The following is a 57047-nucleotide window of genomic DNA, read 5'->3' as shown; positions in this document are numbered from 1 at the left end:
AGGTGCGGCACTTTTCGGCCGGACTTTCAGGGAACTTGATCCGATGGTACCGGCAGCCGGCTCACTGATTTGCGGCGCTTGCGTTCTCGTTCCTTTGAGCATCGGTCTGGAACGACCGTGGCAACTCGCGCCGTCAGATTCTTCGCTGCTAGCATTATTGGGGCTATCTTTTTTTGTGACAGCGTTGTCGTTCACAATCTATTTCCGGCTCGTTGGTACCGTCGGGCCGGTCGCCACCACTACCCAGTCTTACCTACGTGTGCCGATCGGTATTTTCATAGCCGTGGTCTTTCTCGGTGAGCGTCTGTCTTCGACGGTGTGGGGCGGATTGCTTTTGATCCTGGTCGGTGTGACCGCCATGACGCTTCCCCACCGACGACAATTGCTCGCCAAATAGTGATGGCCGCTTCTGGTGGTTTTCCACAGGTTTAGCTAGGTTATCTGCAACCAGGGGGCTACCATCTTAGTTCAATTGACCGCCGGCGTGCAATAGCCATCAAACTCGGTCAAAAGCGGGCATTTGTCATCTCCTCGTCACGCGCACCTCGTAAATCGAACCAGATTTCCGAGCGCACGACGAGGTATGTTTGCATGCTGGATCTATTGACGCGGGCCATCCCATCCCGACATACGACTTCACCGCCAACCGCTGATAATATCGCCCGGGATCGCTCCCGGACTCCTCTCCTTTCAATTCGAGATCTGAAGGTTCAATTTGGAACCGCAAGAGCACTGCGCGGGGTCGACATGGATATCGCGGCCGGCGAAGCGGTCGGCGTCATAGGTGAGAGCGGTTGCGGTAAGTCCGTGACATGGCTTGCATCACTTGGACTTCTGAGCGCAACGGCGAAAGTGTCCGGCAGCGTGACGCTTGCCGGCGAACAGTTGCTGGGCATGCGACCAAAACAGCTCGATACAGTTCGTGGCGGCAGGATCGCGTTGATTTTTCAGGATCCCGGCAGCGCGCTCAATCCTGTGCAGCGTATCGGCACGCAGATCACCGAAGTCCTAAATTTACATGGGCAGCCGGGGCGCCAGGCCGCGCGAGTGCAAGCCAGACGACTCCTTGATCAGGTCGGCATTCCAGATGCTCAGCGCAAACTTGATGCATATCCGTTTGAATTGTCCGGTGGACAGGCGCAGCGAGTGATGATCGCAATGGCGATCGCAGGTAATCCCGATCTTCTCGTCGCTGACGAACCTACGACCGCGCTCGATGTGACCATCCAAGCGCAAATTTTGAGACTGCTAAAGGAAATCCAACGCGAGACGGGCATGGCGCTTGTTTTTGTCTCGCACGACCTCGGCGTTATAGCGGACATTTGTCAGCGCGCCTATGTCATGTATGCCGGCAAAGTCGTCGAGGAAGCTCCTGTCGCCGATCTCTTCTCACAACCGCGGCATCCATATTCACAGGCATTGGTAACATCCTTCCCGACAATGGACGGCGTGAGGAGGAATTCTTCGCATGCCATCGGCAGTGCTCCGCGCGGCAGTACCGAACCGTCGGGTTGCGCCTTTGCGCCACGTTGTGACACGAGCCTTCATGTCTGCACTAGCCATGAGCCTGCAATGTGTGCTGCCTCGAATGCGAGTCACTGGCGCGTCGCCTGCCACCGACAGGCGCTTCTCTCTAAACAAGTCGAGGACGCAGCGTGAGCGCTTCCCCACTTCTACTGGCAACGGAGCTCACCAAGAGTTACCGGGCATCGGCCGCAGCATTTTCTCGCGCACGAACCATTCGGGTTGTCGATCACCTCTCGATACATCTCCGGCGTGGCGAGGTTCTTGGACTGGTCGGCGAGTCGGGATGCGGAAAATCCACCACTGGCAGATTACTACTGGGTCTCGAACGTCCTGACAGCGGTTCCGTCCATTTCAACGATCAGCCAATGCCGAAAAGTGGAAGCGCGGCCTGGCGCAAGCTGCGTATGCGCATGCAAATGGTCTTCCAGGATCCTCTGGGCACACTAGATCGCCGGCTGTCAATTGCCGATCAAATCCGCGAACCTCTCGACATCCATGGTATGGGCAGCAATCACGATCGCTCTCGCCGTGTCGCAGAACTGCTCGATCTTGTCAGCCTCTCTCGTAGCTATGCTGACCGGCGGCCACAAGAATTGTCAGGCGGTCAGCGTCAGAGGGTTGTCATCGCGCGGGCGCTTGCGACCAATCCAGATCTGCTCGTCTGTGATGAGCCCATCTCCGCACTTGATCTCTCCACACAGACACAAATCATCAACCTGTTTTCCGATTTGCAGCGACGGCTCGGGACGGCAATTATTTTCATCAGCCATGACCTTCGCGCCGTTCGGCAAATCGCCCACCGTGTCGCGGTAATGTATCTTGGCGAGATCGTTGAGCAAGGACCGGCCGAAGAGGTTTTGACGTCGCCGCGGCATCCCTACACTCAGGCTCTGGTGTCGGCAATCCCTGGACTAAGCGGTGTCAGCCACGACCTGATTGCTTTGAAGGGAGATCTGCCCAATCCAGCCGCGCGGCCAACCGGCTGCCCATTTCATCCACGCTGTCCAATTGCAGGCGACGCCTGCCGCCGGACCAAACCCACGATGACGGTCGTTACCGGCAGTAAGAGCAGCGTTGCCTGTCTCGCGACAACTCAGCCAATCTTCTCCCGGAGGGATGGGAGATGATCTACTTCCTTGCCACTCGCCTGCTTCGAGCCTTGCTGACGATCTTGCTTGTCATCGGATTCGCCTTCGTCGTGCTTCGGCTTTCCGGAGACCCGGCAATGGCTTTCCTGTCAAACGACGCCCCGCCGGAAGCCTTGGAGGCATTTCGGTCTGCGTGGGGTCTCGATCAGCCTGTGCCGGTTCAATTCTTCAATTACATCATGACACTTCTTCACGGTGACCTCGGTCAGTCGATGCGCGACGGCCGCGACGCCTTTACTGTTGTATTCGAGCGGATTCCAATCACACTCGCCATCACAATTCCGGCGCTCTTGATCCATCTGGCTATCGGTATACCGGCCGGGGTCCTTGCCGCGCTTCATCGTGATACTGTGGTTGACCGGGGTGTGATGATGCTTGCGATCGGTGGCTTCACTGTACCTTCCTTCATTCTTGGGCTTGTGCTTGTGCTCGTTTTTTCAGTGTGGCTCGGCTGGCTCCCCTCGGGTGGAGCGGCAAGCTGGCGTCATGCACTCCTGCCGATCGCGACCCTTGGTGTCGGCGGCGCCGCGACGCTTGCCAGATATACCCGCGGAGCTCTGCTGGAGGTTCTCGACCAACCGTTCATGCGCACCGCCAGTGCCAAAGGCGTTCCCTGGCGGGCGGCGGTACTCAAGCACGCATTGCCGAACGCCGCCATTCCGACGGTGACGATCGTCGGCTTCATGGTAGGACAATTGATCGCGGGCGCTGTCCTCGTTGAGAACGTCTTCTCCTGGCCAGGAATTGGGCGGCTGTTGGTCTCCTCTGTCAGCAGCCGCGACCTTGCTGTGGTGCAGTGTCTGCTGTTTCTGGTCACTGTTACGATGATTGCGTCCAGTTTCGCGGTCGACATCCTCTACGGCATTCTCGATCCAAGAATGCGCCGACCCCACCGGAAAGGCGCTATGTCATGAGCGATCACATCGAGGCCGCGCCTTCCCGAATTGTCAGCACTCGTCATCTACCGCGAGTTATCTGGGTAAGCCTGTCGTGGGTAATCGCCCTCCTTCTGATCGCGTTCGCAGCTGAGGCAATTAAACCTTACGACATCAGCGCGATCGATCTCACGAACCGGTTGTCGCCACCTCTCGGCTTCGGCGGAAGGGCGGCGCATTTGCTGGGAACAGACGAACTCGGTCGGGATGTGCTATCGCGTCTCCTGTTGTCCATTCAGCTCAGCATCTTCATCGCATTTGGCGCGACGCTGCTTGGGGCGGTCTTGGGCACGACGCTCGGATTTCTCGCCGCCTATTCGCGAGGCTATATCGAGCATGCGATCCTAGCACTTGTCGACTTCCAGGCGACAATGCCCTTCTTGATCCTGGCATTGTCCGTCCTTGCCTTTGTTGGCAATTCGCTTCCAATTTTCGTTGGCCTGCTCGCCTTGCACGGGTGGGAGCGTTATGCGCGAATTGCACGCGGGCTTGCCATTGCTGCCAGCGCGCAAGGCTACGCCGGAGCCGTGCGGCAACTTGGCGCCCGCCCGGTACGCATCTACTTGAGGCACATTCTGCCGAATGTTGCCTCTACACTCATTGTCTCCATGACGATCTCGTTTCCTGAGATTATTCTGGTGGAGAGCGGATTGAGCTTTCTAGGTCTCGGCGTTCAACCTCCGGCGACTTCTCTTGGATCCATGGTTGGCTATGGTCGGGACTATCTGACGACTGCCCCATGGATTCTGCTCATCCCGGCGACAGTCATCGTGCTCACGACGCTTGCCGTTTCTCTGTTGGGGGACTGGCTACGCGACAGGCTCGACGGGCCGGCAAGGTGACCCTGACACCCACATTCCCGCAAACATTGCCACAAGGAACATCCCATGTCGTTTACGAGAAGAACCTTAATGCAGGGGGCCGCGGCAGCTTCGGTTTTCGCAACATTAACGGGTCGCGGATTTGCCGTGGCGATCCGGCCAAGCATCGTGGTGGCCCTCCCCACGCAACCTGACTATCCCGACCCTGTCATGGCAAACAGCACCCCGACTTTGCGGACGCTTTACAATGTCTATGACGGATTGCTTCGGTTCGACTACAGTAAGGACATGGCACTGGAGCCCGCTCTGGCAAAGTCTTGGAAACGGATCGACGATAGGACACTGGAATTCCAGCTTAGAGAAAACGTTAAGTTTCATGACGGTTCCATCATGTCCGCCGACGACGTGGTTTTCTCATTGAGCGAAATTCGTCGAATGGGCCCCGACGGCAAGGGGGCCACGGTCGCAGCCCAATATCAGCGCACTATCGAAAGCGTCGAGGCGATCGACCCGCTCACAGTACGGATCAAGACCAACGCACCGGATCCCTTTATCGAAAAAAAGCTCGCCGCATGGAGCTGCCAAGTCGTCAGCCGCGCCGCTTTTGAAAAAGCCGGTAGCTGGCAGACTTGGTTTGCCGCTCCGATCGGCACCGGCCCGTACCGCATCGTGCAGAACAAGAAGGATGTCGGCATGGTGCTGGAAGCACACGACGATTATTGGGGCGGTCAGCCGCCATTTGCACGTATCGACTTCCGCGTCGTTCCCGAAGCGGCCTCTCGCCTCAATGGGTTGATGGCCGGAGACTACGACATCATTTCCGACGTGCTCAGTGATCAATTCAAGGCGGTCGAAGGCTCTGGTATGAACCTCGTCGGCGGCTCAATCCTCAATCTGCGCATCCTAGCTATAGATACGACCGGGCCTTGGCTCTCCGACGTCAATATTCGCCGTGCCATGAGCTTGGCGATCGATCGCGACCTGATTATTAAGCAATTGTGGGCGGGCAAGATTTCGCTTCCGAATGGAGCCCAGTACCCGATGTTTGGCGACGCTTACGTGCCGGATTTTCCGGCGCCCGCCTACGATCCGCAGAGGGCCGCCAAGCTCGTCAAGGCGTCGGGTTATTCTGGCGAGCCGATCCCCTATCGGCTACTCAATAACTGGTACCCAAACCAAGTTGTAACCGCACAGGTGCTCGTCGAAATGTGGAAGGCCGTCGGCCTCAACGTCGTTCTGCAGCCTGTCGAGAACTTCACTCAGGTCTATCAAAAGCCGAGCAACGCGGTCTGGGACGAATCGATAGTGGCTGCCTGGCCTGACGCAACTGGGATGGTCTGGCGGCAATACGGCTCAGGCGGCGGACTGAACAAGCTTAGAATCTGGGAATCAGACGAATACCAAGCGATCGGCGCTAAATACCAGCACACGACTGTCCCGCAGGAGCGCCGCGAACTGCAGCGCAAGTCGCTGGAACTTCTTGCTGATCAGGTGCCTTTCATCATCCTCCACAGCAACGGCGGCTTCTTTGCGCTCGCCAAGAAGGTCGCTTGGACCCCTTATCCTGCGCTTCCCATGGATTTCGGCCCGTTCAATCCAGCGACGAGGAGCCTTTGAGCCCGTGCTAGGTAGAAGTGGTCATCTTAGTTGGAGGTGACCATATATCACCGCAGCAAAAGCGATGTTAGCGGCTGATTATAGGAGACATTATGACTAATGGAATAGGCCGCGGAAGAGGACGTGCAAGAGAAGGAGCAACGCTAGGGGCCGCGCGACGGCAAAGCATCCTGTCCTTATTGACCAAGGGCGAGGTAATTGCTGTTGGCGATCTCGCTGAGCGCTTTCGGGCCTCACCCGAAACAATTCGAAGGGATATTCGTAGCCTGGAACAGGATGGCCTTTTGCGCCGCGTCCATGGCGGCGTTCAACCTGCCGGCGCGATCGACCTCACGGCCAGACGTCCCATCGGCGAACGCTTAGATATCGATACCGCAGCGAAACGAAAGGCAGCTGAAGCAGCGTTGGGGTTATTTTCAGAAAACATGACAGTCTTTCTGGATGGTGGCTCGACCCTGCAATTCCTGGCTGAGGCAATCGCCCGATCGGGATTGACCCTATCGGTGACCACTAACATGCTGACGATTGCAAGCGTGCTGGCTCCAGCACCGAACTGCACCGTAACGTTGCTGGGGGGCGTCATCAACGGCCGGAATCTTTCGACGGGTGGACCTGAAGTTCTTCGATCACTGCAGGACCGGTTGTTTGATCTCAGTGTGCTCGGCGGAAGCGCTCTGAATTTCCGACATGGCTTCTTAGGCCCATCACGGGCACACGTCGAATTCGCGCATGTTCTGGAGGAGCGTTCCAGCGCAGTGGCTTTCGTCATGGATCGCGGTAAGATTGGTCGCACAGATGCGCATGTGATTCTTCCGTTCAGCAAAGTGAAGGCATTTGCGACCGACGGCGAGCTTGATACGGATCATAAAGACTTCCTAGACGACAAGGGTATCGAGGTGGTCAAACCAATATCAATCGATCAGGAATCTCACGATTATCATCATCGAACGCGACATCTCTCGTGACGTGCCGCAAAGGGCTGGTGGCTCGACATGCACACCAAGTCTGGCAGGAAGTACTTGGGGATGCCGGCTTTTAGACTGCCCAAATCCGCAGCTGCCTGAACGCGAATATGTTGCTCTTGATAGGGTTTGAACCCACGATCCTGTTATTCGAAATTCAATATCTAACAAATTCGTTAGGGGAGCCAAGACCCTGAGCTGGAATGACTGAATAGGAGCACAGCGCGATATCCCTGTTGGTCTGACTGGGATTATCTCCTGACGTCAATTGATCCCATAATGTCTTTAGTCGCTTCCTAGGTTTCCGCAGACATTCATGCGTGGGGCATGCCGGCGTATTGCACAAAGGCGACACTAAACGTGCTTGCTCATCCATAGCTGAAAAGCTGCCGTCTCAGGACGAGCGAGTTTGTCAGAAATCCTCCCATCCCTGGGGCTGAAGGGCAGCATTACCGACATTCGCGCGCCGGCGAATTCGCGCTTGGCGCTCAGGCGCGGGATCTTCACGCCATGATGTGGTCGGAGCGGCCGCAGCCAGCACGGGTGATCGGGAGCTGTCTCGCAAGTGAAACTGCGCCACCATTTCCCGCAGCTTCGCCGTCTCCTTGGCGAGCGTCGCGCTGGCGGCGGTCGATTCCTCGACCATGGCAGCGTTTTGTTGCGTGGTCTGGTCCATTTGGTTGACCGCGGTATTTACTTCCGCAAGACCCGTCGCCTGCTCCTTGGCCGAACTGGCGATTGCCTGCATATGGTCGTTGATCGACACGATCTGCTGCTGGATAATCTTGAGCGCGGAGCCGGTTTCGCTGACGAGTTTCACACCCCTTGCAACTTCTTCCGACGAGTTGCGGATGAGTTCCTTGATTTCCTTTGCCGCCTGCGCCGAACGCTGGGCCAGCTCGCGGACCTCCTGCGCCACGACTGCGAAGCCTTTGCCCGCTTCACCTGCGCGCGCCGCCTCAACGCCAGCGTTCAACGCCAGCAGATTGGTCTGAAACGCGATCTCGTCGATCACCGCGATAATATTCGAGACCTGGCTCGAAGAGCGCTCGATTCCGGCCATGGCCTCGACCGCTTCGGCAACGATCCTGCCGGACCGGGCTGCGCTCTCGTCGGCAGTCTGAGTTGCCGACCGCGCCTCCTCGGCACGGCGCGACGCATTGGTGACGTTGACAGTGATTTCATCGAGCGCGGCGGCGGTTTCCTCGAGCGAAGCAGCCTGCTGTTCCGTGCGCCGCGATAGATCATTGGCGCTGTGACTGATTTCGCGAGAATTGCTTTCAAGCAGATCGCTCGATTGCGAAACGCCACTCAAGGTGCCGTTCAGCTGTGCAAGCGCGGCATTGAGGTTACTCCGCAACAGCTCGAAATCGGGCGCAAACGGATTCGTCAGCTCAAATGAAAGATCCCCCGCCGCCATTCTGGTCAAGGCATCGCCGATGGTGTCGACCGCATGGACACGTTCCGTCACCAGGGTTGCGAATTTGACGACTTTGACTATCCGACCTTTCTCATCTGGAATTGGATTATAGGAGGCATTGATCACCACTCGCTTTCCGCGCTTGCCTAAACGCACGAATTCAGCCGCTTGCACCTTGCCGGCGCGCAATTGGGTCCAGAAATCTTGGTACTCCTGCGACGCCGCATAGTTGGGATCGACGAACATGCGATGATGCTGACCCTTGATCTCGTCAAGACGGTAATCAAGAGCTTCGAGGAAGTTCTGGTTGGCGGACAAGACTTCGCCATCAGGCGTGAACGCAATGATCGCCTGCACGCGACTGATTGCCTCCATCTGGGCCTGATAATCGAGATTTTGCAGTCGCGCCCTTGCGTCAGCCCATTCGACCACAAATCCGGTAACAGCCTGTCCATGTTTTAGCGGCGTCACGATAAGATCAAAGCTGTGGCGTCCCACGGAGATAGTGGCGCGATGCTGAGTGGTGAGTTTTGACAGCATGCCGCGCTGATGGGATGGGTTCTTATGGAAGATATCGATGTTGGATCCGACAAGCTTGTCGACTTCGAATCTCGGCAGCTCTTTCTTGAGATCGCCCTCGGCCTGCTTCAGCAGCTCGCGCGTGGCATTATTCAGATACGTGATGTTGAGCTTGGCGTCGGCGATCATGATATTGGCGCTAATGGTATCGAGCGCCCGCAATTTCGCCTTCTCATTATTGTCGAAGAATCCCAGCACGAAAACAGCTCCCCTTCATGAAGTCTAGCGGCGGAAATTGGTAAAGGCGACAAGATCGAGCGGATTCTCGATTGAGATAATTCAATTATTTCCAATAAAATGGTGGTATATTTTGGATAAAAAATAGTTAAATCTCAAAATTTTTTGATGGTAACCACCTGGAATATCTATTATTTCGCGCTGACGCTCTATTATATGCAACGCAGGGACGCCGCAATGCCTCACGGGAAGCGTTATTTCCGATCGAATGACTTCCGCAGTTCGACGATAGTTACATTAAACTCGAACGCAACGCGCGCCGACCACCAAGCCAGGAAATCGCCTGCTATGCGTCATTTCGATCAAAATCCCCCGGAATGGCGATCAACGGGAGCTCCTCCTCCGCCACCATGGATCTCCCCTAATGCCACAAGCAGCCTCTCGGCATCCTGTGAGGCAAGCCGATAAAAGATCATCTGATGCACCCTGCGCGTCTTCACGACGCCCTGCTCTCGGAGCCGCGCCAAGTGTTGCGATATAGCCGACTGACTGAGGCCGCAAATCTCGCAAAGCTCCCCGACGTTAACTTCTCGCATGCGAATGGCGTTCAAAATAAGAAGGCGTGTCGGATGCGAAAACGCACTCAGGAGGCCAGCATGCATTTCGGCACGTGCCTTCCCCCCATTTCTCGTAGAATACATGGCTGAGCCTCCACGGCAAAACAGGAGAAATACATACAAGATTTCGCCTTGCCCCGCTACGGCAAAGGCGCAGCGGCGAATTGGTCGTTAACGGAGCGTGACGGGCGTTCGTAATCATCAAGCAATTCACGTCCGACATGATCAGTATGATACGCCGGCAATTCTTAGATAGCGGGGCTTATAGGCTGCCGACCGCATATACGACATCGCGGCCGGCCTTACGCCCAAGTCTAGGCGACATCCTCCCATGCCTCGGCCGCGTTTGAGGCGAAGATCCCATCGAGATTGAGGAAGCAGATCATGTCTTTGCCTCGAGCGAAAATACCCTCTGCGCAGCCGGATGTCGAAAGTCCGGCTGCTATTGGCACAGGCTGGAGGTCGGATGTCGATACCGTCAAAATATCGGAGACTCGGTCAACCATAAGGCCAATGGTCCTACCCCGGACATGGGTGACGACAATGGCACTGCGTTCGGTCGTTTGTGCCGGCGGCATTCCCAGCTTGACAGCAAGGTCCACGATCGGGATGACCGAACCGCGCAGATTCATCACGCCCATGACTTCTGGCGGAGTGTGGGGCAACGGTGTCACGGGGCCCCAACCGCGAATTTCTCGTATGGAGATGGTGCGTACGCAGAACTGCTGATCATGCAGCATGAACGCGATGATCTCCAGAAGGTGATCACTAGATTTGAGGGAGATGTCCATCAAAATTCCTCCCATTGGCCGCTTTTAGTATCGATGGCCGCATTGCCGGAAAAAGCCGAAGCGATCTTGCGTCCGAGTGCCTTGGCCGGAGAGCTGATCGGCTTGTCGTGGATATTGGCAGTACGGACAGATGTTGCCTGTCGAGGAATTGCCTCCTCGAGTCTGAATTGGCCCAGCAGCTGGTTGAGCGAGATAACCTCCTTTGCCAAGCTGTGGCTTGCAGCTGTTGTCTCTTCGACCATAGCCGCGTTCTTTTGTGTATCCTGGTCCATTTGGTTGACGGCCGTGTTGATCTGCTGAAGCCCGGAAGACTGCTCTTGCGCCGATTCCACGATCGCCAGCACGTGGCGATTGATTTCCTGTACCTCAGCCACGATCGTCTGAAGAGCCTTTCCGGTATCGCCGACCAGCTGGACGCCCTGCTGAACCTGACCATTGGAGGTGTTAATCAGTGCCTTGATTTCCTTTGCCGCATGGGCGGATCGTTGAGCAAGTTCGCGGACCTCTTGCGCGACGACGGCAAATCCCTTTCCGGCGTCACCTGCCCGTGCCGCCTCGACACCGGCGTTTAGCGCCAAAAGATTCGTCTGGAACGCGATTTCGTCAATGACACCGATGATGTTGGAAATCTCTCCGGAGGATGTCTCGATCTGCTCCATGGCCGCAACGGCGCGGCGTACGACCTCCCCTGATTGCTCCGCTCCGGCCTTGGCGCGCGCCACCAGCTGTCCCGCATCCTGGGCGCGCTGCGTGGAGTTCTTGACGGTGGTGGTAATCTGCTCCAGTGCGGCTGCAGTCTGTTCTACGGCCGCGGCCTGCTGCTCGGTTCGTTTGGCGAGATCGTCGGCGGCTGATTTGATTTCGTTGGCGCCGGCATCGATGCCGCGAGCGTTCTGGGCAACATTGCTCAACGCCACCTGCAGCTTGTCGGCGGAGTTGTTGAAGTCGCTGCGAACGCCATCGAGCGACGCCGCGAAGGGCTGGTGGATACGGTAGGAAACATCCCCCTCCGAAAGTTTCGATAGACCGGAGGCGAGGTTATCGACGGCAAACTGCACGTCTGCGGCTTCCTTGGCCTTTTGCTTTTCTCGTTCGATGCGCTCGCGCTCGCTCATCGAGCGGTTGGCTTCGGTTTCCCCTTCCAGGCGAACCCGCTCGATGGCATTCTCGCGGAACACTTCCACAGCTGCCGCCATTTCGCCGACTTCGTCCCGGCGCTCGTTGTGGGGTATTTGGCTATCGCGATCCCCGTCAGCGAGCCTACGCATTGCCACATTGATGCTCTTGATCGGTTTGACCACGACGAGATAGATGAGCCACAAAGCTGTAAGCGAGAGCCCGATCGTCAAGGCACAGCTGACATAATTGCTGAAGGCGGTGGTTTGTGCAGCTTGCCTGGCGTCGGCATTCCGCTTTTCAAGCAACCCCCGCTCGTCTGCGGCCATTTCAGTAACCTTGGCACGGATCGCGTCCATGTACTGCTTGCCAGCTCCTGATGCCTCCAATGCGCGCGCCTGATCCTGCGAACCCGCGCTCTGCATGAGTGCGATTTCCTTTTGCAAAACCTTTCCGGTCCAATCGGACACGAAGCCGTCCAGAGCGACCAATCGGGACTGCTGAAGCGGATTGTCCGCGGTCAACGCCTTCACGTCACTTAGAGCCTGGCGATAGCTTGCTTGACCTGCCTTTTGAGGAGCCAGAAATGCATCGTCGCCGGCGATGAGATAGCCCCTGAGGCCAGTCTCCTGATTGACCATCGATGCCGTGATACGATCCAGCGTCGACAGTACTTGGTAAGTATGCTCAGTGATGCCTACGGCTGCGTTTTGCCGCGCCAAACCGCTCAGATTAATAGCGCAGACAGCGATGCTCAGCAGGATAAGCACGGTGAACGCAATTGAAATTTTGGTGACGATTTTTAGGTTGTTGAACGCGGACATCGTAAATCCTCTTGGTCCAGCGAAAGTCGAGCAAAGAACCGCCTTCATCGCGGCGCCCTGAGTGAGCGGCCAGTGTTTCAGAGGATAAGAAGTGCATGCGTCTAGTTTGCCGGAGGCAGAAAGCCTCCATGCGCGATTATTCACTGCTACCCAATTTTGAGCTCGCGTATCTAAATTCGAACGTCTGGCTTACAGGGAAGCTTCTGCCGTCATGGGAAGACCCTGTGGCCCGATTAATCATATAACTTCGTTTATTTTTTGATAATTTCGAGAAGGATTGCAGCTCTCGCAAGTATCTTTATCAAAACGATAAAATATTTTTTGAGAATACATGATTTGATATATATTAGATTCTTTATACATACACGCGCCGTTACTTAATCGATCAGTCCACGGCTTGTCGCCTCCGCCAGAGGCTGAGTTCTGTTCGACGCATCCAGTTTCTTTGCGGCGGTGCACCAAACCCTTCGATGCCGTGAGAGGCTTCCATACCGCTTAGTATCGTGGGCTCCGGTTGAGGAAGCTCGTCAATAATATGCGCTCCCCAAGACAATGAGATGCGGAAGACGTGTTTCAAGTTTCTGCTTGATAACATCGCGGTAAGCTCTGAGGTCTATGTTAACCTAACTATCCTAAAGCATCGGGACGACGAGCAGACATGCGTTTCTTACATATCCGGCTCCTCGGCCCGGCGATCGTCGGCATAGCTTTATTTATCGCCGCGATGGCCACCTTTCCCTACTATGGAGTGAAGCGGATCGACGCTGAGGCACGGCGAAGTCAGGAGATGCTCGTCGAACGGAATATCTCGTTGTGGATTTCCGACGTTGAATTTTCTCTGACAGCCTGGACCATTTGGGATGAGGCAATCGCAAAGCTGGATAATTCCTTTGACCAAGAGTGGGCTGACAGAAACATCGGGGCTTCTTTAATCGGCACATCGAGAACACGTTCAGTAGTCGTCCTCGATTCCCATGACGCGATCATCTACTCACGGACGGATGACACGGTGAAGGACAAGCCCTTTTTCGCGCGTGGTCCCACTGCAATGGTCAAGGATTCCTCCGAGCTTCTGACAGCCATCCGCTCCCGTGAGCAACGACCGGCAAAGCCGGGCATTCCATCACCGTTGGCAATGAGCCGAATTGAGGTAATGGGGGACGAGGCGGTCCTGCTTTCGGCCAGCCTGTTCCAGCCGGATTTCGGGACTTTCAAACCCAAAGGTGATCGCGCGCCCGTTCTCATAACAGCCATGCCGATCGGCGGTACCCTGCAAGATTTCTTCGGGAAACGTTTTCTCCTCAACAACGCGCAAATCGGTCCCCTTCCTACGGTCTTACCCGACCGCGCGCGTGCCGAAATCGCCGTCGGAACGGAGGGTGAAATCGAAGTTCTATCCTGGCTTCCGCCAACGCCCGCTTCGGACTTTCTTTGGCAATCGTTACCTCTGATCTTGACCGTGGCATTTGTTCTTGTCGCCGGCGCTGCGTTGATGATCCGCATCACCCAAACAACAGCTCAAATGCTGATGAACCGGGAGCGGCAGATGCGGCATGCCGCAACGCATGATTTCCTGACAGGCCTTGCCAACCGCTCGCTTCTGGAGCCGGAATTTTCGACCTTGACAAAAAAAGGGCCGTTGATGATCGCTTGCCTCGATCTCGATGGCTTTAAGGCCGTCAACGATACTTGCGGCCATGCCATGGGCGATGAGCTGTTAAAGGTCGTAGCCGCGCGGCTACGAGCAGGGGTCCGCCCGGAAGACAGGATTTTTCGTCTTGGCGGTGATGAGTTCGCCATCATGATGCCGGGCCTATCTGCAACACAGGCGGCAGAAATCTGTCAAAAGTTAGCCACTTCTCTTTCAGCCAAAATGCTTCTGTTGGGCTGCGAAATCTCCGTTGGCGCTTCGTTTGGAATCAGCGAGGTTTCGCGAAACGAAACAAGCTGTGAGGCTGCCCTTAAAGGCGCGGACGCGGCACTTTATTGCGCAAAATCGATCGCACGCGGAGCTGTGATCTTGGAGTCGACGATGGAAAAATACAAATCTTCCTCGCAGGCGCTAAAAATGGTCGCCCAGCGTTGAACACCTGCAGCAATATTTCGCGTTCCCACTTCGAAACTCAACGCTGTCCTTCAATCTCGTTTGCCGTCGCTGGACGGTACTGCCAAGTTGTTTGAGTTTGGTGTCGGATTGGCAGCCTGGCTGTTTCTCAAGCCGCCATTTCCGCGGTGTATTCGGTCCACAGGCAGAATGCGTCAGCCGTTGCGTCGCTATATAAGGCGAGTTTCCGAAGCCGACTGTCAGGATGCAACCGGCGCTTGCTCTGGCATCTCGGAGTAAATAATACTTTAGGAAAATTAAATGTATTTGCGAAAGTCGCTTTAAGAATAATTTTTATCGAAGTTAGAGCTCTACATTAACCTATGTTAATGCGCAAAGTAAAAATACAGGAAAATACAAAACCAGGAATTTAAAAACATGGAACCGTGAATATTTAAAAAGGCCTTTAATAGTTGGGAGAACGGCCATGATTGGACAATCGATCACGAGTGAGAAATTTACACCGGAATCGGGCGCGCGCATTTTTTCCGTTCCAACATCAAACTCACTGCGTCCGTTCATCACTGCCGGCACTCCCGGTATCGATGAATGGCAAGACTACGTTCTCCTCATCGATTCCCGTGCTCTGGATCGTGAGTGTCTTTCGAAGAGCCTGGCTGACTATGACAGTGCGCTGCATATCATAACAGCGGGTTCGTTGGAGGAATGGCAAATGCGCGATATGAAGACATTGCCGTCCGCAATCTTGTTCATGATCGGGGGCCGCAAGGTATCCGACACAGACATCAGCGCCAAGATCCGCGCTCTTGCGGAAAGATTCGAGACGAGTCCCGTGATCGTCGGTGCCGATTGCGATGAACTCGCTCAACTCCTGCACGCTATGGAATGTGGCGCTCGCGGCTATATCCCGAGCAACGTTGGTATCAAGGTTGCGGCCGAAGCGGTGGCGCTTGCCCGCGCAGGCGGCGTCTTTGTGCCGGCAAGCAGCCTGCTTGCTGCCAAGGAGGCGATCACCGCCAATGCCGCGCCACGAAACGATTTGCTAGACGGCATGTTTACGCCACGTGAAGTAGTCGTCGCAGAGGGCCTGCGACGCGGGAAAGCAAACAAGATCATCGCGTACGAAATGGACCTTTGCGAAAGCACTGTGAAGGTACACGTTCGCAACATCATGAAAAAACTAAATGCGACGAACCGGACTGAGGTCGCCTATAAGATGCGCGAACTTGCTCGGTGACTCCATTTCCTTTCGAAACAGGATCGCCGGGACGCAATCGCAGCGGAAGTCCCAGGCGACCAGACAGGGCGCTTGACGGTTGCCAACACACTGCGCGACTATTCGGACGCGACCTTACTTCGGATTGGGACTGCGGGAAGGGCCATGTTCGTTGTCGCTGTGTATTCCCGGGCAATGACAATGGCGAAAGTGGTACCCGCCACCTATTGGAATCGATCAACGACTTGGGACCTTCGTACCGACCCGAGGCGATTTGAAATCCGGGCACGGATGCATCGGCTCATGGGAGGTCGTTCGGCCCTTGAATGTGGAGGATGTTCCTCTTGACCTTACGACCTGCGCGGCCCTCTTTCTCTTTCGGAGGATACTCATATGTTGGAAAACGACGAAGCCTCAACAATTCCTTACACGCAGCTTGATCATAGCGAGCGGCTTGACCGCGTTGATTTCCTCGCGACGACCATCTCAAATCTCGCCTTCGATGTCGCCAGCGACGGGGATGCCCAGACGGTGAGATCGCTTCTCGATATCGGATGGATGTTGAAGGTCATGCGTCAAGACCTGGCGATATGTTGCAGCTCGAGCAATATGGCGATTCTCGGAAACGCTGTCACCTTGATCCGCGCCCTGCAAACGCGTTGCCAAGCACGTTTGGCGGTCGGGACGATCCATTAATCCACCCTCGTCTCACCATTGACTAAGTTGTATTTCGCTGACGACAATCTTAAAAGGGGTACGTATCGATTTTGCTTGGCGGAGCACGTCGCATCAGTGCCCTCAAGCCGAGAGGGGTTTGTTTGGCACTCGGGAGTTCTCTGTGATCTATGACTGGGATGGCGCCAGAACACGGCGCATCAAGCTTCTGAAGATCGGCGTTTCGCTCTTGCTCGGGCTGACGTTTTTGGCCGGGCCTGCGATGGTGCTGGTCCGCGCTCATCCATAGGATCGCTGGCTCCAAAAAGTGGCTGACACTGCCAAACCCATTCAGTTGTTGTTCCGATGGAACGGCCTGATCCGGCACCATAACTATGAGATCGAGATCCAGAGCAACAACCCGGCTGAAGGCGACGCCGCTGTCGCTGGTCGTCAATCAGCTTGTCGGCGGCGCCGTCCGGCGCACGGATTAAGTGACCGCAGCGCGCACATTCAGGCTGGAACCGGCGTGGCCGCCAGCTTTTGCACATCCTGTGTTGTCAGGGGTTGGCCGCCGATTGCCCAGTCGCCCGAGGCGATCTCGTTAATCTTGACCCAGGTGACGCCGCGCATGGCTTCACCTTCTACGCGGATCATGGCGGCGGTGACTTCGTGGATCAGGTCGGCCTTTTGCGCCGGGGTGAAGACGTCCTTGATGACGTCGATGGTGACGAGTGGCATGGCGATCTCCTTTGGTTGTGGTCGCGGGCCAAGGATGGAGCGCCGGGAGTGCGGCGGCCACTGTAGGAAGTGTAGCAGTCATGCCGGGCGATCCGTGTTAGGATCCCACGCACAACGGAGGTGCCGCCATGGCCGAGGGCGATTACAACCAGTTTTGTCCCGTGGCGAAAGCCTGCGAGCTGTTACAGCCGCGCTGGACCCTGCTGATCCTCGGTGAGATGTGGTCGGGCTCGACACGCTTTAACGATATTCACCGAGGTGTGCCGGGCATGTCACCCACCCTGTTGTCACGCCGTCTCAAGGAGATGGAAGCCGGCGGCCTGATCCGCCGCGACACCGACGGCTATCATTCGACGGCGATGGGGCGCAAACTGGAGCCAATCGTCCATGCCTTAGGCCAATGGGCGCACGAGAATATCGATTGCGAGGTCAGCCTGCGTGATCTCGACAGCCGGCTTTTGATGTGGAACGTGCGGCGCAAGATCGACCGCAGCCAGTTTCCCGATCGGCGCTGTGTCGTGCAGTTCATCTTTCCCGACCAGCCGGCGCCCGAACGTCACTATTGGCTGATCGTGCGGCCGGGCTGCGACACCGACCTATGCGTCAGCGATCCGGGCTTTGCTGTCGACCTGTTCGTCGAAAGCCCGCTGAAAACCCTAACCAGCGTGTGGATGGGCTGGTCGCCGATCCGGCCTGCACTCGAAGGCGGCGAAATTTATGTTTCCGGCGACGCTGCGTTGAAGGGCTCGATTGAGCGCTGGCTGGTGTTGAGCAGCTTCGCCGCCCCCACGCGTGACGCGGCGGAGTGAAACTCCTCGCGCCGATCTTGTGAACTATGCGCTTGAACAGATATGCACCCAAGACCTTGTTATGAAGAAGTTCCCCCTGCGAAATCTGTCGATGAGCCAAGAACTTCACCTTGTCAGAATGCCCATTCTCTGGCGGAATACGTCAATCGGTCATAAATCCATGCTGGTAACGGCCCCATCGTCGGCCAGGCCCACCGCGCAAGGATCATGTTCAGCCAAGCCTTCCGAGGTCAACTCTGATCATGTTCATCGCAACTCGGAGTTTAAGAGTGCTGAGACTGGAACATCTAACGAAAGTCTCAGGCCGGCGTCGTGCCAGTCCTTCGTCATAGATCCATTCAGGCCCGTGAGAGCGGCCTTTTCCAGCATAGTGCCAAAACCCTCTCGCAGCGAGGGTTGCGAGGGGCCTGGTGAATTGCTTTCCCCCCAAAGAAGATGAAGCAAGCTTCCCGTCACCGATAAATCCACAGTCAACGCGCCATCTGGAGCGGATAGTGCGCCATATTTGGCAGAATTTGTAACCAGTTCATGCATCAGAAGCGCAAACGAAGTCAGAGCTTTACCTTCTAACGGGTGATCTGAACCTTGGATGATGATCTTCGCGCCCTGCTCGTGCTCATATGGCGCGAGAATTGCCCTTAGCAACGTCTTTACCGTGGTGGCAGCCGCTGCGAGCTCGCCGTTGCCAGAAAGGTCCGGCAAGGTCAGCTCATGGGCGCGCGCCAGCGCTTGGAGGCGTGACCTCAACTCGTTTGCCAGGTCGGCCGCGCTAGCCGCTGACTTGGCGCTCAATGAGATCAGCCCGGAGGTAAGGCTGAAGAGATTCTTGATACGATGGTTGATCTCACGCAGCAAGAGGTCCTTGTCTCGCGCCGCGCCTTTGAGTGCTTCCGCCTGCGCGGCGAGTGCGTCACGTTGGGCAGCAAGCTGCTGCCTTTGGCGGAAAAGTTCATGAAAGACCGCGACCTTGCTTCGCAAAACGTCAGGCTCGATCGGCTTTTGGATGAAGTCGACGGCACCCGCCTCGTAACCCCGAAATCGCGGCCGGGTATCGCCAGAGCCAGCCGTGACGAAGATGATCGGAATGTGGCGAGTACGCTCGTTTCCACGCAGCAGCTCGGCAAGCTCGAAACCGTTTAAGCCGGGCATGTGGACGTCCACCAGCGCAAGAGCGACGTCATGCTTTAATAGTAATTCCAGTGCCTGATCGCCCGATCGCGCTTTCAGCAGAAGAACGTCATCACGGCGCAACAAGGCCTCCAGGGCCAAGAGATTTTCCTCGAGATCATCGACAAGAAGAAATGGAACCTGATTCATGAATAGCCTCAAATCTTCCCGAGAAATTCGCGGATCGCCGCAAGTTCCATAATGGAAGCTTCGGGCACCATTGAGATGGCCGCCATCGGCATAGCGGCGGCAGCTGCATTGACGGGGTTTTGGACAATGGCCATTCCGCCGGCGTCAACAACGGCTCGAAGCCCCTTTGCACCATCGTTATTGGCGCCGGTCAGCACGATCGCGATCAAGCGCGAGCCGTAAGCGTCTGCGGCACTTTCAAACAGAACGTCGATGGAGGGGCGAGAAAACAGAATCGGCTCTTCATTTGAGAGCGCAAGACTGCCTTCGGCCTCGATGAGAAGGTGATAGTCCGAGGGCGCGAAATAAATCGTGCCCCCCGCAAGTGGTTGCTTGTCTTCCGCCTCGATTACGGACAGCACGCACTTCGCCTGGAAGAGATCCGCCATTATGCTGCGCCGGTCTGGCGGAACATGGACCACCACGACAATAGGTAGAGAGAACGTCTCGGGGACATAGGGAAGAATGTCCGAAAGCGCCTCCACACCACCAGCAGACGCACCGATCACCACGGCCTCGTAGCGTCCCGGCATCAATCCACCCTCCTTTGGTAGATCTTTTCGTCACGCACGAATTCATGAAAGGCGGAAGCATTTTCCGAGAAGCGAATGCTTTCCCTGCTCCCCAGTCCCAGAAACCCTTTTCGGACCAGAGAGTCTCTGAAGAGAGCGATAGCCCGATTCTGAAGCACCCGATCGAAATAGATCATGACGTTCCGGCAAGAGATGAAATGCATTTCTCCGAAGACGGCATCCGTCACCAGACTATGATCGGAAAACACAACATTCCGCCGCAGGCTTTTATCGAACGACGCCCTGCCATAGGCCGCCTGATAATAGTCGGATAACGAGGATTTTCCGCCGGATTGTCGATGACATTCCGTAAAGTGTCGAAGGCGGTCGAGGGGGTAGACTCCCGCCTCCGCCGTCTGAAGCGCTTCTTGATTGATATCGGTCGCGTAAAAGATTGTGCGATCTTCAAGCCCTTCTTCACGAAACAGAATGGTAAACGAATACAGTTCCTCGCCCGTGCTGCATCCGGCAATCCAGACCTTCAACGAAGGATAGGTTCGCAGATGCGGCACGACCTTTTCGCGGATCGCCTTGAAATAGCTGGGATCCCTAAACATCTCACTCACCTGCACGGTAAGGTAGCGCAGGAGCGTCGCGACCATGTCCGGGTCATGCAGCAAACTTTCCTGCAATGCGGAAAAGCTCGCAAAACCAAGGTTCTGCCGGGCCTGTTTCAGCCGGCGTCTGATTGATGCCATCGCATAATTGCGGAAATCGTAATGATATTTGAGAAATAGCGCCTCCAGAAGAAGACGCATCTCGATATTTTCGATGTTTTCAGGTGTCAGTGTTTCGCTCACTTTGGCATCCAGACGCGAACGAGGGACAGCAGCTTCTCCACATCGAGAGGTTTGGCCATATAGTCGTTGGCACCCGCCTCAATACAGCGTTGCTGATCGTCCGGCATGGCCTTGGCCGTCAAGGTTATTATCGGCATTTTTTTCCATGCGGGATTCTTCCTGATCTCCCGTGTTGCGTTAAGCCCATCCATCACCGGCATCATGACGTCCATGAGAACCAGATCGATGGCCGTGTCTGGTGACGCGGAGGCCGCCTCCAGCGTTTCTATTGCTTCGCGACCATTGCGCGCGATCTGGACAGTTGCGCCCCTCGGCTCAAGGATATTGGAAAGAGCGTAGACATTGCGCACATCGTCTTCGACGACGAGAATCCGTCGGCCTTCCAGCGCCGCATCCCGGTTACGAGCTTTCCGGATCATTTTCTGACGTTCGACCGGCAGCTCGGAAATCACCTGATGGAGGAAAAGGCTGACTTCATCGAGTAGGCGTTCAGGTGATTTCGCCCCCTTTATTATGATGGATTTCGAGTAACGGCGAAGCCGTTGTTCGTCATCGTCCGACAACTCCCGACCGGTGTAAACAATGACAGGCGGAAACGCGTATGCGCTTTGCTGACTCAGTGTTTCGAGGAGAGAATAGCCCGAAGCATCGGGAAGCGTGAGGTCCAGCACCATGCAATCGAATGTCTGTTGCTTGAGCAGGTTCAGACAGTCAGCCGCGGTGCTGGCGGTGATTGTTTCAACATCGGGTGACGCCAGCAGCTTCGCAACCGCTTCGCGCTGCACGACGTCGTCCTCGACGATCAGGATCCGGTGGACGCGACGGGACAGCCTTGCTTCGATTTTCTGTAGGACTTCGACCAATTGATCACGACTGACGGGCTTGAACGCGTAGCCCGCTGCACCAAGCCAATAGGCCGCCTCGGTATGGTCGTCACCGGATACGACATGGATCGGAATGTGGCGGGTCTGCACGTCATTTTTCAGGCGGTCAAGAACTGCCAGGCCAGATTGATCGGGCAGACCCACATCCAAGACGATTGCACTGGGTAGAAACTCTTTTGCAAGGATCAATGCCTCTTCAGCCGTGCCTGCTACGATGGATTGAAACCCCATCTCCCGCGAAAGGTCACGGACGATCGATGCGAAATTCGCGTCGTCCTCAATAACGAGAAGAACTCGCTTGGCGTCGATCAGCGTCTCCCTGTCATCATCAATCTTGCGAAATGGGATGCTGGCCGGCGATCGATTGCTTTCCGAGACGTATGCGTTCGTTTCGGAAAAAGTTGGAGCGGAAGGTTCAGGTGAGGCAACCCTCGAAGGATCAAAGGTCGATGGAAGTGTGATCGTAAATATGCTGCCCCGCCCCGGCTCGCTTTCGACCGCAATCGTCCCACCCAGAAGCCGGATCAATTGCCTGGAAATCGACAGCCCAAGGCCAGTGCCGCCATACTTGCGGCTGATGGTGCCGTCGGCCTGGTGAAAGGCTTCGAAGACGCTCTGCTGCTGTTCTTGCGCTATGCCAATACCGGTATCGGAAACCGAAAACGCGACGCTACCTCCTTCGGTTCTCGAAATGGATAGCGTAATCGTTCCTGCTTCCGTAAATTTGATCGCATTTGACAAGAGGTTCTTGAGGACCTGCTCCAGACGCTGTGTGTCGGTCTCAATGGTGTTCGGAGTATCCTGGGCGACCACGATTTTGAACGCGAGACGCTTGTCGCCGGCCAGGGGTTCGAAAACCTGACGCAGATTGTCAACCAACCTCTCAAGCGACACAACCTGTGGATTGATATCTATGTGACCGGCTTCGATTTTCGAAAGATCGAGAATATCGTTGATCAGGTTGAGCAAATCGTTGCCAGAAGACTGGATCGTTTTGGCGAACTTTACCTGTTCCTCGGTTAGATTGTCATCGGGATTGTCTGCCAGCAACTTTGCCAGAATAAGCGACGAATTCAGCGGCGTCCGCAGTTCATGCGACATGTTGGCAAGGAAGTCAGATTTGTACCGGCTCGCTTTCTCGAGTTCGCGAGCTTTGAGTTCGACGGATGCGTTGATCCGCTCGAGGTCATCGCGCTGGGCCTCCAATTGCCGGGCTTGCTGTTCCAGTTGCAGATTGGTTTGCTCAAGCTCGACCTGCTGTTGTTCCAGGCGGGCTTGGGACTCCTGCAAGGCCCTGCCCTGCTCTTCCAGTTCCTCGTTCGAGACGCGAAGCTCTTCGCTCTGTGCCTGCAGCTCGGCCGACTGCCGCTGTGTCTCCTCAAGAAGATTTTGAAGCTCGCTCCGGTAGCTTGCCGATCGAACTGCGATCGCGACCGCCTCGGACGTTTCCTCCAAAAGCGTGATGATCGTTTCGTCAATCGGGCGCAAGAAACCGAGTTCGATCACCGTGTTGACGACGTTGTCGATTTTACCGGGCACGATAACAAGATGTCTCGGCTTGTCCTTTCCAAGCGCCGAACCGAAGGCAAGATAGCCATCCGGAACGTCATCGACGATCAAAACTCGCCCTTCGACGGCAACCTGTCCAAGAAGCCCTTCGCGTGCAGTAAAGGTCGTGGGCAAGTTCGCACCAGCAGGAACGCCGTAGACCGCAGCTCTCCGAAAAGTGCCACCATTGCTTGTGAACACCGTGCCGGCGACGGCCCCGACATAGCGTCCCAGAAACTCAAGAAGACTATTGCCAAGCGTATCAATCGACTGATCGCCAATCATCGCGGATGCGAGTCCTACTTCGCCGGATTGAAGCCATTCATCGCGGCGGCGTGCCAAAGTCGCACGACGCATGAGAAAGCCGATGGTCGCAGTCAATACGATACCGAGAATACCCGCTAAAATAGTGCTTAGAAACGCTCGCTGCTGCGCACTTGCCATGGCATTCGTACGCTGCGCACGGGTCTCAGCCTCTTCATGAGCAATAGCCGCTATCTGCGACCGAATTGCATCCATAGCGTCCTTGCCGCGGCTTGAATTGACTATCGAAAGTGCCGCTTCGAGACCTTGAACACGCCGAAGTTCGATTGTTTCAGCAAGTTCAGATAGCTTAACCTCGACCTGCTGTTTCAGCGTCGCCACTTTCTTGGTCTGCTCGACGTCGCCTTGTGTCAGTTCGGTGACCTCAGCCAGCTTCTCCGGTATGGCCAGAAGAGCGGCCTTATAAGGCTGCAGGTAATTCTCGCTGTTCGTCAGAAGAAAGCCACGCTGACCCGTTTCGGCGTTTTGTGTCTGAGACAGCAGCTCATCGAGGGCTACGATAACGTCGTGAGAGCGGCGAATGCCGTCGCTGCCTTCCTGAAGTGCAAGAAGATTAAGGTATGCAATAGCACTGCTGGCAACAAAGAAAACAATGGCACTGATAAGGGCGATCGCAACCGCGGGATCGAGACCCAATATCCCGGTGGAAGCTCGGGGTCTAAACTTATGTTTCATAAAAATTCTCACCATGGCTACCTGAAAGAGAATGCTCCACAAGCACGCGGGGATTGCATCGGAAGGCCATATCAGATTGGGATAGCGAAGCGTATCGGTTTCTGGGGAATTATCATATAACCCGCTCCCGATCTCTTTCCTTTTTTAATCCGACCCTCATTTATATCTCAGGCAATCCGTTCGGCGGCTGGAGGCACAAGCAGGGAGAGAATTAGTAGCTTTGTTTGATTTGGTCTCTTCGCGCCGTTCGAAGCAACATGCGCCAACTGAACTGCAAAAAGGAACAACACCGCCGCTAAAGCATTTTTTGAACGACCCATTGAATTTAACGGGGGAACAATTTTGATACCGGCGGGCGAACTTGATCTCAATCCAGACACTCTCAAAAGGCCGCGAGTGCTTGTCGCCGAAGACGACGTGCTCATCCGAATGGACATCGCCCAGACTCTTCGCGATCAAGGTTGGCAAGTGGTTGAAGCTGGTAAAGTGGGCGATGCCCTGGGTGTACTACAGCGCGATCCCGACTTTGACCTGCTGCTGACCGACGTTCATATGCCGGGCGACCAAACCGGACTGGATCTCGCCAAGTTGGTAAAGGACCGCTACAACCATATCAAGGTGGTCGTCATGTCAGGTCAGCATAGGCCCGATTTCGCAGACGCCATCCCGTTCGACTTATTTCTTCCGAAGCCGATTTTAAACCTGGTACGGGAATTGTCCCGCTGATCGGCCGTTTGAATGACTAAGATGCAGCCTTCCGAAGTGATTCTGCTTGTTGGAACGGATCCTCTGCAACGATCGACCGTGGCGGAGTATTTGCGTGATTGCGGCTATGTCATCATGGAGGCTAGCGACGCGCAGGAGGCTCTCGCCATTCTCCGCCAACAACATGTCGACGTTCTGGTAACGGATATAGAGTTACGGGGTAAATCCGGGTTCGAGCTTTCCTCCGCGGTGCGGGAACTTCGCCCCTATCTGAAAATCTTGCTGACCAGATCGCCTGAGCGGACGGCAACGATCGCAAGTGATCTTTGCGAAGATGGGCCATTGGATCGTCCCTATCATCCGCAGCAACTCGTCGAGCGGCTCAAACGCATCAGCGCAGCTAAAGGCACGAATTCTTGACGCCTTTGCTGGTCGATCGTAGTTCGACAGCCTGGCGACCACAAGCATCTCAAGTGGCCAAACAACGGCGCATGCGTTTGTAAATGCCACCGAGCCGCGATGCCCTCACAGGATTTTGGTCAAAACTTCGAAATTATCCGCTCTGCGTCTGCAAATTCCTGCACGACGCGTTTCGTAGACCATTTCCGTCGCCTCCACCTGAGACGATCGCGTCATCGAGGAAATAAGGGCTGCAGCTTCCTTATCGTCGTAAATACCGGACTGAAGCTCAATCGTTCCGCCCCGTCGCACCGCAATGCTTACGCTCAGCATCTCCGTCCCATCCAATTGTCGGTTACCGCGCCATAAACTCGCGGACAAACGACACGTTCCAAATCACCTCGAAAATATCTGCTGTAATGGATGTCGCGGTATTAGATCAGGTGGCCGACGCCAATCAATAGGCGGGGTATTTAAATTTGAGGCTGTGCTCATATTGCCCCTCGCACAGCCCCGCCCGCATGCGCCAGTCCCTCATCGCTCTGTCCATTAGACAGGTGTTAGCAAATTCTACTAATGAATGAAGGCGCACTAAAAAAATGCTCGATCAGTGAAACTTTTTGACGCCGCAGTCATTATAGGAGGGTTGAATAAATCAACATAGTCATATGCTTAGGAGAATTTATATGCGTCGCTTACTTTTCGCCCTGGCTACAACCATTGCGCTCGCGACAGCCGCAATCGCCCAAACAGCCACGGCTACGACGACGATCGCCGATGTGTTCCTGACTGCCAAGCCGACCGATGTGTTGAGCTATAACCTCATCGGCTTGAATATTCAAAACGGCGACAAGGAGAATGTCGGAGAGATTAAGGACCTGATCATTTCTGGCGGGCAGCTTGCCGGCTATGTCGTGTCGGTTGGGGGCTTTCTTGGAATGGGAGAGCGGTACGTTATCGTCTCTCCGTCAGCGGTCAAAGTGACTTACAGCGAAAGCGACAAGAAGTGGACGGCGACGATGGCGACCACCAAGGATCAGCTCAAGAATGCTCCGGAGTTCAAATACGAAGGCCGTTGGGCAAAGTAGCGGAATAAGCTTCGATTGAATCATTTGGGGCCCGCGGCTTTTCGGCGCCCCAAGTTCAATGAGGATCACGGTATTCGCAACGGGAGGTGAGCCGACTTCTCCCACGGGAGCCGGACGGCCACCACCGCTGGTCAGGGCTGTTGAGCGATCAAATATAGCAATGAGCATGAAACCGCTTACGCTATGGCGTTGATACGCGGCGACGAACGTCTCGACGGCTGCGGACGAGATGACTGTTAGACTAGCCTGGCATACATCTCCATCAAAAAGTTGAATGACGGAGCAACCGGCATGAATGTGAATCAGCATGAGGGACTTGGTGCCGATCGGCACGCTAAGGCGCTGACATCATTGATCTCGGTGGGGTCATTCCGTCTCGCCGATTCACAGTGTGTGCTTCTCGGGCTTGAGTGAGCAACCGACGCCGAACGGCTGGACCGCGCTGAGATTGATTTCCGCGTCGCCCGCTCAAAAAAACGGCGAGCACTGACTGGGATAGCTGGACTTTCCTGTTTTGCTCTAGTTGTCGCGGCGCCGGTCGTTCCTACGCAGCCGACCGATGCTGGCGAACCATCGCCAAAAACGCGCTCAGGACCGGCCGCATCTGCCGTCTTGACGGATAATATAGATGAAACCCCGGAAACGGAGGCGTCCAGTCGGCGAGAAGACGGACAAGCTTTCCATTCTCCAGATAAGGCGCCACTTCGTGTTCAAGCAGGTAACCAACGCCGACCCCGTCTAGTGTAGCGCTCAGCATGATCTCAGGCTCGTTGCAGGTGAGCGGTCCGGAGACGCTGACTTCCAGCGGCTTGCCATCTTCTTCAAACTCCCATGCGTATAACGATCCAGCTGTCACCATTTTGTAGTTGATACAGCGGTGGCCGGTGAGATCGGCTGGTTCAGTGATTGCCGGCTTGTTTTCAAGGTAGCCCGGTGTCGCCACCACGGCCATGGCCAGATCTGGCCCGACCTTCAAGGCAATCATGTCCTGCTGCAGCTTTTCTCCCAACCGAATGCCGGCATCGAATTGGTCGGCAACGATGTCGCGATAGGCGGTGTCTACCAAGACTTCTATCGTCGCGTCGGGATAGGCTTCACTGAAGCCGACCAATACGGGTCTGACGACAGCCTCATATGCCTGGCGTGTTGCAGTCAGCCGCAGGGTTCCCGACACCAAATCCCGTTTCTGGTCGAGCGATTCCAGCGCGTCATCGATGTTGGCGAGAGAGGGCTCCAGCGCCTCCAGAAGGGTTTGGCCAGCTTCGGTCACGGAGACGCTTCGGCTATTGCGCTGTAGAAGTCGGTGGCCCACCGCCGTTTCAAGACGGCGGATGGTGTGGCTGAGGTTCGAGGTCGACATACCGAGAGCCAGGGCTGCGCGCGTGAAGTTTCCCAACTTCGCAACGCGTACGAAGGCGGCCATGTCATCCAGCTTCATTCCGTGATCGTTCGATCTCATTCAACGGGCCTTACGATCTGTCCCTCCTGATCACACGCTTTATCAGCTCCTAGATAGATCTGGTCAATCTACGGAGAACGATAAGATGATTAGCAAAGAAGCCGTATGGCTGATTACCGGATCCTCAAGAGGCCTCGGACGCGCAATCGCCGAGAAGGTGCTTGCCGCCGGCTACCGTGCCGTTTTGACGGCAAGAAATACCGATCAGCTGCAAGACCTTGCTGCCAAACATGGCGACGCCGTGCTTTTGACCCCGTTGGATGTCACAAAGCAGGACCAGATCAATGCAGCCTACAAGGCGGCAATCGCCAGATTCGGCCGGGTCGATGTTGTCGTCAACAATGCCGGCTACGGATACCTTGGTGCGATCGAGGAGGGCGAAGACGCCGAAATGCGCGCCGTGTTCGAGACCGATCTCTTCGCACCCGTGAACCTGATCAAAACAGTGTTGCCCGGCATGCGTGAACGCCGTCACGGTCACATCGTCAACGTCAGCTCGATCGGAGGCCATGTTACTTATCCTGGCGTTGGCTATTATCACATGGTCAAGTTCGGGCTCGAAGCCATGTCGGAGACGCTGGCGAAGGAGGTGGCCGGGCTCGGCATTGGCGTCACGGTTGTCGCGCCTGGGGCGTTCAGAACGGATTTTCGCGGCCCGGAATCCATGAAGTTTTCGCAGATCGTCATCGACGATTACAAGGAGACTGCAGGAAAATCCCGGGAAGGCACCGCCGCCGGCCACCGCAAACAGATTGGCGACCCCGCACGCGGCGCCGAGGCCATCATCAAGGCCGTTGAAGCAGAGCACCCGCCGGTTCATCTCCTGATCGGCGGCGACGCGCTCGACCAGCTTCGCAAGAAGCTCGATGAGATCCGCGCCGAGACTGATGCGTGGGAAGAGGTCACACGCAGCACCGACTTCCGGGAATAGGCTCCATGTTGAATAATGCACCGCCTGTCGCGGCGGTGCATCTTCCCCACTGGTTAGCCCGCATGTGCGGCGGTTGCGGCCAGCGGGCCCATCAAAAAGCCCTGGCGGCAGAGTATATCTGTCATGAGGGACCTGAATCGCTGGCCGGAATTGACTTGATCGCCCAGTCTACGAAAGCCCGCAACTTCGGGAGACGGATCCGTTGACCGGGATAAACGATGTACATGGGCCGATCGCCTGAGGCAAACTCTCGCAGGATCGGAACAAGCCGACCGGATTCAAGATGGCGTGCAACTGCTAACTCACTCGCCCGGATGATCCCGCCTCCGGCAAGTGCGGCTTCGACCAGGGCGTGGCCGTTGTTGACGGTCAGTCGGGCGTTAGGCTGGACCTCTCGTTCTTCACCATCCACCTCCGTGAATGTCCAGTTCGACGGCGCCGGATAGTTGTGAAAGGCGTAATCAACACAGGTGTGACCAAGAAGATCGTCCAGGACCAGCGGTACGCCGTGCCTGTGGAGGTAGTCCGGTGAAGGGCAAGTCACGAGGCGAAAGGGCGTGATGGGGCGGGCAATAAGCCCCGAATCCGGAAGCTTGCCAATCCTGATACACACATCGAAATTTTCGGCCACGAGGTCGGAAACTCGATCGTCGAGCACCAGCTCGACCTTGACCTCCGGATACATCGTCAGGAACCCTGGGAGCTTCGGTGTCAGCACGGCGGCGCCGATCTCGACAGGTGCTGTTATCCGAAGGATACCTCGTGGCTCCTGCGCCGTCTCGGCGACGATCGCGTCGGCTGCGTCCACGGATTCCAATGCACGCTTGCACCCTTCGAGATAAAGTCGTCCAGCTTCGGTCAGAGTTTGAGTGCGGGTTGTTCGCGTCAGCAGCGGCACGCCGAGGGATTGCTCCAGTTCACCGACGTGGCGCCCGATCATCTGGGACGACACCGACAGCGCCGCACCGGCTGCTGAAAAGGAACCCAGCTCCGCCGTCTTGACGAAGGCGATCATCTTTGTCAGTCGGTCAGCCATCCTCTCAGTTCCCCGAAATAACAGGCCCGCACTATCAGGGGAGCAGCGGCGGACAATGCGTACTGCCGCCTCACGAACCCCTGATGTTTCGTATCGAGCGACAGTTCCGACGTGAAGCGTCTTCAGGCGGCGCGCGACGCTTCATCAGTCTTCAATTCCCCTCAAACTCGGGGGTCGGCCGAAGGGTGCGGCAAAGCCGCCGACGTTGAACGTCTCCTTCCTGATGGCGCCGCGTAGGGGGCACTGCGCGCACGGCTTTATTTGCCAGGCAACATGGTCTGAAGCACGCCATCACGACGAACAAGCCCATGGTACAGTCCAGCTGCCAAATGCATCAAGACGAGCGCGAAGAACGCGAAAGCAAGGTAGAAATGCGCATTCCACAGCATTGCGTGGAGAATGGCATTCTGTGGTAATATGGGTGGCACCCGAATTCCGCCAAAGAGCACGATGGGATAGGCGGCGGCCGACAGCATCGCCCAGCCGATCAAAGGCATCGCGATCATCAAAACGTAGAGGCCGACATGGGACAGTTGGGCAGCAAGCTTCATCGGCACAGGAAGGTCGGCCGGCAAGGGCGGAGAGCCGGACATGAAGCGAATGGCAAGGCGGAACAGGGCAAGGATGAGGAGAATGATCCCCAGCGTCTTGTGCGTTACCAGAAGTGGCACGTACTGCCAACCGATGGTTGAAACCATCCCAACCCCGATGAACAGCATCGATAGAATGCCGATTGCCATCAGCCAATGCAACACGCGCTGAACGCTCGTGAACCGTGTTTTCTTGCTGCCGTCCTTCATGGCTTCACGCTCGCTGTAGTTCGAGGATAGTCGTCCGCTTCCGCAGTCCGCAAAGCATAGGATCTGGCATAGGCTGCGGAACGGGCTGCTGGGAACGGATCGTCCGAGACTCGGATCCCGTCAGGCAGGACGGTTGGGTCGAAGTTGATGTCACGGCAGGGCCCGTCGGCTTCCGGCTCGATTTTGTCAACGATCAACGTCCCGGCATCGAGGGTGTGCCGCCCAGGCGGCCACGCCTTGGTGGGATCCGACGTCGGATCTGAAGGGTCGGCTATGGTCAGCACTAGCGTCCACCGCTGAGGTGAACGCGCAACCCTTTCCACTATGTCGTCTTCGAGATGGTTTGGCCCAAGCTTGGCGAAGTCCTCAGCGGTGATTGGCACGACCTCGGTCTGTGGTCGCCATGACCATCGCACGGCGTGGTCGACGCCCGCCCCATCTGTGAAGACGAAGGCATTGAGGCTGTTGAACGCAACCTCGGCATAGCTGGCCGTCCACGGAGCGCTCTTTGCCCACGCGCCAAACGCCGCAAACTCCGGATGGGTGCCGACGAAGCTCTTCATTGCTTCAGGATCCTTGCTCGCGGACGCCTTGAGCAGATCGTAGAAACCTTCCGGGGTCGAAACCGCAAAGACGGGAGGGTCAATCATTGCCATCCGCCACACATTACTGTGAGGCGCGGAAATCTGCAGGCCGATCCCCCGAACGCGGACCGTGGGGTCAGCCGCATTCGGGTCCGGTGTTGCAAGGTTGAAGCGGCCAAGAACGGGATACTGACCGGCCACGAACATGGACGCTCTGGAGATCGCGCTGCCGTTCCCGTTCGCTTCGAACATACCGGTAAAACAGATCCCCTTGGCGTGGTTTCGCCGATGCCCAAGGGCTGGACCGCCAGGAGGTGCCAGAGCATCAACGATCCTGGTGGATGTCAGACGGCTGGGAGAGAGCCACCCAGCTGTGTAAGCGAAAGCGCCAGCACCACATCCCACCACAGCCGCTATCAACACCAGGGACGCTAGAGCGGAACGCGGCGGTCTTGGCATCAACGTATCTCCGTTATGTATCGGGCGGGGCAACCGGTTCGGACAATGAGCTTTCTCAAGATGCCATCGCCGTACTTACCGGTCAAATGGCTGTAACCAGCTCAAAACGCGTTTGCACAACGCTCAGTCGGCGCTATCGCCGGCAGCAAGAACAGCTTCGATTTTTTTTGTTAGATCAAGCGCCTCACGAAACCCCGCGACAGTCGAACTGAAGTTTACGATGTCATCTCGCAAGGCGGCATAGATCCCCCGACATTGACCGCGGAAGCCGGGAAATCCTTCAGTTCGCCGTCATCGACGCGCTGCTCCTGGTTGTTGAGGAAAAGGGACAGACGGTCAGCCTGGAAGCCGCGAGCTGCGCCGCCGTTGACGCTGAGAACGCCCTTTTCTCCGACGATCTCAAGCCGCAATGGCGCTTCCGGTGCTCGCCCTCCTGTGACTTCGACCGCGACCGACACACCGTCTTCCGTGAGGCCTTGAAACAGCAGATGATCATAAGTGGTCCGGCTCCGGACGGTCCGATCCTGCCCCGCCTTGATGGTCGGGTACTGGCGCGAAGGCAAGCTGTTCGAAACGACCGCCTCACCGAACAGCGTGAATATCAGGTCGAGGGTATGGGCGCCCTGGATCGTGATGAGGTTCGCAAAATTCTCCGGCTCTTCGAGATAGAGATACGGCTCAGGAACGATTGGCCCGAAACCTGCGGTCGACGAATAGACGTTTGCAGTGAGGACGCGTCCAATGGCTCCGCCGTCGAGAAGCTCTTTGGCACGTTTGACGGTCGGGCTTCCGCGTAGCTGCAATCCGATAGCGGTCTTGCGATTGGCTGCCTCTGCAGCCAGATGGAGCTCTTGCGTCTCGTCATAACCACGGCCGAGCGGCCACTCGCTGTAGACATGCTTTCCGCTCGCGAGCGCTGCGAGGATCATGTCACGGTGATCGGGAACACGTGTGGCGACGGTGACGATGTCGATGTCGGGAGCGTTCGCCAGCTCAAGGCCATTGCTGTACGCGTGCACCCCGAACGCCCTTTCAGCTTGAGCGGCCGTTTCCGGCGTGCTGGTGGCGACTGCTGCCAGTTCCAGTCCCGCCAACGCTTGTACGGCCGGGATATGGGATTCACGAGCCCAGCCAGTCTTCGCATTCGCTCCGATGATGCCTACTCTCAGTGCGGACATACCAAATCTCCAGGATAACCGAATAGTTGAGATGCCGTTCACGTAAGGCCGGATAATCAGTCGATTAGACCTCTCGGTCGTTCGACAGACCAAACCGAAAGTTTCAAATAAAGGTGTGCGCACGCGCGGGCTGACCGTTGCGGGAAACTGCACCGGGCGCGACAGGCCGCGTTCAACGGGGTATCAGATTGCCGGGACAGCCTGATCTGAAAGCGGTAGAACGCTTTGCCGCAACAAATCGATTACTCGGTCCGTCGCCTGAGATCGTTTGCGGCTGGTGTACAGGCCGTACTTCACGGTTGGAGAAGCGCCTTTGAACATGGAAGAGACCACGCGCATGGTTCGCGGATTGATACTCTCTCGTGTCAACAGCGCCAGGCCGAGCCCGTTCTCTACCGCAGCAGTCATAGCCGCGGCATTGTGGCTTGTCAGAGCGATACGAAATTCGAGTTCGGCTTCCATCAATTTCTCAAACATGGTCCGTCGCCAGGCGCATGGCTCAGCATAGACGATGACGTCCAACGGGCGCGCGACATCAATGGTCGCGTCAATCGCGCAGACCCAATCCAGATCCACATCCCACACCTCAAGCGGATCTGCCGAAAAAGCTGAACAGGTCGCAATCGCGATATCCAGGGCGCCATCCGCCCAACGTTGCGAGATCCCACTGCCATGATCGATCGTCACGCTCAGTTGAAGCGTTGGCATGGCGCGACGAATTTTGCCAAGTGCCGGCTGCAAGGTGTTGACTGCGATCGTTTCTGCCAGTCCGATTCTGAGCTCACTTGCTGCCTCTGTTTCCTGGAAGCGGGCCGCCGCCTCCTCGCCTAAGAAGATGATCCGCTTTGCGTATGCAAGCATGACTTCTCCGGCGTCAGTCGGGATCACGCCCCGTCCCGTTCGACGAAGCAACTGCTTGCCTACCATCTCCTCGAGGCGCTTGATCTGAGTGCTGAGCGCTGATTGGGCACGGCCGTCCTCGGCCGCTGCTCGGTTGATGCTTCCATGGGTGCAGACAGATACGAACGCTTTCAAGAGCCGGGGATCAAAGGCGTCTGCTATCATCGATCGCTAATCTCTGGTTTCCATGAATTCTGCCTACCGTGATATCTCATCAAGCATTAGCCTCCAAGGCCAGCTGGAAGTAAGAGCTTCAACGACATCATTGGCAGGTTGAATATGGTCGACATCTCTCTCGAAACACCCGATCAAACCGACGCGCGGCTCAGGCGCCTCATGCCTCGCACGACGCTCAGGACATTCGAGCGGCCCTACGGTTTCGTGGAATTCGGTCTGGATGGATTTCCCGCACAGGTGTCACCTGAGGCGGTTGCCATCATTCGAAACGAACACTGCTGGAGTCAACTGGTCCCCGTGACAGGCGGCGGGGAGCAATTCCAGATCTTCAGCTTTCATTTTCCCGACGGGGAAGACACAGTGGCTTCGTCGGTTGGCTCGCATCGCATCTGAAGAACAAATTCGGCACCGGCGTCTTCGTGATCTGCGGGCAAGATAACGGCCACGGCGGCATCTATGATTATTGGGGCTGCCCGATATCGCTTGCCGGCGAAATCTCTGCTGAGCTAGCGAACCTTCGATCATCGGATAGCTGATAGGCCGTTTCGGCTGCAGCCGCATGAGGCCTCTCACCAAGGGAGCGATCGTCCTTGCCAATCGAGGTACAGGTTTTCGCCTGTCCCCATATGCGCCTTCAGCACCTCCACCATGCCATTGACGCTTTCATCGACGGAAATCTCGGCTTCAACGGTGCCATCCAAGGTCCCCATCGCGGTCGCCGCCCAGCCTGGATGGATCGAGAGGACGGTGAGATCGGGATGGTCCGCATGAAGCGTCCGCGCAAGCATGTTGAGGCCGGCCTTGCTGGCGCGATAAAGATCGAGCTTCAGTCCGGGCTCGGTGTTGAGCGCGATGCTGCCACGATGAGACGACATGACGGCGATCGTGCCCTGCGGCTTCAAACGATCGAGAAGACGATGGGCGAGCCGGATGGGGCCAAAGCAGTTGGTCAGCATGATTTCGGCGAATTCCGCGTCGGTCGCTTCGACCACAGAGTTGTGCAACGGCCCGAAAATGCCGGCGACCAGAAAGATCACGTCAAAGGAGCCTTCGAGGTCTTGCCTAAGATGATCGATCTGATCGGCGCGCGTCACATCGACATGCGCAACACCTGCGACCTTCTCCAGCGCCGTCGTGTCAGCGCCGTGACGGGCTGTTCCAGTGACCTCCCAGCCGTCGGATTTAAGCGCCTCGGCAAGGCCGAGGCCGAGACCGCGTTCGGCCCCGATAATAAGAATGTTTGGCATGTTTCAAGTCCTTTACAATGCAGTGAAACCACCATCCGCCATGACGAGAGAGCCCGTCACGAACGCGGATGCGGGAGAGGCGAGGAATGCGATGACGTCGGCAATATCCTGAGGCTGGCCCACCCGGCCGATCGGATGGGCAGAGCCATAGCTTGCCAGCGTCGCCCGGCTGTCCGATACGATGCCCTCAAGGATGTCCGTTTCGACAACGCCAGGAGCGACGGCATTCGCGCGAATGCCCCGAACTCCATATTCTACGGCGATGACCTTGGTCAGCTGCGCGATAGCTCCCTTGCTTGCTGCGTAGACGCAGGTGTCCTTCATCGCCACCTGGGCGACGATCGAGGCGACGTTGACGATGACGCCGCCCTTCCCTGCGAGCATGGCGCGGACGGCTTCACGGCAGTGAAGGAAAGTACCGCCCGCGTTGACCGACATGATGCTGTCCCAGTCGGCAACGCTCATATCGACGAGGGACCGGTTCATGGTGCGACCGGCGTTGTTGATGAGGATGTCGAGGGCACCGAAGCGTTCGATTGCCATGCCGACGCTTCGGACGGCGGTCTGCTCCTCAGCGATGTCGCCTGTTAATGTGACGATGTTTTCCGCTTCCAGCTCATGGACCGCTTCGCTGACGTCGGTCGCGACGACGCGTGCCCCTCTGGACTTGAGTGTCAAAGCTGTCGCCCGTCCGATACCCCGGGCGGCGCCTGTCACGAGCGCTACCTGATTTTCGAAAGTCTGGTTCATATCGATCTCCTTTCGCAGCGGAGACTAAGGCGATACCGGTGTCGCGATAATCCAGAGAATCTTTACAAGATTGCGTAGCTGTGCTTCGTAATGGCCATGAGAGCCGTCGACTTTGCCCGCATCCGTACGTTCCTGGCGGTTGCTGAGACACTGAGTTTTTCCAAGGCCGCCGACGAGCTCGGCATCACATCGTCAGCTGCCAGTCAGACGGTCAGGGCGCTGGAAGCTGATCTTCGCCAGCAGCTGTTCCAACGCACCACCCGCACGGTGGTGTTGACCGAAGTGGGGGCCTCGCTTCGGGACCGGATGCGCCCGGCCTTGACTGAAATGGAGATGGCGCTGACTCAGAGCAGGGATGCGGCTGGGCGGCCCGCGGGCACAGTCCGCATCGTCTCTTTCCGGTCGGCAGGCGAGAAGTTCATCCTGCCGGTCCTTGCGGACTTGCGTCGGAATTACCCTGAGGTCCGGTTGGACATCACCTTCGACGATGAAGTGACGGATGCGGTCGCAGGCGGGTTCGACATCGCCGTGAGAATCGGTGAGGTCATCAGCCAAGACATGATTGCAGTGCCGCTCGGCGGCGAACTTCGGCAGATAGCGGTGGCCTCTCCGGACTACATTGCTCGGCGCGGCGCCCCTGAAATTCCGCGCGATCTTCTCTCTCACGAATGCGTCTGCTGGCGATGGCCCGGTCAGCAGCATCCGTTTCCCTGGGAGTTTTACGAGGACGGGCGCTGGTTTTCGATCAGCCCTCGAGCTGGCATCGTCGTCAATGACAGGCGCGCCGCTTTAAAGCTGGCGACCGATGGTCTCGGGATCACGTTCTGCATCGAGGATACCGCCAATGATCTGGTCCATGCAGGCGAACTTGTGCCGCTTCTGCTTGAGTGGAGCAGGCCGTTCCCTGGCTTCTTCCTGAGTTACTCTCATCAGCGGCATATGCCCGCCGCCACCCGGGTCGTGATCGATGCGATCCGAGCCGGATGTCCGTGATGCAGAGGGGACCGTTCTTACGTGACGGGGCCCTCCTAGCGCGCAAGGATCGTCACTACTGTCGCTGCATGATCCGAAAGCCTATGAGGACCGAGATGTGCCTAAAACGAGATGCCCGAATGGTCGGACGCCGTCCCATTATCGATAATTCGAGGAGCTAGGATGGACCGGCTTTCAGAGCTTGAGGTGTTCATTGCTGTCGTCGAGACCGGCGGTTTCACGGCAGCAGCCAGGAGGACCGGCACGTCACAGCCGGCAGTCAGCAAAGCGATCGGCACGCTTGAAGATCGCCTCGGCGTTGCACTATTCAATCGCAGCACCCGAAACGTCACCTTGACCGACCAGGGCCGAAGATATTTCGACCGAATGAAACCTCTGCTGGAGGAGATTGAAGACGCCAATCGAGAAGCGATGGGCAGCCGCGCCGACATGTCGGGATCGATCCGCATCGCGGTACCCACCACGTTCGGTCGTCTTCACATTCTCCCCATCATTCCGAAGTTGCTGGCCGAATATCCTGATCTCCGGGTGGACCTGATTTTATCAGATCTTCGACGGGACATGGTCGAGGATCGGGTCGATCTAGTGATAAGAGTGGGAGCTGTCGAGGAGCCCGACGCCGTCGTCAGACGCGTGGCAAGCACTCCCCTCGTGTGCGTCGGCTCGCGCCAATACTTCGAAAAGCACGGGATCCCCTCAGAGCCCGCCGCGCTTGCCCATCATAATTGTCTCGTTTACGGCGGCTTCGAGGAGGCAGCGAATTGGCCGTTCGTCGGCCCAAAGGGTCATTTTAGCGTGGCTGTGCGCGGTAACCTCACCTCCAACAGCATCGAGGCGATCCGTGCGGGCGTGCTGGCCGGCGTCGGAATCGGCATGTTCACAATGGCATCCCTTGTCGAAGAGCTTTCGCACCCCGACGTGGTGACAATCCTCGATGATTATGTCCAGGCCACCAGAGATGTTAGCTTTGTCTGGCCCAAACGCCGCTTGGTTTCCGTTCGGGTCCGACGCGTGACGGACTTCTTAGCCGCGTCGCTAGAAGGGCAGTTCTAGCTCATCGAAGCAGCATCATGGTCGCGCTACCCGAAGTCGCTAATTATTCCGTTTGAATATGAATATCATGCCGATTTCGTTTGTTATCGCTATTTCTGACATGCGCTATGGAAAATGATCGTCGCAATCAGAAAGAACGATCATGAACATTTCACTTGCAGGCCGCAGCGCCGTTGTTACCGGATCCACTGCCGGCATTGGCCGGGCGATCGCGGAGGGTCTGGCGCGCGCTGGCGCGTCAGTGGTTATAAATGGCCGCAGCGAAGAGCGGGTCGCCACGGCGGTGGCTGAGGTCAAGGCCCTTTTTTCGGACGTCGAGATCACCGGCGTCGTTGCGGATGTGGCAACGAAGGAAGGCAGCGCGATCCTCGCGTCTCAAGCGCCCAGCGCGGACATCCTTGTCAACAATGCCGGCACAGCCAATCCCAAGCCTTTTTACGATCTCACGGACGAAGACTGGCTGAGCCTGTTTCAGCTCAACGTCATGAGCGGAGTTCGTGCAGCGCGTCATTATCTGCCTGAGATGACTGAGCGCGGTTGGGGGCGTGTCGTGTTCATCAGCAGCGAATCCGCCCTCGCAATCCCGCAAGATATGATCGACTACGGCATGACAAAGACAGCGCAGCTGGCGATCTCGCGGGGGCTTGCCGAAACTGTTGCCGGAACGGGCGTTACGGTCAACTCGGTACTTCCTGGCCCGACGAGTTCTGAGATCATGTCGAACTGGATGAAAGCGACTGCGGCCTCCGAAGGCATCACGCAAGAGCAGGCTGAACTGAACTTCGTGAAGACCATGCGGCCAACCTCGCTGCTGCAACGGTTCACGACGACGGAAGAAGTGGCCAACATGGTCGTCTATCTGTGCTCCGAACAGGCATCCGGCACGACCGGGTCCGCCATGCGCGTTGACGGCGGCGTGCTCAGGCAGATCGCCTGATCCGACCACGAGCACGCTATTAGGAAATTGGCCATGAACACATCACAGACCGAATTGCGGCATTCAAATTCACCTTCCTATGATCTCACCGGAAAACACGTGGTCGTCGTTGGCGGGAAAACGGGAATAGGCCTTGGCATGGCTCTGGCCGCTCACGCGGCGGGAGCCAGACTGACGGTCGCAAGCCGCCGCTCGGCCTCTGTAGCAGACCATCCGGAATTGGCGCCGTTCGAGCAGCTTGTGCTTGATATCCGTGACGAGGGCGCCGTCCAGGCCACCTTCAACGCGATTGGTAGTCTCGATCATCTGATCGTCGCCGCGGGACCGACCGATGGCAGCTGGGGTGCATTCATGGACGAAGACATGCGGGGCGTGCGCAGCTATCTCAACAGCAAGTTTCTTGGCTCCTGGGCATGCGCGCGCTATGCGGCTCCAAACCTTTGCTCCAATGGGTCCATCACCTTTCTGACCGGAGGAATCGCGGCGCGCTCGAAGATCGGCATGACGGCCGTCACCTCGACTTTTGCTGCCGTGGAGGCGCTGGCTCGATCGCTGGCGCTTGAACTTGGACCCATCAGAGTGAACACCATTCGGCCCGGGTTTATCGACACCGACCTTTGGAACTTCTTGTCTCCGACAGATGCGGCAGATGTCCGTGAAAAGGTGCGCGCCAATTTCCCAGCGCGCCGGATCGGTCATCCGGCCGACGTTGGCCACGCGGCCGTATTCCTGATGACCAATCCCTATGTGACCGGCACTGTACTTGAGGTCTCTGGCGGCGAAACGCTGGTTGACTGGCTGTTCTAGGCGCTTGCAACCAGGCTCGTCAGCTCCAGCACGGCGGGGTCCGGATGTGATCTTTCAGCGCCTGCGTGAATGCCTTCACCTTCGCAGGCGGTGCCTGGAGGGCGCGCAGGAGGTAGATACCGGTGGCTGCTTCGTTCCACTTTTCGCCGGATAGCGGCAGGCGTACAAGATCGCCTGACTTGACGGAGGGGCCGGAAACCCAGCTTGGCATAAACGCAATGCCCATTCCCGCCAATGCCGCTCCGTTCAGCGCTTCAAAATCGTCCGACCGGAAGACGACCTGCTCGCAGGCCTCGCCTGTCGGTGCGCCGAGAACGGCAGACCATCCCAGAAGATCGTTGCCGTGGAGCTTGTCGAGAAGGCGATGATCGCGAAGTGCGGATTCGCTTTCCGGCACGCCGTGCTGTTCAAGGTAGGCAGGACTTGCAACGAGAATGCGATCGTGCGGTGCCAGTTTGGTAGCAATCAGCGTGCTGTCCGATAACTCTCCCATTCTCACCACCAGATCAAGACGCTCCGCGACCGGATCAGCCAGCCGTTCCGTCAGATCCAGCTCGACATGCAAGTCTGGGTACTGTCGTGAAAGCGATGCCAGAACCGGAATGAGATATCGCTTCCCGAAGGTCGGGAAGCAGGCGACCCGCAACGTACCGCTGACGGCGCCACCGAAAGCCGCTACCTCGGCATGCGTATCGGCCAGGTCATCGAGCAGGCGCTGGGCGCGTTCAAAAAGACGCCGTCCCGCGTCAGTCAATGACAGTGCCCTGGTCGATCGGACAAGCAGCGGCACGCCCAAGTCCTGCTCAAGGGCATCGATCTGTCGAACGACAGCCGAGGGCGTAACAGCCCGACGCCGAGACGCAGCCGAAAAGCTGCCGGCGCGGACGACATCGACGTAAACAGCCAAATGTTCGGCGAAGCGTGGGTCCCTCATCTTTGCCTACGACGCAAAACCGTTCCGACCATTCAGTTCGTTATCATCTAAGGCCATTCGGAGCACATTCCTTTTAGTCAACAGGCAATTTTGCCTACCAAACAGAAGGAACACTCCAATGGTCAAGATCCTCGATACAATTCTCTCGCAATCTGCTTATTCCGCGGAAATCGATGTTCCGCTCGAAAAGATCGACATTGCCGATTGGCTCTTCAACCTGCCTGAGGCGGAATATCTTCGCTGCTGCCCGCCCGACCACATCGCAGCAGGCGTCACCTGGACCGATGACGGCCGCCGCATGTCGATCAATGTCGAACAGATCGGCTCCGGTCTTGTGGTACAGCATTATGTCGCCGAGGTCGCCGAACCAGCCTATTGCCGAATGAACTCGATCTCGGATGTTTTTACCGCCAGTGGAAGAACCCAGGTCAACGTCGTTTGGGAACTGATCGCCGAGAAGATCGACGACCACAGAACCCGATACACCAACAAGGTCACGGCCCATCCGACGGATGCATTCATGAGCTTTATCCAGGATCATGGTGTCACCTATGAAGACGCTGCAGCAGCCCGTCAGGCCGCAGGCGGGGACCATAACCGCCGCGAGACTCCGCTGTTTGCCGCCAGCATCGCCCGTCGCGCACTTTCGAAATAGGGAGTCTTCCGATGAAAGCGATCATCTTCGATGATTTCGGAAGCGCCGATGTTCTGCGGATTGCCGACGCCCCCATGCCCGAAATACGCCCGGACGATCTCTTGGTGAAGGTCATGGCGGCTGGCGTGAACCGGGCTGACCTTCTTCAGCGCGAAGGTGTCTACGGCTCTCAGACGTACGGTGATAGCAGCATTCTCGGCCTTGAGGTCGCAGGAGAGGTGATCGCCGTCGGAAGCACTGTCACCGGCTTTGCCATTGGCGACCGTGTCATGGGGATTGTCGGTGGCGGCGCCTATGCCCAGTATGCGCGGCTCGACAGCGGCATGGCTGCCGCCATTCCGCATGGCATGTCCTTCACTGACGCGGCCGCCGTCATGGAAAGCTTCGTGACGGCCTGGGAGGCGCTGGCACATCTCGGAAGGATCGCCGCGGGAGAGACCGTCCTCGTCCATGCCGCCGCAGGTGGGATCGGATCGGCTGCGGTCCAGCTCGCAAAGTCCCAAGGCGCGACCGTACTCGCCACTGCGTCCAGCAACAACATCGAGAACGTGCTCGCTCTCGGCGCGGATGCGGTGTTCGATTACAGGAAGGTCGACTTTGAGGCCGAGATCATTGACATGACCGCCTCACGTGGTGTGGATCTGATCATCGACTTTGTCGGCGGGTCCTACCTCGCCCTCAACATTCGCAGTCTTGCTCCCGGCGGGCGGCTTGTTCAGGTCGGGCTGTTAGGACGTGACGACAATGCCATCATTCCCCTCGGCACCGTGCTTCACAACCACCTGCAATTGCTGGGGACGGTCATGAAATCCAGATCGCGCGATGAGAAGAGAACGATGGTTCGGCGGTTCAGGGACCACGTTTTGCCGATGATGGGCGACGAGCTTAAGCCTGTCGTCGGCGCACTTTATCCGCTTTCGGCCGCCTCGGAGGCCCATCGTCGGATGGTGGTTGGTGGGGTGTTCGGCAAGATTGTGCTCGGCGATTTTCATCTGTGACGGCCGAGGCGCGGTTCCCGCTCTTGATGGGAGTTGAACCATCGACTTCTATGCATCGGAACTTCTTTGAAAAAAATCAAGTTATTGATGCCTAGCGTCCTCTCAGGGAACTTTCGCAAACCTTTTTTATGGAGGTAAAATGTTCCCGACCGGCTATCTGGACCTCGCAAAAGAAGATCGGTTTTAGCGACGCAATGGCACATAAAATCAAAATTGCTATTTAATGAGCGTCGAAATTAACTCGGTCCCGGAAACTAAGCCAATAAAGGGGACCACAATGGGAATGAAACTGTCACTGTCCGGCGCAAGCACCGCAATCGCACTCCTACTTGCGAACCAGGCCTTCGCGCAGACTGCTGAAGTCATGCACTACTGGACAAGCGGAAGCGAAGCCGCCGCCATCAAAGTCATCGCGGATGATGTCGCCAAAAAGGGCGGCACCTGGAAGGACAGCCCGGTTACCGGCTATGAAGCCGCCCGCGCCGCCGTTCTCAGCCGTCTAGCAGGTGGCGATGCTCCGACCTCGATGGTTGTCGATCTCGGCGAAATCAAGCCACTGGTCGAACAGGGCATTCTTGCGCCGATCGATGATATCGCCTCCACGAAGGGCTGGCAGACGTTCTTCCCCAAACTCGTGGTCGACAACGCGAGCGTCGACGGTCACCTCTACGCCGTTCCGATCGATATCGGTACCGCCAACTGGATGTGGTACTCCACCAAGGTCCTGAACGATGTCGGCGTCAAACCGCCAGCAACTTGGGACGAGTTCTTCGCGGCCGCCGACAAGATCAAGGCCAAGGGCTATATCCCGCTCGCCTTTGGGGGTCAGGCCTGGCAGGAAGCCCTGGTGTTCCGATCGATCATGATCGCAACCGGCGGCAACAAGTTCTACACCGACGTCTACACGAAGCATGACATTGATGCTGCCGGCGGGCCGCTGATGGTAAAATCCTTCGAGACCTTCGCCAAGCTGCGCGGCTATGTCGATGACGGCAACACCAACCGCAACTGGAACGATGCCACCAATATGGTTATCACTGGCAAGGCCGCGATGCAGATCATGGGCGACTGGGCCAAGGGCGAATTCCAGGCGGCCGGCCTGACGCCCGGTAAGGAATATGGCTGCGAACTGGCGCCGGGCACCAATGGTGTGTTGAACATTGTTTCCGACACCTTCGTCTTCCCGGTCGGCGATAAGCCCGAACAGGTGGCCGCCCGCAAGCTGCTGGTCGACGTCATGATCGACCCGCAAACCCAGGTGGCTTTCAATTCCGTGAAGGGCGCCCTGCCGCCGCGCCTCGACGCGAACCTGAAGGATGCGGACATTTGCACCCAGAAGGCAGCGGGCCTGCTCAAGGACCCTAACGCGCTCGCCCCGAACGCCGAACTCTCGTTCAGCAGTGAAACCGTCGGCGCCATCAAAGACTTGGTCACCCAGTTTTGGAGCAATCCGTCGATGACGCCTGCCGATGCGGCAAAGCAGTATGCCGATATCGTTGCACGGAACTAAGTCGTGCCGTTAGTCTCAGCTGCCCCGGCGTTTTGCCGGGGCAGTTTTCGTCAATGAGTTGCGATGTCGATGAACGGGGGCAAGCAATGTTTAAGAAGAATCTGGCAGCCAAGCTGACGCTTGTGCCCAGTGCCGTGGTCATCACCATCTGTTTCTACGGCACGATCCTCTGGACGCTCTATATCTCGCTGACGCATTCGACGATGCTGCCGAACTACAAGTTCTACGGCTTCGGGCAATATGCGACGCTTCTGTCCATGCCGCGCTGGCACACCGCTTTTGCCAATATGCTGATCTTTGGCAGCCTGTTCATTGCCGGCTCGCTCGTCATCGGCACGACGCTTGCCGCATTGCTCGACCGGAACGTTAAGGCGGAGGGCCTCTTCCGCCTCTTCTTCCTCTATCCCCTGTCCATGTCCTTCGTCGTCACCGGGCTTGCCTGGCAATGGCTGCTGAACCCGACGACCGGCATCGAGGCACTGGTGCGTAGCTTCGGCTGGCAGGATTTCAGCTTCAACTGGCTGGCAAGCCCTGAAAAGGCGATCTACGCCGTCTCGATCGCTGCCATCTGGCAGTCCTCGGGTCTTGTCATGGCAATCATGCTGGCCGGCCTGCGCGGGATCGACAGCGACATCTGGAAGGCCGCGAAGATCGACGGCATCCCCGTCTGGCGTTCCTACGTCAGCATCGTGCTACCGATGCTTCGGCCGCTGATCCTCACCTGCGTCATTCTTCTCGCCACGGCCGTGGTCAAGAGCTACGACCTCGTCGTCGCCATGACCGGTGGCGGCCCGGGCATCAGCACTGACGTCCCCGGAAAGTTCGTCGTCGATCTCCTGTTCCAGCGCGCCAATATCAGCACTGCTGCAGCCGCGGCTATTCTGATGCTGCTGACGGTGATCTGCGCACTTTCGCCCTATGTCTATATCGAGCTCAAGAGGCAGAAGCGATGACTGCGACCCCTCTCGCCCAGTCCGGCGCACCGGTGATATATAGCGTTCCCCGCGCGAAAAGCGCGAAACCTGGCCGCGCCCTCCTTTACGTCATCTTGTCCGTGGCGCTGGTCTACTACGCGATCCCGCTGCTGCTGGTGATCTCGACGTCGCTGAAGACCACCGACGAACTGCGCACGGGCAACATCTTCACCCTGCCCCAGAGTCTCAATTTCGATGCCTGGTCCAAGGCATGGATGACAGCCTGCACCGGAATCGAGTGCAACGGCATCCACGGGAATTTCTGGAATTCCGTCGAGATTGTCGTTCCGGGCGTGATCTTCTCGATCCTGTTCGGCGCTCTGACCGGCTTTGCCCTCTCGCAGTGGCAATCGAAGCTCAGCCGCGTCATCCTGCTGTCGCTGATGCTGGGCGCCTTCATACCCTATCAGGTCATACTTTATCCGATGGTGCGTATCTTTAGCAGCATCGGCCTCTACGGCACGCTGCCAGGCATCATCCTGATCCATATCATCTTCGGGCTGCCCTACATGGCGCTGCTGTTCTTCAACTTCTACCAGGGCGTTCCGCCGGAGCTTTCGAAGGCAGCCAAGATGGATGGAGCCGGCTTCTTCACGATCTTCTTCGAGATCATGCTGCCCATGTCGGTCAACGTGCTTGTCGTCGCCATCATCATGCAGGCGACCGGTATCTGGAACGACTTCCTGCTGGGCCTGATCTTTGCGGGGCGAGACCACCTGCCGATCACGGTGCAGTTGAACAATATCGTCAACACAACGACCGGCGTCAAAGAATACAATGTAAACATGGCCGCGACCTTCCTGACCGCGCTGCCGCCGCTTCTCATCTACATTCTCTCCGGACGCTATTTTGCGCGCGGCCTCGCCGCCGGCGCAGTGAAGGGCTAATGCAATGACCCAGATTTCCGTTATCAGCGCCAACAAGTCGTTCGGCCCCCAGCATATCCTGCGCGATATCAACCTCCAGGTCGCCAGCGGCGAGTTCATCGTGCTCTTGGGCTCCTCCGGATGCGGCAAATCCACCTTGCTCAACGTCATTGCCGGCCTCGAGGACCTCGACACCGGCAGGATTGTCGCCGGCGACCAGGATGTCACGAACATCGATGCCAGCCGTCGCAACATGTCGATGGTCTTCCAGTCCTACGCGCTCTATCCCACCATGACGGTGCGCAAGAACCTCGGCTTCGGCCTGCGGGTCAATAAGGTCGCCAAGGCCGAGATCGCAAAACGCGTCGAATGGGCTGCAAACCTGTTGCAGCTCACGCCGCTTCTCGACCGCCGCCCATCGCAGCTCTCCGGTGGGCAACGCCAGCGCGTGGCGATTGGCCGTGCTCTCGTTCGCCGCAGCCCGATCTGCCTTTTCGACGAACCGCTTTCAAATCTTGACGCCAAGCTTCGCACCGAGATGCGCCTGGAGATCAAGAAGCTGCACCAGGAGTTGCGCAGCACGATCGTCTATGTCACCCACGACCAGATCGAGGCCATGACACTGGCGACGCGTGTCGCCGTCATGAAAAGTGGGAAGATCGAGCAATACGCCACGCCGGATGAACTCTACGAGAAGCCGGAGACGCTGTTCGTTGCCGGGTTCGTCGGCTCCCCGAGCATGAACCTTCTCCCGGCCCGCATCCGGATCGAGGACGGTGAGCCCATGGCAGCCTTCGGTGACAATCATCTGCCGATCGATGCTTATCCATTCCGCCACCCGGCCGTCGACGGCCAGGAGATCGTCATCGGCTTCCGCCCCGAGGATATCCAACTCGCCGACGACCGCACGACGTTGCCAACGCTTTTCGCGCCGATCACTTTTATAGAACCGATGGGTGCCGACACGCTGGTGTGGTTTGCCCTTGGCGACCAAAAACTGTCGGTGCGCGTGCCGGCTGCGAAGGCGCGTGGCCTTTCCGGCGAAGTCCGGCTGGCCTTCAATGCTACGATCGCCTCCATCTTCTCGAAGGAATCCGAGCAGCGCCTCTGAGGCGCTGCCTCGGCCGGTAGTCGGGCCCCGGCTTAGGTAAGCTGCCCGATCAGCCGATCCATCATGGCGTCGGAACCCTGCAGTTCGGCCTCTTCGATATACTCATCGGGCTGATGTCCCTGCTCCATGTTGCCGGGACCGACGACGACGGTATCCAGTCCCAGCTTCGTGGCGAACAATCCCGCTTCCGTCCCGAACGACACTTTCGTGAGGGTCCCTTCCCCCAGCAGCCTCCCAGCAAACAACGCCGCAGTGCCATTCGGAGAGGTGGAAAGCCCGGGATAGGCATTGCGAAAATCGATTTCGGCCGCGGATCCGGCCAGTGAAGCGATACGCGAGGAGATCTCCTCCACCTTGTCTTCCGCCAGATGGCGTATTTCGAACTCGACCGAGGCGCGCTCGGCGACGATATTCAAGACCTCTCCGCCTGAAATCTTTCCTGCGTGCACCGTGGTATAAGGAATATCATATTCGGCATCGCGCCGCCCGGCTTCGGCGATCTCGCGCTGGACAGCGCGCAAGGTCCCCACGAAGTCGCAGGCAAGGTGAATGGCGTTGACGAAACGCGGCGCCAGAGAGGAATGGCCTGCCTCGCCCCGGAAGCGGGCCTGTGCCGCCATCTTGCCCTTGTGGCCAAGCGCGATCGCCATCGATGTCGGCTCGCCGACGATGCAGAGCGATGCCTTGAACTGCTCCTCCGCCAGAAGGTCGATCAGTGAACGGACGCCGACGCAGCCGATCTCCTCGTCGTGGGAGAAGGCGATATGCAGCGGTCGCTTCAGAGCCCTCGCATCGATACGATCCGCGGCGGAAAGCACGCTGGCCAGGAAACCCTTCATATCGGTGGTGCCGCGACCATGCAGCCGGGTTCCCCGACGGGTCAGCCGGAAAGGATCGGTCGTCCAGGCCTGTGTTGTAACCGGCACCACATCGGTATGCCCCGAAAGCACGATGCCGTCATCCTGTTTCGGCCCGATGGTGGCGAAGAGGTTTGCCTTCAGCCCTCCCTCGTCCGGCACGAGGCGGCATTCAAAACCGCGTTCTGCGAGATAGCCGCGGACGAAGTCGATCAGCGGCAGGTTGCTGTCGGCGCTGATTGTGGGAAAGGCGATGAGGCGGTCAAGCAATTCAAGTGTGTTCAAGGCATACTCCCGAAAAAAGGAAGGCTCGCATGCGCTGCGAGCCCTCCGTGGCAGTGCTGGTCAGACGCGCCTCATCATCGCGCCATCGTCTCCTCGTCAGCCATCGTCTGGTTGATGTCGGCCAGAAGCGCTGCAATGTCCGCCTTCGGGAAGGCTTGCCGGAAGCGCCTGTCGAAGGTCGTGAACATGCCGAAGAACGAATTGGCGCAATGTTCGAGCATCCGGTCCGCCTCGCCCTCGTCGACGGAGAGATGCTTCTGCAGGAACTGGTTGAATTTTGCCCGGGCGATCGGATTGGCGAGGATGAAGACGGGCTGCGTATCCCACTTCACTTCTCGATGCCGCGAGGCACGCGAGCGGACATGCAGCGGAGTTGACAGACGGATGTCGCGCGACGAGGAACCGATCTCGATCCGGACCACATCGTCGTCCAGGACCCAGCGCCCCTTTCCGGCATCATAGAGCATGAAGTCGGCAGCCGGGATGGTGAGCGTGACGCGCTGCGACTGACCCGGTTCCACATGAACCTTGGCAAAGGACTTCAGCTCGCGCTTTGGGCGCTGCAGCCGCGGCTTGCCATAGCTGACGTAAAGCTGGGCAGCTTCCTTGCCGGCGAGAGCACCAGTGTTGGTGATAGTGAAGCTGGCCACGACCTCCTCGCCGGCGTTTAGCTCTGAGCGGTCCAGCGTCAGGTCGGAATAGGTGAAGCTGGTGTAGCTGAGGCCAAAGCCAAAGGGATATTGCGGCTCGATCTCGCGTGCGTCGAACCAGCGATAGCCGACATGGATGCCTTCGCTGTAGTAATGGCGACCGTTCTCACCTGGGTAGCTGAGGTAGGACGGCATGTCCTGCATGCGCTTCGGGAAGCTGGTCGTCAGCTTGCCGGATGGGTTGGTAACGCCGAAGAGGATGTCGGCAATGCCACCGCCGGTCGCCTGGCCAGAGAAGAACATCTCGACGATGGACTTCACTTCCGGGATCCATGGCAGGACGACAGCGTCCGGGCTGGCGACGGCAACGACGACATTGGGGTTGGCGGCGGCAACGGCGCTGACAAGCGCGTCATGGCCCGGCGCCAGGGCAAGCGTGGTACGGTCCGAGCCTTCGCCGTCATAGCCGTTTTCGGTGCAAACGAAGATGACGACGACATCGGCGCCGCGGGCGCCTTCGACGGCTTCGGCGATCAGCGCGGCACGCTCGCCTTCCACCTCGCTCGTACCGCGATATTGATCGACCTCGATCTCATCACCGGCCAGCTTGACGATCTCGTCGATCGGAACATCCACCTGGGTCGGCGTCGTGGTCGCGCAGCCCGAACCCTGAATGACGGGAACGCCGGCGCCTTCGCCGATGACCACCATCTGCTTGACCTTAGCAGGCGTGATCGGCAGCAGCTGGTCGTCATTCTTCAGGAGTACCATGGATTCGCCAGCCATGCGGCGGGCGAGCTTGTGGTGGGCATCGCGGTCAAACACGGTATCGCGGCGCTCGCCGAGCTTGCCGGCACGCACCAACGCCAGCACGCGGGCGCAGGCTTCGTCCACCACGGCCATGTCGACCTTACCGGCCTCGATGGCTTCGAGCAGGTCGCTCTTGCGGGTTTCGCTTTCCGGCATGTCGAGATCATTGCCTGCCGTCAGGGAAGCCGGGCGATCCTTGATGCCGTGCCAGTCGGAGACGACGAGGCCTTCATAGCCCCACTCCTCGCGCAGCACCTTGGTCAGCAGCCAGTGATCTTCAGCGGCCTGAACCCCGTTCAGGCGGTTGTAGGAGCTCATAACCGTCCACGGGTTGCTCTTCTCGATCGCGCGCTCGAAGCCCTTGAGATAAATTTCCCGCAGAGCGCGTTCATCGACGACCGAATCCATCGAGGTGCGCTCGACTTCAGAATTGTTGCAGGCAAAGTGCTTCAGCGATGCACCAACACCGTTTTCCTGTAAGCCGTTGATGACGCCGGCGGCGAAATCACCGCTGATGACCGGATCCTCACCGTAATATTCGTAGGAGCGGCCGCCGAGCGGTGTGCGGCGGATATTGATGCCGGGGCCGAGCAATAGATGCACGCCAAACTCCTGGCATTCCATGGCGAGCGCAGTGCCAAGCTCATGGGCAAGATCGACATCCCAGGAGCAGCCGAGGCTGGACCCGTTCGGGAAGCAGGTGGCTTGCTTCATGGCGCCCCAAGCCACCTCAACATGGCTGGCCCGCTGGCCGACGACATTCAGGAAGGCCGAGAAGTCGACGCCACCGGCTTCTTCGTTATCGATCTGGTGGATCGAGTAGCGCACCCCATAGGTGCCATCGGTCATGACGATGTTTGGGATGCCGAGGCGCTCGATTGCCTTCGTCTTCCACATGCGGTGCCCGGCTAAAAGGGCGACCTTCTCCTCATTGGTCATTTCGGCAATCAGTGCCGCGAAGTCGCCGTTCATAAGCTTGTCTGAATTCACGTCATGTCTCCAAAGTGACTATGTGCTGGCACTCGACGAAGGACGCGCCCGGTTAGCGCGCGATGGTAGGTGAGGGCCAGAAATCTTTGCGTCGAGCGATCATTGCACTCGCCCGGTCTCAGAGAAATAATGCATTTCCGAGGCGACGCTTCATCAAAAGCTTGGCAGCCCTATCACGTTGGCACCTTGCGGCGCTCCATGACCGGCGCGACCATCCCAGGTATGTAGGAGTCGGACACACACGACTTGCAATGCTGCTCGAACATTTCGATCAATCGAGGCTTGCGATTTTGCTTTAGGGTAAGGACTCCGATGACCATCGGTTTTTGGTTGCCGGATATCGGCACACGCACGACCGTCCGGCCGTCCATTGCCAATTGCGACCGAGGCCGAACATTTGCGATCGTATAGCCGTAGCCATTCGCCACCATCGTGCGAATGACGTCCTGGTAGGCGGAGCGCATGGCGATAGAGGGTTCAACGCCCGATTTCGCAAAGAGACCTAAGAAATATTCGCGACTGATGGGCAGATCCAAGAGAATGAGCGGGTAATCGGCCAATTCGTCCAAGCTGACAGATGGGTAGCGCGCAAACGGATGCGATTCTCCAACGAGGATATGTGGAGGCAGCGTTGCAAGCGGCGTAAACTCGAAATCGTCCGTGATGAGGAGGTCATAACTGATCGCAACATCGATTTCCGCACGCTGGAGCTTTCCCAGCAGCTCTTCGTGATCGCTGACTGTCTGAATAATGCGAGTTTCCGGAAAAGCTGTGGTGAAGGAGTGCGAAAGTTCAGGCATGATCATCGAAGCGAGCGTCACCATACACCCGAGCGAAAGCTGGCCGCGGATCTTTTCGTTCACCTCGGAGGCGACCGTGTAGATATTTTCGGCCTGCTCGACGAGTTGCTTGGCTTCGACCAGCATGAGGCGCCCTGCCGGCGTCAGCGAAAGGCCTTTTGCATGGTGGCGCACGAAGAGTTGAGTCTGCAGTTCCGTTTCCAGATGGGTAATGGCCGTCGAAATCGATGGTTGGGAAATATTCAGTCGCTCGGATGCGAGGGTGATACTTCCTGTCTCCGCAGTCGCAATGAAATATTCGATCTGGCGGAGCGTGTATCTCATAGCCTCATAATATCTCTGCTAGCTGGAAGAACAAGCAGCGCGCGATCGCATTATTCATCGCCCGGCACCCCAAAGGATGGGGCGGCGTTGGGGTCGAGCGCCCGCTTAACGTAGTCTTCCATTTGCGGCTCATAAACCGCCCAAAGATCCTGGAGGGCCTCGATCGGCTGATCATGCCAGTCTACGCGGAGATCGACGATCGGCCAGGCAACGTTGCGGACAACCTTCAGTCCTGCCGAGCGAACGGGGCCCGCCTCGCCGCCTGCTTCAAGCCCAGCGGCAAGTGCCTTCAGCAGCCTAGAAGGAAGATCGCCCGCGGATATCTCGAATGCGGCGACCATACGCTGCACGACATCGGTGCTAGCCAGAAGATTGCCGGCGGCGATGCAGCCCTCGCCCTTCGCCATCGCATGGATTCCGAGTGTACGCTCGCCGGAGTGACCGGCGACGTGTCCGCGAGCGTCGACGATTGCCAACTGCCGATAGTCGGCAAAGGGGGTCGATGCCACCAGCCGGCCAAGCGCTTCTTCCGCCGTTGCCCCCATTCCCAGCATCTCCAGGCCCGAAATGCCAAGGCTGGGATCCGTAATGTTCTGGCTGGCCACCACCCCGGCGCCAGCTCGGACATGCGAACAACGCGCCGCAACGGCGGGAGAGGAGGAGGAGATTGCTATACCGAACATGCCGGACTTGGCGCAACGGGCGGCGATGGAAAAGGTCATAGGCTCGCGATACCTTATTCGGGAATGACGGCGATGGCATCTACCTCGACAAGCCATTCAGGACGGGCCAAAGCGGAGACGACGATGCCTGTCGAGACCGGGAAGACGCCTTTCAGCCACTTGCCGACCACGCGGTAGACGGCCTCGCGATAACGCGGATCAACGATGTAGATGGTAATCTTGCAGACGTGATCGAGTGACGAACCTGCTTCCTGAAGAAGCATCTTGATGTTGGCCATGGCCTGTTCGGTCTGGCCGGCGACATCACCGATGGCAACGCTGGCGGAGGTATCGAGGTCCTGGCCGATCTGACCACGAACGAACACCATTGTGCCCTTGGCGACAACTGTCTGGCAGAGATCGTTGTCCAGCTTCTGCTCCGGATAGGTTTCCTTGGTGTTGAACTTGCGGATGCGGGTATGGGCCATGTCGGTATTCCTTTGATCGGGAAGATCTGTATCGCTGGGTTCTGGGGGCTCGCCTTAATCGGCTTTCTGGTTCGAAGGCCGGTATTCGTTGTACTTGCGCTGTGTCGAGATACGGTCGGCGATATGCTTCGCGTCATGCCACACGCCCCAGATGAAACTCGATCCGCGGCGTGACTGCCATGGCAACCCGAGGAAGTAGATGCCGCGCTCTGCCGACACACCGCGCTGGTGTTTCGGACGACCCCGTTCGTCGAAAACATCCAGTTTCAGCCAGCTGTAGTCCGAGGAGAAGCCCGTGGCCCAGATGATCGTCGTGATGCCGGCCTGGGCAAGGTCGAGGTTGAGGATCGGATTCACGACGCAATCCGGCTGCGGTTCGAAACGGCGCGCTTCGGGATCTTCCGGCAGGTCGATGCCGTTCTTCGCAGCATAGGCATCCGCCTCGTCAAGCAGCGCCATGTAGTTGGCATCGCCGCGATCCAGGTTGATGGCAAGATCGTCGGAAAAGCTAAGGTTTGTTCCGTCAAAGCCGATTGTGCGGCCGAGCAGGATCATGCCCTTTCCGGCGAGACGGCGGAAATCGATCGTGTGGCCGCCCCGCGCACCGCTGACGGCGATCGTCACATGTTCGGTGCCCGGACCGGGTGTTTCCATATCCCACTTCCCCAGAACGCCCAGCCACCAACAGAAATCGCGGCCACGATAGGCACGCGGCGGGCGATCATGCGGGCCGACGGAAAGATAGACTTTGCGGCCGGAAAGCATAAGCTCCTCGGCAATCTGGGTTCCGGAAGAACCGGCGCCGATGACGAGAACAGCTCCTTCGGCGAGCTGACCGGGATTGCGGTACTTGGTCGAATGCATCTGCGTAATACCGGGTGCATTCGCGATCAGGTCGGGAACGACAGGCACTTGGAAAGCACCGGTTGCCGCAACAACGTTCTGTGCATCGATCACGCCTTGCGAGGTTTCGATCCGGAAGCCGGAACGTCCGACATGCCTTTCGACGCTCCTGACGTCTACGCCGCAGCGGATAGGAGCATCGATCTGCCTGGCATAGGCCTCGAAATAGTCAGCAACGGCGTCCTTTGCCGGAAAGCCATCCGGATCGAGATCAGGAAATTCCATTCCGGGGAAGCGATCATGCCAGGCGGGGCCGTTGGCAACCAGCGAGTCCCAACGCTCCGAGCGCCAGCGCTCGGCTATACGGCTTCGCTCGAGCACGAGGTGGGACACACCGGCCTTGCCCAGGTGCTCGCTCATTGCAACGCCGGCCTGGCCGGCACCAACAACGAGAGTGTCCACGGTTTCAACTGCCATTGCCTGCGTCCTTTTCCTTTAAGGGCTGTGTGCGGATTGTGACGTCCGGTGTAGTTCACAGCCTTGCCGGGGAAAATTACGTTTTTAGTTTGCAGTGATTAGGCTGTCGCTAAGCTGTCAAATTGGGATAATGTCGTCCAAGAGGGTCAGAACGCTCCGCGATCATGCTGAGAGAACATCTCAACCTAGGATCCTGAACTTTGCTCTTGAGCCGATTCGAACTTATGCCCCACCAAGCCATTTAGCTAAGGATCAGCTAATCATCTGGTATCATAGAAGAATTTAGGCGCGCATAGTCAGAAGATCTCCAGAGATCGGCAATCATGTCCCCACTCGTCAGAATCTTTTATTCGCGTTCGAACTTCGACTGTAAATCGGCGTGCTCATGCCGACCACTTATCCTGCAACCGTTAAGCCCGAGGCAACGTGGCATCGCCTGTCCGGCGACTTGGCGCTGACAATGCTGCGGAGCGTTCTTACCCCTAGCTCTCTGAGTTGACGCCCTGCGGCGGCGCGGCGTGAGCTTCAGCCAGTGGCAAGATGGCGAATGCAAAGTTCCATCTGCATGCAACCAATCCATTCCCCTAATCTTTCGGTTGGTCGGCGATCGATAGTTATCGGAGAATACCAACTCACCGGGCTCCATTGAATCTTGCATTGCCGTTCAACGTAATCTACATTATGTTCAACATAGGAGATTGTAATGGGTGCTCAAATACGAACTGCTGCAGAAAGCGAAGCAAAAGTGGCGTTGGCCCGCAATAAGCTCGTACTCGAACAAGCAAAGGCTGTCGGCCTTCTCGGCACGGCGAAGAATACCCGTTTGTCGGGACGTGTTCCGTCCGAATTGATCGAGGCGGCCAAGAAGCGCGCGCATGTCACTTCCGACACTGAACTTCTGGAACTGGCGCTTTCCCGGCTTGCCCTGGAGGATGACTTCGGCGCGCGTCTGGTGGGGCGCAAGGGCAGCATCTCGGCGGATCTCGATCTTGAGGTTTGATCTCTCCGAAACGCTGCGATTACTAAAACCACAGAAGCATGCGGGGACGCTCGAGCGCAGGCTCGACGAAGACCTGTCATGGGTCGCCGACGAACCGGCAATCGGCGGACCATTGTTCCTCGACACCAGTGTCTATCTGGATGTGCTACAGGGGCGCTCGCCGGTTGAGCTTGATGCACTGCTGAGGTATCGCCTATGCCACCATTCCGCAGTCTGCCTGTCGGAGCTGACCCATGCCTTCGGCCGGTTAGATCCCAAGCATGCCACCACCAAAGCGGTTCTCGAAACGATCGCCGAGACTGTAGACGACATCCCTGAGCATCGTCTTCATGCTCCGGATACAGCCATGTGGGGACAGGCGGGTGTGCTGGCGGGGCTGCTGTTTCGGTTGAGCAACCTTCCTAAAGGGAAAGGGCATGAGAGGCGTTTCGTCAATGATGCCCTTGTTTTTCTACAAGCGCGGCAGCTAGGCGCGAGCGTGCTGACCGGTAATGTGCGGGATTTTGATTTCCTTTCACAAATCATGCCGACCGGACGGGTCATTCTGTACCGAGTTGTGAGCTTGTGAGCGGTGAACCAAGTGCATGGCACTAAGTGGCCGAGTGTCATAATTAAACTTATCTGCTTTTTTAGCCGGCTAACTATTCGCATGCGCTTCTCAACTACGATATTCCAATATTTTCAATGGTTTAAATTTGCAAGGACGATGTTGCCAGCAATCATGGCAGCTCTATGCAGGCGCGGGGCAGCACATCAAATGAACTCTGTCGTCAATCTGGGGTTTCTCTCGTCCGGGAGGTGCTCCTCAATCAGAGGGACGGTTTCTAGACGAGAGCTATAATCCGTCCGAGAGAGGCACTTCGATATCAGCAGACGAACTTCGAAGATGAACCCTACTGGCTCCGCTGGTGACCGTTTGATTCAGTTGACGGATGTTGCCGATAGGCTCCGGAAGCCGGCGATGGTTGAACAAGCCGGCTCATTCCGAGGTGGCGAATTCAAGCGCTTCGAAACTGGGCTATGGTGCGGGCCGATGACCTTGGCCGCATAGATACCGTTGATCGTTTCGGCGAGACATTGTCATAGCCATTTCCGACGCTGCCGAGGCAAATTCGATTCCTGCCTCGGCTAATGCTCTAAATACTTGCTCCACTTATGCAGCTTCCCGCGGACTCTGGTTAGTAGCGGTAGTGACGGTGATGGTGGTGATGACGGTGCTTGTACCAACCGTAATGATGACCGCGCCAGTAATGGCTCCGGTAGCTGCGATGCGACCCCCAATTGTGAGGCCGGTGATGTCGCGGGCCATGCCAGCGGCGATGGTGGTCATAACGAACCGTTTGAACGGATGACTGGACCTCTGGCTTCGTCATGTTCATCATTGGTGCAGCTGATGCCGTGCCCGCACCAATCAACAGGCCAGCACCTAGAAGCGCTGCAAGGAGACTTTTAAAGATTTTCATAGCGAACCTCCATTCATGTCGTCATCCTGAAACTGGTTGGCTGAACAAAGCATGAATGGTTGCCGCGCCCACCTTTCGCCGAAAATTTTCGACCAAACGTGGGCTTATGGAATAGCAGCGAAAAACGGGAGCTTGCTTCAGGCAAATTGAATGGAGCTGCGGATTTCAAAGTTCAGGCGCAATGCGCCTACCCAGCGCATGCCAGTGAGCAGCGGCCACACCGCTACTATTTGCAGTTTTTTCGGCTTACAGCCAAGTCGATTGAGAGATGGGCGCGGGAATGCCCTAAAGTCCCATGCGAAATGCGCAGGTGTTTTCGCCACATACGAGCAAGCATGCGTGGAACGTATGGTCCGCCCTGGTCGCAAATAGAATCTATCCCTGCGCAGTCTGCATGAGCGTATTCGGCCTCAAGGGCATGCCACGGCCAAGACGGATATCCGCGCTTCCACAGCCACAATAATCAACACGGTTTCTATGCATCATTTCCGCGCCTGGGCTTTCCGATCGCCGATTGACTGTCAGGCCATCTATAATCCTTCTAGCAAACCCGGCGATCCTCAGGACGTTGACAGTGAGCGCGACGAAGACCCCACCTTTCCTTTTGAGATTGAGGCCGCGAGATAAGCTTCTTCATCGATAGGAGCGGAATGGAATGGTTGGAGATCG

General features: G+C 57.3%; 53 protein-coding genes and 1 pseudogene (1 of these 54 running past the window's edge). 30 read left to right on the top strand and 24 right to left on the bottom strand.

Annotated elements, in window-relative coordinates:
- From FBZ99_RS32020 to FBZ99_RS31990, 7 genes are all read left to right on the top strand, one after another.
- Window positions 1-397, top strand: the end of a protein-coding gene (locus tag FBZ99_RS32020; protein WP_145637181.1) for a DMT family transporter. It extends 503 nt beyond the left edge of the window; the window shows 397 of its 900 coding nt (coding positions 504-900); the start codon falls outside the window, past its left edge; the stop codon is at window positions 395-397.
- 218 nt (window positions 398-615) lie between these two features.
- Window positions 616-1659, top strand: a complete 1044-nt coding sequence (locus tag FBZ99_RS32015; protein WP_442966529.1) for an ABC transporter ATP-binding protein — start codon at window positions 616-618, stop codon at window positions 1657-1659.
- Entirely contained in the window at window positions 1656-2654 is a 999-nt protein-coding gene (locus FBZ99_RS32010) for an ABC transporter ATP-binding protein (RefSeq protein ID WP_145637175.1), read from the top strand. Before FBZ99_RS32015 ends, FBZ99_RS32010 begins: the two co-directional genes overlap by 4 nt.
- Window positions 2651-3589 (top strand): ABC transporter permease, encoded by a 939-nt coding sequence (locus FBZ99_RS32005; RefSeq protein ID WP_145637173.1) that lies wholly within the window; start codon window positions 2651-2653, stop codon window positions 3587-3589. Before FBZ99_RS32010 ends, FBZ99_RS32005 begins: the two co-directional genes overlap by 4 nt.
- Complete coding sequence (locus FBZ99_RS32000; RefSeq protein WP_145637170.1) at window positions 3586-4452, top strand: ABC transporter permease; 867 nt, start codon at window positions 3586-3588, stop codon at window positions 4450-4452. Before FBZ99_RS32005 ends, FBZ99_RS32000 begins: the two co-directional genes overlap by 4 nt.
- A 45-nt stretch (window positions 4453-4497) precedes the next feature.
- Complete coding sequence (locus FBZ99_RS31995; RefSeq protein ID WP_145637167.1) at window positions 4498-6048, top strand: ABC transporter substrate-binding protein; 1551 nt, start codon at window positions 4498-4500, stop codon at window positions 6046-6048.
- Window positions 6049-6140: 92 nt separating this feature from the next.
- Window positions 6141-7013 (top strand): DeoR/GlpR family DNA-binding transcription regulator, encoded by an 873-nt coding sequence (locus FBZ99_RS31990; protein ID WP_145637164.1) that lies wholly within the window; start codon window positions 6141-6143, stop codon window positions 7011-7013.
- A 409-nt stretch (window positions 7014-7422) separates the two neighbouring features.
- Here the strand turns inward: FBZ99_RS31990 and FBZ99_RS31985 are convergent, their stop codons facing one another.
- The gene (locus FBZ99_RS31985; RefSeq protein ID WP_333783694.1) at window positions 7423-8787 is read right to left on the bottom strand and encodes a methyl-accepting chemotaxis protein; all 1365 of its coding nucleotides are present in this window, start codon (window positions 8785-8787) and stop codon (window positions 7423-7425) included.
- A 207-nt stretch (window positions 8788-8994) separates the two neighbouring features.
- On the opposite strand from FBZ99_RS31985, the gene FBZ99_RS33730 reads away from it, so the two are divergent.
- Window positions 8995-9228 (top strand): hypothetical protein, encoded by a 234-nt coding sequence (locus FBZ99_RS33730; protein WP_246661252.1) that lies wholly within the window; start codon window positions 8995-8997, stop codon window positions 9226-9228.
- A gap of 320 nt (window positions 9229-9548) precedes the next feature.
- On the opposite strand, the gene FBZ99_RS31980 is transcribed toward FBZ99_RS33730, so the two are convergent.
- From FBZ99_RS31980 to FBZ99_RS31970, 3 genes are all read right to left on the bottom strand, one after another.
- On the bottom strand, window positions 9549-9848 hold the full coding sequence (locus tag FBZ99_RS31980) for an ArsR/SmtB family transcription factor (RefSeq protein WP_281408418.1): 300 nt from the start codon (window positions 9846-9848) through the stop codon (window positions 9549-9551).
- A 269-nt stretch (window positions 9849-10117) separates the two neighbouring features.
- Window positions 10118-10594, bottom strand: coding sequence for a chemotaxis protein CheW (locus FBZ99_RS31975; protein WP_145637161.1), 477 nt, complete (start codon window positions 10592-10594; stop codon window positions 10118-10120).
- Window positions 10594-12534, bottom strand: coding sequence for a methyl-accepting chemotaxis protein (locus tag FBZ99_RS31970; protein WP_095437840.1), 1941 nt, complete (start codon window positions 12532-12534; stop codon window positions 10594-10596). Before FBZ99_RS31970 ends, FBZ99_RS31975 begins: the two co-directional genes overlap by 1 nt.
- A gap of 658 nt (window positions 12535-13192) precedes the next feature.
- On the opposite strand from FBZ99_RS31970, the gene FBZ99_RS31965 reads away from it, so the two are divergent.
- The 4 genes from FBZ99_RS31965 (at window position 13193) to FBZ99_RS33825 (ending at window position 16779) form a co-directional block, all read left to right on the top strand.
- Entirely contained in the window at window positions 13193-14620 is a 1428-nt protein-coding gene (locus FBZ99_RS31965; RefSeq protein ID WP_095437839.1) for a sensor domain-containing diguanylate cyclase, read from the top strand.
- A 445-nt stretch (window positions 14621-15065) separates the two neighbouring features.
- Window positions 15066-15836 carry a response regulator transcription factor gene (locus tag FBZ99_RS31960; protein WP_145637158.1) on the top strand — a complete coding sequence of 257 codons (771 nt, stop codon included), beginning with the start codon at window positions 15066-15068 and terminating at the stop codon, window positions 15834-15836.
- Window positions 15837-16208: 372 nt separating this feature from the next.
- Entirely contained in the window at window positions 16209-16511 is a 303-nt protein-coding gene (locus FBZ99_RS31955) for a hypothetical protein (RefSeq protein WP_095437837.1), read from the top strand.
- A 142-nt stretch (window positions 16512-16653) separates the two neighbouring features.
- Entirely contained in the window at window positions 16654-16779 is a 126-nt protein-coding gene (locus FBZ99_RS33825; protein WP_274538734.1) for a hypothetical protein, read from the top strand.
- A gap of 203 nt (window positions 16780-16982) precedes the next feature.
- Here FBZ99_RS33825 and FBZ99_RS31950 read toward each other — a convergent pair whose 3' ends face one another.
- On the bottom strand, window positions 16983-17210 hold the full coding sequence (locus FBZ99_RS31950) for a tautomerase family protein (protein WP_095437836.1): 228 nt from the start codon (window positions 17208-17210) through the stop codon (window positions 16983-16985).
- A gap of 128 nt (window positions 17211-17338) precedes the next feature.
- Between FBZ99_RS31950 and FBZ99_RS31945 the strand changes: the two genes are divergently transcribed.
- On the top strand, window positions 17339-18019 hold the full coding sequence (locus tag FBZ99_RS31945; RefSeq protein ID WP_113406824.1) for a winged helix-turn-helix transcriptional regulator: 681 nt from the start codon (window positions 17339-17341) through the stop codon (window positions 18017-18019).
- Between the two features lie 246 nt (window positions 18020-18265).
- Here the strand turns inward: FBZ99_RS31945 and FBZ99_RS31940 are convergent, their stop codons facing one another.
- From FBZ99_RS31940 to FBZ99_RS31925, 4 genes are read right to left on the bottom strand one after another with little or no spacing between them, the layout of a single operon-like run.
- Window positions 18266-19336 (bottom strand): sensor histidine kinase, encoded by a 1071-nt coding sequence (locus FBZ99_RS31940; protein WP_145637155.1) that lies wholly within the window; start codon window positions 19334-19336, stop codon window positions 18266-18268.
- Window positions 19337-19344: 8 nt separating this feature from the next.
- Complete coding sequence (locus tag FBZ99_RS31935) at window positions 19345-19908, bottom strand: chemotaxis protein CheB (protein WP_145637152.1); 564 nt, start codon at window positions 19906-19908, stop codon at window positions 19345-19347.
- A complete protein-coding gene (locus FBZ99_RS31930) occupies window positions 19908-20705 on the bottom strand; it encodes a CheR family methyltransferase (protein WP_145637212.1) in 798 nt (265 codons plus the stop codon). The genes FBZ99_RS31935 and FBZ99_RS31930 overlap by 1 nt, the downstream gene beginning before the upstream one ends.
- A gap of 38 nt (window positions 20706-20743) precedes the next feature.
- Complete coding sequence (locus FBZ99_RS31925; RefSeq protein ID WP_145637149.1) at window positions 20744-24178, bottom strand: response regulator; 3435 nt, start codon at window positions 24176-24178, stop codon at window positions 20744-20746.
- A 396-nt stretch (window positions 24179-24574) separates the two neighbouring features.
- Here FBZ99_RS31925 and FBZ99_RS31920 point away from each other — a divergent pair, with 396 nt between their 5' ends.
- The 3 genes from FBZ99_RS31920 to FBZ99_RS31905 all read left to right on the top strand — a co-directional run bounded on the left by FBZ99_RS31920 (window position 24575) and on the right by FBZ99_RS31905 (window position 26370).
- Window positions 24575-24904 carry a response regulator gene (locus FBZ99_RS31920; RefSeq protein WP_246661249.1) on the top strand — a complete coding sequence of 110 codons (330 nt, stop codon included), beginning with the start codon at window positions 24575-24577 and terminating at the stop codon, window positions 24902-24904.
- A gap of 12 nt (window positions 24905-24916) precedes the next feature.
- Window positions 24917-25303 carry a response regulator gene (locus FBZ99_RS31915; RefSeq protein ID WP_145637146.1) on the top strand — a complete coding sequence of 129 codons (387 nt, stop codon included), beginning with the start codon at window positions 24917-24919 and terminating at the stop codon, window positions 25301-25303.
- 665 nt (window positions 25304-25968) lie between these two features.
- Window positions 25969-26370 (top strand): PRC-barrel domain-containing protein, encoded by a 402-nt coding sequence (locus FBZ99_RS31905; RefSeq protein ID WP_145637140.1) that lies wholly within the window; start codon window positions 25969-25971, stop codon window positions 26368-26370.
- A 544-nt stretch (window positions 26371-26914) separates the two neighbouring features.
- Here the strand turns inward: FBZ99_RS31905 and FBZ99_RS31900 are convergent.
- On the bottom strand, window positions 26915-27808 hold the full coding sequence (locus FBZ99_RS31900) for a LysR family transcriptional regulator (protein WP_145637137.1): 894 nt from the start codon (window positions 27806-27808) through the stop codon (window positions 26915-26917).
- 106 nt (window positions 27809-27914) lie between these two features.
- Here FBZ99_RS31900 and FBZ99_RS31895 point away from each other — a divergent pair, with 106 nt between their 5' ends.
- The gene (locus tag FBZ99_RS31895; protein WP_145637134.1) at window positions 27915-28760 is read left to right on the top strand and encodes an oxidoreductase; all 846 of its coding nucleotides are present in this window, start codon (window positions 27915-27917) and stop codon (window positions 28758-28760) included.
- A gap of 121 nt (window positions 28761-28881) precedes the next feature.
- On the opposite strand, the gene FBZ99_RS31890 is transcribed toward FBZ99_RS31895, so the two are convergent.
- The 5 genes from FBZ99_RS31890 to FBZ99_RS31870 form a co-directional block, all read right to left on the bottom strand.
- Window positions 28882-29796 carry a LysR family transcriptional regulator gene (locus FBZ99_RS31890; protein ID WP_145637130.1) on the bottom strand — a complete coding sequence of 305 codons (915 nt, stop codon included), beginning with the start codon at window positions 29794-29796 and terminating at the stop codon, window positions 28882-28884.
- A gap of 257 nt (window positions 29797-30053) precedes the next feature.
- Window positions 30054-30596 carry a cytochrome b gene (locus tag FBZ99_RS31885; RefSeq protein WP_145637126.1) on the bottom strand — a complete coding sequence of 181 codons (543 nt, stop codon included), beginning with the start codon at window positions 30594-30596 and terminating at the stop codon, window positions 30054-30056.
- The gene (locus FBZ99_RS31880) at window positions 30593-31639 is read right to left on the bottom strand and encodes a catalase family peroxidase (protein ID WP_145637124.1); all 1047 of its coding nucleotides are present in this window, start codon (window positions 31637-31639) and stop codon (window positions 30593-30595) included. Before FBZ99_RS31880 ends, FBZ99_RS31885 begins: the two co-directional genes overlap by 4 nt.
- A 215-nt stretch (window positions 31640-31854) precedes the next feature.
- Window positions 31855-32817: a Gfo/Idh/MocA family protein gene (locus tag FBZ99_RS31875; protein ID WP_145637121.1), complete on the bottom strand. Its 963-nt coding sequence runs from the start codon at window positions 32815-32817 to the stop codon at window positions 31855-31857.
- 183 nt (window positions 32818-33000) lie between these two features.
- Window positions 33001-33882 (bottom strand): LysR family transcriptional regulator, encoded by an 882-nt coding sequence (locus FBZ99_RS31870; protein WP_145637118.1) that lies wholly within the window; start codon window positions 33880-33882, stop codon window positions 33001-33003.
- A 114-nt stretch (window positions 33883-33996) separates the two neighbouring features.
- Here FBZ99_RS31870 and FBZ99_RS31865 point away from each other — a divergent pair.
- Window positions 33997-34430, top strand: a pseudogene (locus FBZ99_RS31865) (DUF6196 family protein).
- A gap of 33 nt (window positions 34431-34463) precedes the next feature.
- On the opposite strand, the gene FBZ99_RS31860 reads toward FBZ99_RS31865, so the two are convergent.
- Window positions 34464-35141 (bottom strand): SDR family oxidoreductase, encoded by a 678-nt coding sequence (locus tag FBZ99_RS31860; RefSeq protein WP_145637115.1) that lies wholly within the window; start codon window positions 35139-35141, stop codon window positions 34464-34466.
- A 12-nt stretch (window positions 35142-35153) separates the two neighbouring features.
- Window positions 35154-35891, bottom strand: a complete 738-nt coding sequence (locus FBZ99_RS31855) for an SDR family NAD(P)-dependent oxidoreductase (protein WP_145637113.1) — start codon at window positions 35889-35891, stop codon at window positions 35154-35156.
- Between the two features lie 96 nt (window positions 35892-35987).
- On the opposite strand from FBZ99_RS31855, the gene FBZ99_RS31850 reads away from it, so the two are divergent.
- From FBZ99_RS31850 to FBZ99_RS31835, 4 genes are all read left to right on the top strand, one after another.
- Window positions 35988-36884, top strand: a complete 897-nt coding sequence (locus tag FBZ99_RS31850) for a LysR family transcriptional regulator (RefSeq protein WP_246661248.1) — start codon at window positions 35988-35990, stop codon at window positions 36882-36884.
- Between the two features lie 162 nt (window positions 36885-37046).
- The gene (locus tag FBZ99_RS31845; protein WP_145637109.1) at window positions 37047-37937 is read left to right on the top strand and encodes a LysR family transcriptional regulator; all 891 of its coding nucleotides are present in this window, start codon (window positions 37047-37049) and stop codon (window positions 37935-37937) included.
- A gap of 142 nt (window positions 37938-38079) precedes the next feature.
- Window positions 38080-38874 carry an SDR family NAD(P)-dependent oxidoreductase gene (locus FBZ99_RS31840; RefSeq protein WP_145637108.1) on the top strand — a complete coding sequence of 265 codons (795 nt, stop codon included), beginning with the start codon at window positions 38080-38082 and terminating at the stop codon, window positions 38872-38874.
- Between the two features lie 33 nt (window positions 38875-38907).
- Entirely contained in the window at window positions 38908-39681 is a 774-nt protein-coding gene (locus FBZ99_RS31835; RefSeq protein ID WP_145637106.1) for an SDR family oxidoreductase, read from the top strand.
- A 19-nt stretch (window positions 39682-39700) separates the two neighbouring features.
- Here the strand turns inward: FBZ99_RS31835 and FBZ99_RS31830 are convergent, their stop codons facing one another.
- Complete coding sequence (locus FBZ99_RS31830) at window positions 39701-40615, bottom strand: LysR family transcriptional regulator (protein WP_145637103.1); 915 nt, start codon at window positions 40613-40615, stop codon at window positions 39701-39703.
- A 118-nt stretch (window positions 40616-40733) separates the two neighbouring features.
- Here FBZ99_RS31830 and FBZ99_RS31825 point away from each other — a divergent pair, with 118 nt between their 5' ends.
- From FBZ99_RS31825 to FBZ99_RS31800, 6 genes are all read left to right on the top strand, one after another.
- A complete protein-coding gene (locus FBZ99_RS31825) occupies window positions 40734-41270 on the top strand; it encodes a hypothetical protein (RefSeq protein ID WP_145637101.1) in 537 nt (178 codons plus the stop codon).
- Between the two features lie 11 nt (window positions 41271-41281).
- Window positions 41282-42268 (top strand): NAD(P)H-quinone oxidoreductase, encoded by a 987-nt coding sequence (locus FBZ99_RS31820; RefSeq protein ID WP_145637099.1) that lies wholly within the window; start codon window positions 41282-41284, stop codon window positions 42266-42268.
- A gap of 277 nt (window positions 42269-42545) precedes the next feature.
- Window positions 42546-43778, top strand: coding sequence for an ABC transporter substrate-binding protein (locus FBZ99_RS31815; RefSeq protein ID WP_145637097.1), 1233 nt, complete (start codon window positions 42546-42548; stop codon window positions 43776-43778).
- A gap of 86 nt (window positions 43779-43864) precedes the next feature.
- Window positions 43865-44731, top strand: coding sequence for a carbohydrate ABC transporter permease (locus tag FBZ99_RS31810; RefSeq protein WP_145637094.1), 867 nt, complete (start codon window positions 43865-43867; stop codon window positions 44729-44731).
- On the top strand, window positions 44728-45639 hold the full coding sequence (locus FBZ99_RS31805; RefSeq protein WP_145637091.1) for a carbohydrate ABC transporter permease: 912 nt from the start codon (window positions 44728-44730) through the stop codon (window positions 45637-45639). Before FBZ99_RS31810 ends, FBZ99_RS31805 begins: the two co-directional genes overlap by 4 nt.
- Before the next feature lie 4 nt (window positions 45640-45643).
- Window positions 45644-46729: an ABC transporter ATP-binding protein gene (locus FBZ99_RS31800; RefSeq protein WP_145637088.1), complete on the top strand. Its 1086-nt coding sequence runs from the start codon at window positions 45644-45646 to the stop codon at window positions 46727-46729.
- 32 nt (window positions 46730-46761) lie between these two features.
- Here FBZ99_RS31800 and argE read toward each other — a convergent pair whose 3' ends face one another.
- The 6 genes from argE to FBZ99_RS31770 form a co-directional block, all read right to left on the bottom strand.
- Entirely contained in the window at window positions 46762-47871 is a 1110-nt protein-coding gene (argE, locus tag FBZ99_RS31795) for an acetylornithine deacetylase (protein WP_145637085.1), read from the bottom strand.
- A gap of 74 nt (window positions 47872-47945) precedes the next feature.
- Complete coding sequence (locus FBZ99_RS31790) at window positions 47946-50303, bottom strand: glycoside hydrolase family 3 C-terminal domain-containing protein (protein ID WP_145637209.1); 2358 nt, start codon at window positions 50301-50303, stop codon at window positions 47946-47948.
- 191 nt (window positions 50304-50494) lie between these two features.
- Window positions 50495-51445 carry a LysR family transcriptional regulator gene (locus FBZ99_RS31785; protein ID WP_145637082.1) on the bottom strand — a complete coding sequence of 317 codons (951 nt, stop codon included), beginning with the start codon at window positions 51443-51445 and terminating at the stop codon, window positions 50495-50497.
- Window positions 51446-51495: 50 nt separating this feature from the next.
- The gene (locus tag FBZ99_RS31780) at window positions 51496-52167 is read right to left on the bottom strand and encodes a DUF1028 domain-containing protein (RefSeq protein WP_145637079.1); all 672 of its coding nucleotides are present in this window, start codon (window positions 52165-52167) and stop codon (window positions 51496-51498) included.
- Between the two features lie 14 nt (window positions 52168-52181).
- On the bottom strand, window positions 52182-52595 hold the full coding sequence (locus tag FBZ99_RS31775; RefSeq protein ID WP_145637077.1) for a RidA family protein: 414 nt from the start codon (window positions 52593-52595) through the stop codon (window positions 52182-52184).
- Between the two features lie 54 nt (window positions 52596-52649).
- Window positions 52650-53915, bottom strand: coding sequence for a flavin-containing monooxygenase (locus FBZ99_RS31770; protein ID WP_145637074.1), 1266 nt, complete (start codon window positions 53913-53915; stop codon window positions 52650-52652).
- A gap of 703 nt (window positions 53916-54618) precedes the next feature.
- Here FBZ99_RS31770 and FBZ99_RS31765 point away from each other — a divergent pair.
- Both FBZ99_RS31765 and FBZ99_RS31760 read left to right on the top strand, forming a co-directional pair.
- The gene (locus tag FBZ99_RS31765; protein WP_145637071.1) at window positions 54619-54915 is read left to right on the top strand and encodes a hypothetical protein; all 297 of its coding nucleotides are present in this window, start codon (window positions 54619-54621) and stop codon (window positions 54913-54915) included.
- A complete protein-coding gene (locus tag FBZ99_RS31760) occupies window positions 54905-55483 on the top strand; it encodes a type II toxin-antitoxin system VapC family toxin (RefSeq protein WP_145637067.1) in 579 nt (192 codons plus the stop codon). The genes FBZ99_RS31765 and FBZ99_RS31760 overlap by 11 nt, the downstream gene beginning before the upstream one ends.
- Window positions 55484-57047 lie beyond the last annotated feature (1564 nt).

It is taken from the genome of Rhizobium sp. ERR 1071, assembly GCF_007828675.1.
Classification (GTDB): Bacteria; Pseudomonadota; Alphaproteobacteria; order Rhizobiales; family Rhizobiaceae; genus Rhizobium; species Rhizobium dioscoreae.
This window is presented reverse-complemented; position numbering and strand designations above follow the sequence as displayed.

What these genes read in the sequence shown, in the direction of transcription:
- FBZ99_RS31775 (WP_145637077.1), bottom strand. Translation starts at nt 52,595, where the DNA reads ATGGCCCATACCCGCATCCGCAAGTTCAACACCAAGGAAACCTATCCG.
- FBZ99_RS31915 (WP_145637146.1), top strand. Translation starts at nt 24,917, where the DNA reads ATGACTAAGATGCAGCCTTCCGAAGTGATTCTGCTTGTTGGAACGGAT.
- FBZ99_RS31940 (WP_145637155.1), bottom strand. Translation starts at nt 19,336, where the DNA reads ATGAATCAGGTTCCATTTCTTCTTGTCGATGATCTCGAGGAAAATCTC.
- FBZ99_RS31790 (WP_145637209.1), bottom strand. Translation starts at nt 50,303, where the DNA reads ATGAACGGCGACTTCGCGGCACTGATTGCCGAAATGACCAATGAGGAG.
- FBZ99_RS31830 (WP_145637103.1), bottom strand. Translation starts at nt 40,615, where the DNA reads ATGAGGGACCCACGCTTCGCCGAACATTTGGCTGTTTACGTCGATGTC.
- FBZ99_RS33730 (WP_246661252.1), top strand. Translation starts at nt 8,995, where the DNA reads ATGGAAGATATCGATGTTGGATCCGACAAGCTTGTCGACTTCGAATCT.
- FBZ99_RS31975 (WP_145637161.1), bottom strand. Translation starts at nt 10,594, where the DNA reads ATGGACATCTCCCTCAAATCTAGTGATCACCTTCTGGAGATCATCGCG.
- FBZ99_RS31815 (WP_145637097.1), top strand. Translation starts at nt 42,546, where the DNA reads ATGGGAATGAAACTGTCACTGTCCGGCGCAAGCACCGCAATCGCACTC.
- FBZ99_RS31995 (WP_145637167.1), top strand. Translation starts at nt 4,498, where the DNA reads ATGTCGTTTACGAGAAGAACCTTAATGCAGGGGGCCGCGGCAGCTTCG.
- FBZ99_RS31835 (WP_145637106.1), top strand. Translation starts at nt 38,908, where the DNA reads ATGAACACATCACAGACCGAATTGCGGCATTCAAATTCACCTTCCTAT.
- FBZ99_RS31895 (WP_145637134.1), top strand. Translation starts at nt 27,915, where the DNA reads ATGATTAGCAAAGAAGCCGTATGGCTGATTACCGGATCCTCAAGAGGC.
- FBZ99_RS31870 (WP_145637118.1), bottom strand. Translation starts at nt 33,882, where the DNA reads ATGATAGCAGACGCCTTTGATCCCCGGCTCTTGAAAGCGTTCGTATCT.
- FBZ99_RS31980 (WP_281408418.1), bottom strand. Translation starts at nt 9,848, where the DNA reads ATGCATGCTGGCCTCCTGAGTGCGTTTTCGCATCCGACACGCCTTCTT.
- FBZ99_RS31935 (WP_145637152.1), bottom strand. Translation starts at nt 19,908, where the DNA reads ATGCCGGGACGCTACGAGGCCGTGGTGATCGGTGCGTCTGCTGGTGGT.
- FBZ99_RS31805 (WP_145637091.1), top strand. Translation starts at nt 44,728, where the DNA reads ATGACTGCGACCCCTCTCGCCCAGTCCGGCGCACCGGTGATATATAGC.
- FBZ99_RS31930 (WP_145637212.1), bottom strand. Translation starts at nt 20,705, where the DNA reads ATGCGTCTTCTTCTGGAGGCGCTATTTCTCAAATATCATTACGATTTC.
- FBZ99_RS31925 (WP_145637149.1), bottom strand. Translation starts at nt 24,178, where the DNA reads ATGAAACATAAGTTTAGACCCCGAGCTTCCACCGGGATATTGGGTCTC.
- FBZ99_RS31905 (WP_145637140.1), top strand. Translation starts at nt 25,969, where the DNA reads ATGCGTCGCTTACTTTTCGCCCTGGCTACAACCATTGCGCTCGCGACA.
- FBZ99_RS31875 (WP_145637121.1), bottom strand. Translation starts at nt 32,817, where the DNA reads ATGTCCGCACTGAGAGTAGGCATCATCGGAGCGAATGCGAAGACTGGC.
- FBZ99_RS31900 (WP_145637137.1), bottom strand. Translation starts at nt 27,808, where the DNA reads ATGAAGCTGGATGACATGGCCGCCTTCGTACGCGTTGCGAAGTTGGGA.
- FBZ99_RS31960 (WP_145637158.1), top strand. Translation starts at nt 15,066, where the DNA reads ATGATTGGACAATCGATCACGAGTGAGAAATTTACACCGGAATCGGGC.
- FBZ99_RS31945 (WP_113406824.1), top strand. Translation starts at nt 17,339, where the DNA reads ATGGCCGAGGGCGATTACAACCAGTTTTGTCCCGTGGCGAAAGCCTGC.
- FBZ99_RS31880 (WP_145637124.1), bottom strand. Translation starts at nt 31,639, where the DNA reads ATGCCAAGACCGCCGCGTTCCGCTCTAGCGTCCCTGGTGTTGATAGCG.
- FBZ99_RS31965 (WP_095437839.1), top strand. Translation starts at nt 13,193, where the DNA reads ATGCGTTTCTTACATATCCGGCTCCTCGGCCCGGCGATCGTCGGCATA.
- FBZ99_RS31970 (WP_095437840.1), bottom strand. Translation starts at nt 12,534, where the DNA reads ATGTCCGCGTTCAACAACCTAAAAATCGTCACCAAAATTTCAATTGCG.
- FBZ99_RS31800 (WP_145637088.1), top strand. Translation starts at nt 45,644, where the DNA reads ATGACCCAGATTTCCGTTATCAGCGCCAACAAGTCGTTCGGCCCCCAG.
- FBZ99_RS31860 (WP_145637115.1), bottom strand. Translation starts at nt 35,141, where the DNA reads ATGCCAAACATTCTTATTATCGGGGCCGAACGCGGTCTCGGCCTCGGC.
- FBZ99_RS31770 (WP_145637074.1), bottom strand. Translation starts at nt 53,915, where the DNA reads ATGGCAGTTGAAACCGTGGACACTCTCGTTGTTGGTGCCGGCCAGGCC.
- FBZ99_RS31885 (WP_145637126.1), bottom strand. Translation starts at nt 30,596, where the DNA reads ATGAAGGACGGCAGCAAGAAAACACGGTTCACGAGCGTTCAGCGCGTG.
- FBZ99_RS31825 (WP_145637101.1), top strand. Translation starts at nt 40,734, where the DNA reads ATGGTCAAGATCCTCGATACAATTCTCTCGCAATCTGCTTATTCCGCG.
- FBZ99_RS31780 (WP_145637079.1), bottom strand. Translation starts at nt 52,167, where the DNA reads ATGACCTTTTCCATCGCCGCCCGTTGCGCCAAGTCCGGCATGTTCGGT.
- FBZ99_RS32005 (WP_145637173.1), top strand. Translation starts at nt 2,651, where the DNA reads ATGATCTACTTCCTTGCCACTCGCCTGCTTCGAGCCTTGCTGACGATC.
- FBZ99_RS31785 (WP_145637082.1), bottom strand. Translation starts at nt 51,445, where the DNA reads ATGAGATACACGCTCCGCCAGATCGAATATTTCATTGCGACTGCGGAG.
- FBZ99_RS31840 (WP_145637108.1), top strand. Translation starts at nt 38,080, where the DNA reads ATGAACATTTCACTTGCAGGCCGCAGCGCCGTTGTTACCGGATCCACT.
- FBZ99_RS31990 (WP_145637164.1), top strand. Translation starts at nt 6,141, where the DNA reads ATGACTAATGGAATAGGCCGCGGAAGAGGACGTGCAAGAGAAGGAGCA.
- FBZ99_RS31955 (WP_095437837.1), top strand. Translation starts at nt 16,209, where the DNA reads ATGTTGGAAAACGACGAAGCCTCAACAATTCCTTACACGCAGCTTGAT.
- FBZ99_RS31890 (WP_145637130.1), bottom strand. Translation starts at nt 29,796, where the DNA reads ATGGCTGACCGACTGACAAAGATGATCGCCTTCGTCAAGACGGCGGAG.
- FBZ99_RS31845 (WP_145637109.1), top strand. Translation starts at nt 37,047, where the DNA reads ATGGACCGGCTTTCAGAGCTTGAGGTGTTCATTGCTGTCGTCGAGACC.
- FBZ99_RS31855 (WP_145637113.1), bottom strand. Translation starts at nt 35,891, where the DNA reads ATGAACCAGACTTTCGAAAATCAGGTAGCGCTCGTGACAGGCGCCGCC.
- FBZ99_RS31820 (WP_145637099.1), top strand. Translation starts at nt 41,282, where the DNA reads ATGAAAGCGATCATCTTCGATGATTTCGGAAGCGCCGATGTTCTGCGG.
- FBZ99_RS31950 (WP_095437836.1), bottom strand. Translation starts at nt 17,210, where the DNA reads ATGCCACTCGTCACCATCGACGTCATCAAGGACGTCTTCACCCCGGCG.
- FBZ99_RS32000 (WP_145637170.1), top strand. Translation starts at nt 3,586, where the DNA reads ATGAGCGATCACATCGAGGCCGCGCCTTCCCGAATTGTCAGCACTCGT.
- FBZ99_RS31810 (WP_145637094.1), top strand. Translation starts at nt 43,865, where the DNA reads ATGTTTAAGAAGAATCTGGCAGCCAAGCTGACGCTTGTGCCCAGTGCC.
- FBZ99_RS31765 (WP_145637071.1), top strand. Translation starts at nt 54,619, where the DNA reads ATGGGTGCTCAAATACGAACTGCTGCAGAAAGCGAAGCAAAAGTGGCG.
- FBZ99_RS31850 (WP_246661248.1), top strand. Translation starts at nt 35,988, where the DNA reads ATGAGAGCCGTCGACTTTGCCCGCATCCGTACGTTCCTGGCGGTTGCT.